At 73.2% G+C, this 57,487-nt stretch carries 53 protein-coding genes (2 of these 53 cut by a window edge); 36 read left to right on the top strand and 17 right to left on the bottom strand.

Features of this window, described 5'->3' with window-relative positions:
* The 6 genes from Pdca_RS14560 to Pdca_RS14535 all read right to left on the bottom strand — a co-directional run.
* Positions 1-217: the beginning of an SDR family NAD(P)-dependent oxidoreductase gene (locus tag Pdca_RS14560; RefSeq protein ID WP_085914358.1), read on the bottom strand. 548 nt of this gene lie to the left of the window's left edge; the window shows 217 of its 765 coding nt (coding positions 1-217); its start codon is at positions 215-217; its stop codon lies beyond the left edge, outside the window.
* 9 nt (positions 218-226) lie between these two features.
* Positions 227-1,024, bottom strand: coding sequence for an MBL fold metallo-hydrolase (locus Pdca_RS14555; RefSeq protein ID WP_085914359.1), 798 nt, complete (start codon positions 1,022-1,024; stop codon positions 227-229).
* Positions 1,021-2,166, bottom strand: a complete 1,146-nt coding sequence (locus Pdca_RS14550) for a Zn-dependent alcohol dehydrogenase (protein ID WP_085914360.1) — start codon at positions 2,164-2,166, stop codon at positions 1,021-1,023. The genes Pdca_RS14555 and Pdca_RS14550 overlap by 4 nt, the downstream gene beginning before the upstream one ends.
* Positions 2,163-3,584: an aldehyde dehydrogenase family protein gene (locus Pdca_RS14545; protein WP_085914361.1), complete on the bottom strand. Its 1,422-nt coding sequence runs from the start codon at positions 3,582-3,584 to the stop codon at positions 2,163-2,165. The genes Pdca_RS14550 and Pdca_RS14545 overlap by 4 nt, the downstream gene beginning before the upstream one ends.
* Entirely contained in the window at positions 3,581-4,429 is an 849-nt protein-coding gene (locus Pdca_RS14540; RefSeq protein WP_085914362.1) for an SRPBCC family protein, read from the bottom strand. The genes Pdca_RS14545 and Pdca_RS14540 overlap by 4 nt, the downstream gene beginning before the upstream one ends.
* A gap of 89 nt (positions 4,430-4,518) precedes the next feature.
* Complete coding sequence (locus Pdca_RS14535; RefSeq protein ID WP_085914363.1) at positions 4,519-6,066, bottom strand: class I adenylate-forming enzyme family protein; 1,548 nt, start codon at positions 6,064-6,066, stop codon at positions 4,519-4,521.
* Between the two features lie 379 nt (positions 6,067-6,445).
* Between Pdca_RS14535 and Pdca_RS14530 the strand changes: the two genes are divergently transcribed.
* Together Pdca_RS14530 and Pdca_RS14525 are read left to right on the top strand one after the other, a co-directional pair.
* Positions 6,446-7,063, top strand: a complete 618-nt coding sequence (locus tag Pdca_RS14530; RefSeq protein ID WP_085914364.1) for a TetR/AcrR family transcriptional regulator — start codon at positions 6,446-6,448, stop codon at positions 7,061-7,063.
* Positions 7,060-7,650 carry a TetR/AcrR family transcriptional regulator gene (locus tag Pdca_RS14525; protein WP_085914365.1) on the top strand — a complete coding sequence of 197 codons (591 nt, stop codon included), beginning with the start codon at positions 7,060-7,062 and terminating at the stop codon, positions 7,648-7,650. The genes Pdca_RS14530 and Pdca_RS14525 overlap by 4 nt, the downstream gene beginning before the upstream one ends.
* A 30-nt stretch (positions 7,651-7,680) precedes the next feature.
* On the opposite strand, the gene Pdca_RS14520 is transcribed toward Pdca_RS14525, so the two are convergent.
* Complete coding sequence (locus Pdca_RS14520) at positions 7,681-8,139, bottom strand: Lrp/AsnC family transcriptional regulator (RefSeq protein WP_085914366.1); 459 nt, start codon at positions 8,137-8,139, stop codon at positions 7,681-7,683.
* 110 nt (positions 8,140-8,249) lie between these two features.
* On the opposite strand from Pdca_RS14520, the gene Pdca_RS14515 reads away from it, so the two are divergent.
* From Pdca_RS14515 to Pdca_RS14475, 9 genes are all read left to right on the top strand, one after another.
* On the top strand, positions 8,250-9,656 hold the full coding sequence (locus tag Pdca_RS14515; RefSeq protein WP_158092230.1) for a pyridoxal phosphate-dependent decarboxylase family protein: 1,407 nt from the start codon (positions 8,250-8,252) through the stop codon (positions 9,654-9,656).
* A gap of 303 nt (positions 9,657-9,959) precedes the next feature.
* Positions 9,960-10,721, top strand: coding sequence for a Crp/Fnr family transcriptional regulator (locus tag Pdca_RS14510; RefSeq protein ID WP_158092231.1), 762 nt, complete (start codon positions 9,960-9,962; stop codon positions 10,719-10,721).
* A gap of 107 nt (positions 10,722-10,828) precedes the next feature.
* Entirely contained in the window at positions 10,829-14,416 is a 3,588-nt protein-coding gene (locus tag Pdca_RS14505; protein WP_085914369.1) for an indolepyruvate ferredoxin oxidoreductase family protein, read from the top strand.
* A 1-nt stretch (position 14,417) separates the two neighbouring features.
* Positions 14,418-15,767, top strand: a complete 1,350-nt coding sequence (locus Pdca_RS14500) for an enoyl-CoA hydratase/isomerase family protein (RefSeq protein ID WP_085914370.1) — start codon at positions 14,418-14,420, stop codon at positions 15,765-15,767.
* Entirely contained in the window at positions 15,767-16,195 is a 429-nt protein-coding gene (locus Pdca_RS14495) for a thioesterase family protein (RefSeq protein WP_085914371.1), read from the top strand. Before Pdca_RS14500 ends, Pdca_RS14495 begins: the two co-directional genes overlap by 1 nt.
* Positions 16,192-17,874, top strand: a complete 1,683-nt coding sequence (locus tag Pdca_RS14490; RefSeq protein WP_085914372.1) for an AMP-binding protein — start codon at positions 16,192-16,194, stop codon at positions 17,872-17,874. The genes Pdca_RS14495 and Pdca_RS14490 overlap by 4 nt, the downstream gene beginning before the upstream one ends.
* The gene (locus Pdca_RS14485) at positions 17,871-19,202 is read left to right on the top strand and encodes an MFS transporter (RefSeq protein WP_085914373.1); all 1,332 of its coding nucleotides are present in this window, start codon (positions 17,871-17,873) and stop codon (positions 19,200-19,202) included. Before Pdca_RS14490 ends, Pdca_RS14485 begins: the two co-directional genes overlap by 4 nt.
* 66 nt (positions 19,203-19,268) lie before the next feature.
* Positions 19,269-19,712, top strand: coding sequence for a nuclear transport factor 2 family protein (locus tag Pdca_RS14480; protein WP_085914374.1), 444 nt, complete (start codon positions 19,269-19,271; stop codon positions 19,710-19,712).
* 46 nt (positions 19,713-19,758) lie between these two features.
* Positions 19,759-20,382: a TetR/AcrR family transcriptional regulator gene (locus tag Pdca_RS14475; RefSeq protein ID WP_232021572.1), complete on the top strand. Its 624-nt coding sequence runs from the start codon at positions 19,759-19,761 to the stop codon at positions 20,380-20,382.
* 433 nt (positions 20,383-20,815) lie between these two features.
* On the opposite strand, the gene Pdca_RS14470 is transcribed toward Pdca_RS14475, so the two are convergent.
* Positions 20,816-21,148 (bottom strand): Dabb family protein, encoded by a 333-nt coding sequence (locus Pdca_RS14470; protein ID WP_085914376.1) that lies wholly within the window; start codon positions 21,146-21,148, stop codon positions 20,816-20,818.
* A gap of 123 nt (positions 21,149-21,271) precedes the next feature.
* Here Pdca_RS14470 and Pdca_RS14465 point away from each other — a divergent pair, with 123 nt between their 5' ends.
* The 7 genes from Pdca_RS14465 to Pdca_RS14435 all read left to right on the top strand — a co-directional run bounded on the left by Pdca_RS14465 (position 21,272) and on the right by Pdca_RS14435 (position 29,015).
* Positions 21,272-22,246, top strand: coding sequence for an LLM class flavin-dependent oxidoreductase (locus Pdca_RS14465; RefSeq protein ID WP_085914377.1), 975 nt, complete (start codon positions 21,272-21,274; stop codon positions 22,244-22,246).
* A gap of 20 nt (positions 22,247-22,266) precedes the next feature.
* Positions 22,267-23,049, top strand: a complete 783-nt coding sequence (locus Pdca_RS14460; protein WP_085914378.1) for an enoyl-CoA hydratase-related protein — start codon at positions 22,267-22,269, stop codon at positions 23,047-23,049.
* A 4-nt stretch (positions 23,050-23,053) separates the two neighbouring features.
* Positions 23,054-24,217, top strand: a complete 1,164-nt coding sequence (locus tag Pdca_RS14455; protein WP_085914379.1) for an acyl-CoA dehydrogenase family protein — start codon at positions 23,054-23,056, stop codon at positions 24,215-24,217.
* Entirely contained in the window at positions 24,210-25,277 is a 1,068-nt protein-coding gene (locus Pdca_RS14450) for an acyl-CoA dehydrogenase family protein (RefSeq protein WP_085914380.1), read from the top strand. Before Pdca_RS14455 ends, Pdca_RS14450 begins: the two co-directional genes overlap by 8 nt.
* Positions 25,274-26,872, top strand: a complete 1,599-nt coding sequence (locus tag Pdca_RS14445; RefSeq protein WP_085914381.1) for an AMP-binding protein — start codon at positions 25,274-25,276, stop codon at positions 26,870-26,872. Before Pdca_RS14450 ends, Pdca_RS14445 begins: the two co-directional genes overlap by 4 nt.
* A complete protein-coding gene (locus tag Pdca_RS14440) occupies positions 26,869-27,735 on the top strand; it encodes an SMP-30/gluconolactonase/LRE family protein (RefSeq protein ID WP_085914427.1) in 867 nt (288 codons plus the stop codon). The genes Pdca_RS14445 and Pdca_RS14440 overlap by 4 nt, the downstream gene beginning before the upstream one ends.
* Positions 27,736-27,803: 68 nt before the next feature.
* Positions 27,804-29,015: a TetR/AcrR family transcriptional regulator gene (locus Pdca_RS14435; RefSeq protein WP_158092232.1), complete on the top strand. Its 1,212-nt coding sequence runs from the start codon at positions 27,804-27,806 to the stop codon at positions 29,013-29,015.
* Positions 29,016-29,138: 123 nt separating this feature from the next.
* On the opposite strand, the gene Pdca_RS14430 is transcribed toward Pdca_RS14435, so the two are convergent.
* Both Pdca_RS14430 and Pdca_RS14425 read right to left on the bottom strand, forming a co-directional pair.
* A complete protein-coding gene (locus tag Pdca_RS14430) occupies positions 29,139-30,185 on the bottom strand; it encodes a BtrH N-terminal domain-containing protein (protein ID WP_085914383.1) in 1,047 nt (348 codons plus the stop codon).
* A 1-nt stretch (position 30,186) separates the two neighbouring features.
* Positions 30,187-30,714, bottom strand: coding sequence for a PadR family transcriptional regulator (locus Pdca_RS14425; RefSeq protein ID WP_085914384.1), 528 nt, complete (start codon positions 30,712-30,714; stop codon positions 30,187-30,189).
* A gap of 334 nt (positions 30,715-31,048) precedes the next feature.
* Between Pdca_RS14425 and Pdca_RS14420 the strand changes: the two genes are divergently transcribed.
* Complete coding sequence (locus tag Pdca_RS14420) at positions 31,049-31,645, top strand: class I SAM-dependent methyltransferase (RefSeq protein ID WP_085914385.1); 597 nt, start codon at positions 31,049-31,051, stop codon at positions 31,643-31,645.
* A 32-nt stretch (positions 31,646-31,677) separates the two neighbouring features.
* On the opposite strand, the gene Pdca_RS14415 is transcribed toward Pdca_RS14420, so the two are convergent.
* On the bottom strand, positions 31,678-31,953 hold the full coding sequence (locus Pdca_RS14415; protein WP_085914386.1) for a hypothetical protein: 276 nt from the start codon (positions 31,951-31,953) through the stop codon (positions 31,678-31,680).
* Between the two features lie 168 nt (positions 31,954-32,121).
* Between Pdca_RS14415 and Pdca_RS14410 the strand changes: the two genes are divergently transcribed.
* From Pdca_RS14410 to Pdca_RS14395, 4 genes are all read left to right on the top strand, one after another.
* Complete coding sequence (locus Pdca_RS14410; protein WP_085914387.1) at positions 32,122-33,075, top strand: hypothetical protein; 954 nt, start codon at positions 32,122-32,124, stop codon at positions 33,073-33,075.
* Between the two features lie 36 nt (positions 33,076-33,111).
* Positions 33,112-33,588: a ribonuclease HI gene (rnhA, locus tag Pdca_RS14405; protein ID WP_085914428.1), complete on the top strand. Its 477-nt coding sequence runs from the start codon at positions 33,112-33,114 to the stop codon at positions 33,586-33,588.
* The gene (locus tag Pdca_RS14400) at positions 33,585-35,714 is read left to right on the top strand and encodes a S9 family peptidase (RefSeq protein ID WP_085914388.1); all 2,130 of its coding nucleotides are present in this window, start codon (positions 33,585-33,587) and stop codon (positions 35,712-35,714) included. Before rnhA ends, Pdca_RS14400 begins: the two co-directional genes overlap by 4 nt.
* A gap of 112 nt (positions 35,715-35,826) precedes the next feature.
* A complete protein-coding gene (locus Pdca_RS14395) occupies positions 35,827-37,707 on the top strand; it encodes a serine/threonine-protein kinase (protein ID WP_125911415.1) in 1,881 nt (626 codons plus the stop codon).
* On the opposite strand, the gene Pdca_RS14390 is transcribed toward Pdca_RS14395, so the two are convergent.
* Positions 37,701-39,623, bottom strand: coding sequence for a protein kinase domain-containing protein (locus Pdca_RS14390; protein ID WP_158092233.1), 1,923 nt, complete (start codon positions 39,621-39,623; stop codon positions 37,701-37,703). The two genes, Pdca_RS14395 and Pdca_RS14390, sit on opposite strands and share 7 nt — an antisense overlap.
* Positions 39,624-39,895: 272 nt before the next feature.
* On the opposite strand from Pdca_RS14390, the gene Pdca_RS36080 reads away from it, so the two are divergent.
* The 9 genes from Pdca_RS36080 to pqqE all read left to right on the top strand — a co-directional run bounded on the left by Pdca_RS36080 (position 39,896) and on the right by pqqE (position 47,371).
* Positions 39,896-40,105, top strand: a complete 210-nt coding sequence (locus tag Pdca_RS36080) for a rubredoxin (RefSeq protein ID WP_174824361.1) — start codon at positions 39,896-39,898, stop codon at positions 40,103-40,105.
* A 20-nt stretch (positions 40,106-40,125) separates the two neighbouring features.
* Positions 40,126-40,887 (top strand): ribonucleotide-diphosphate reductase subunit beta, encoded by a 762-nt coding sequence (locus tag Pdca_RS14380; RefSeq protein WP_085914391.1) that lies wholly within the window; start codon positions 40,126-40,128, stop codon positions 40,885-40,887.
* 1,067 nt (positions 40,888-41,954) lie between these two features.
* Positions 41,955-42,416 (top strand): MSMEG_3727 family PQQ-associated protein, encoded by a 462-nt coding sequence (locus Pdca_RS14375; RefSeq protein WP_085914392.1) that lies wholly within the window; start codon positions 41,955-41,957, stop codon positions 42,414-42,416.
* 16 nt (positions 42,417-42,432) lie between these two features.
* Positions 42,433-44,121 (top strand): PQQ-dependent dehydrogenase, methanol/ethanol family, encoded by a 1,689-nt coding sequence (locus Pdca_RS14370; RefSeq protein ID WP_085914393.1) that lies wholly within the window; start codon positions 42,433-42,435, stop codon positions 44,119-44,121.
* A gap of 45 nt (positions 44,122-44,166) precedes the next feature.
* Positions 44,167-44,259, top strand: coding sequence for a pyrroloquinoline quinone precursor peptide PqqA (pqqA, locus tag Pdca_RS14365; protein WP_085914394.1), 93 nt, complete (start codon positions 44,167-44,169; stop codon positions 44,257-44,259).
* Positions 44,260-44,326: 67 nt separating this feature from the next.
* Positions 44,327-45,244, top strand: a complete 918-nt coding sequence (gene pqqB / locus Pdca_RS14360) for a pyrroloquinoline quinone biosynthesis protein PqqB (protein WP_085914395.1) — start codon at positions 44,327-44,329, stop codon at positions 45,242-45,244.
* Positions 45,245-45,931, top strand: a complete 687-nt coding sequence (gene pqqC, locus Pdca_RS14355) for a pyrroloquinoline-quinone synthase PqqC (RefSeq protein WP_085914396.1) — start codon at positions 45,245-45,247, stop codon at positions 45,929-45,931.
* The gene (gene pqqD / locus Pdca_RS14350) at positions 45,918-46,262 is read left to right on the top strand and encodes a pyrroloquinoline quinone biosynthesis peptide chaperone PqqD (RefSeq protein WP_085914397.1); all 345 of its coding nucleotides are present in this window, start codon (positions 45,918-45,920) and stop codon (positions 46,260-46,262) included. Before pqqC ends, pqqD begins: the two co-directional genes overlap by 14 nt.
* Entirely contained in the window at positions 46,259-47,371 is a 1,113-nt protein-coding gene (gene pqqE, locus Pdca_RS14345; protein WP_085914430.1) for a pyrroloquinoline quinone biosynthesis protein PqqE, read from the top strand. Before pqqD ends, pqqE begins: the two co-directional genes overlap by 4 nt.
* Before the next feature lie 124 nt (positions 47,372-47,495).
* Here pqqE and Pdca_RS14340 read toward each other — a convergent pair whose 3' ends face one another.
* Both Pdca_RS14340 and Pdca_RS14335 read right to left on the bottom strand, forming a co-directional pair.
* On the bottom strand, positions 47,496-48,521 hold the full coding sequence (locus Pdca_RS14340) for a sodium:calcium antiporter (protein ID WP_232021571.1): 1,026 nt from the start codon (positions 48,519-48,521) through the stop codon (positions 47,496-47,498).
* A gap of 251 nt (positions 48,522-48,772) precedes the next feature.
* Entirely contained in the window at positions 48,773-49,399 is a 627-nt protein-coding gene (locus tag Pdca_RS14335; RefSeq protein ID WP_125911414.1) for an SMI1/KNR4 family protein, read from the bottom strand.
* A gap of 114 nt (positions 49,400-49,513) precedes the next feature.
* Between Pdca_RS14335 and Pdca_RS14330 the strand changes: the two genes are divergently transcribed.
* Entirely contained in the window at positions 49,514-49,891 is a 378-nt protein-coding gene (locus Pdca_RS14330) for an FKBP-type peptidyl-prolyl cis-trans isomerase (protein WP_085914400.1), read from the top strand.
* Complete coding sequence (locus Pdca_RS14325) at positions 49,888-50,400, top strand: metallophosphoesterase family protein (RefSeq protein WP_085914401.1); 513 nt, start codon at positions 49,888-49,890, stop codon at positions 50,398-50,400. The genes Pdca_RS14330 and Pdca_RS14325 overlap by 4 nt, the downstream gene beginning before the upstream one ends.
* A gap of 9 nt (positions 50,401-50,409) precedes the next feature.
* Here the strand turns inward: Pdca_RS14325 and Pdca_RS14320 are convergent, their stop codons facing one another.
* Positions 50,410-51,501, bottom strand: a complete 1,092-nt coding sequence (locus Pdca_RS14320; RefSeq protein WP_085914402.1) for a TerC family protein — start codon at positions 51,499-51,501, stop codon at positions 50,410-50,412.
* A 418-nt stretch (positions 51,502-51,919) separates the two neighbouring features.
* Here Pdca_RS14320 and Pdca_RS14315 point away from each other — a divergent pair, with 418 nt between their 5' ends.
* Positions 51,920-55,084: an ATP-binding cassette domain-containing protein gene (locus tag Pdca_RS14315; protein WP_232021570.1), complete on the top strand. Its 3,165-nt coding sequence runs from the start codon at positions 51,920-51,922 to the stop codon at positions 55,082-55,084.
* Entirely contained in the window at positions 55,081-56,055 is a 975-nt protein-coding gene (locus tag Pdca_RS14310; RefSeq protein WP_085914403.1) for an ABC transporter permease, read from the top strand. The genes Pdca_RS14315 and Pdca_RS14310 overlap by 4 nt, the downstream gene beginning before the upstream one ends.
* Positions 56,056-56,089: 34 nt before the next feature.
* On the opposite strand, the gene Pdca_RS14305 is transcribed toward Pdca_RS14310, so the two are convergent.
* A complete protein-coding gene (locus tag Pdca_RS14305; RefSeq protein WP_232021569.1) occupies positions 56,090-57,373 on the bottom strand; it encodes a GAF domain-containing protein in 1,284 nt (427 codons plus the stop codon).
* 62 nt (positions 57,374-57,435) lie between these two features.
* Positions 57,436-57,487, bottom strand: the final stretch of a protein-coding gene (locus Pdca_RS14300) for a glycosyltransferase family 87 protein (protein ID WP_085914404.1). It continues 1,247 nt past the right edge of the window; the window shows 52 of its 1,299 coding nt (coding positions 1,248-1,299); the start codon falls outside the window, past its right edge; its stop codon occupies positions 57,436-57,438.

Raw genomic sequence — 57,487 nt, 5'->3', positions numbered from 1 at the left:
CGACCGCGTCGGCGTCGCGCAGGTCCCCGCCCACGGCGATGGACCGGACGCCGAGCTCGGCGGCCTCGGCCGCGGACTTCTCGGCCCCCTCGGCGGAGGAGTGGTAGTGGAAGGCGACGTTGGCGCCCTCCGCGGCGAACCCGAGGCCGAGGGCGCGACCCAGCCCCTGGCCCGCGCCGCTGATCAGGACGTTCGTCCCGGTGAGCTGAAGATCCATGAGGTGCTCCTAGACGATCTGCTGGAAGGTGCGGTTGCCGAAGGCGGTGACGACCCGGCCGAACCGCAGCCCCGGGAAGTGGGCGCCGACGACGACGTCGGTGGAGTCCGCGACCTCGTCGGCGACGGCGTTGCGGACCGCGCGGGCGGCGACCGGGTCGACGTCGAAGACCGCCTCCCAGTCGCGCTCGTGCAGCTCGACCACCGAGTGCACGACGTCGCCGAGCAGCAACGCGCGCTCGTCGCCGTCGGCCACCACCACGACGGTGGACCCGGGGGTGTGGCCGGGGGTGTGCCGCGTGCTGAGACCGGGGGCGAGCACGGTGTCGGCGCCGAAGGTCTCGAGCCGCTCGGTCAGCGGCGTGAGCTTGCGGACGGCGCCCGGTTCGGCGTCCGGGGAGTCGACGAAGTGTGCCCAGTCCGCCTCGTGGACCCGGTAGGTCGCGTTCGGGAAGACGATCGCGCCCTTGCGCGTGGCCCAGCCCACGTGGTCGAAGTGCAGGTGGGTGAACACGACGTCGGTGACGTCCTCGGGGGCGACGCCGTGGCCGTGCAGCGAGTCGAGGAACCGTCCGCCGGCGTACCGGCCGTTGTCGATGGTGCCGACGCCGGCGTCGACCAGTACCGTCCGGTCGCCGGTGCGGACCAGGAACCCGCCGAGGTCGAGGTGCAGCGTGCCGTGCTCGTCGAGCTGGTCGCCGTGACAGGCCCAGGCGTCCGGGACGCCGGGCCGGGTCAGCACCTCGGCGGCCGGTTCCCGCCCGGTGCCGTCGAGCACCGGGAGGACCTGGATCGTGCCGATCTTCATGCGCCGTCACCGCCCGGGGTGAGCAGGGTGCGGACCCCGCGGCCGGCCTCGAGTTCGGCGAGGGCGTCGCCGACCGACTCGAGCGGGCCGTGACCGGTGACCAGACCGCGCAGGTCGAGCTGCCCGGTGCGGACCCACTCGAAGAACGTGGGCATCTCCGTCGCCGCGTCGACCGAACCGGCGACGCAACCGCGCAGGGTGCGGGCGAAGTGGAACAGCTCCAGCGCGGAGAACGAGACCAGGTCGTCCTTCGCGCCGATCCCGACGACCGTGGCGGTCCCGCCCCGGCGGGTGAGCGACCACATGTCCCGGATCGTGCGCGACGAGCCCACGCAGTCGAAGGCGTGATCGGCGCCGCGGCCCCCGGTCAGCGACCGGACCGCCTTCCTGGTCCCCTCGTCCGCGGGCACGAAGTGGGTCGCCCCGGCGGCGGAGGCGAGCTCGGCCTTGTCCGGGTTGCGGTCCACCGCGATCACCGTCCCGGCGCCGGCGAGCCGCGCGCCCTGCAGCACCGACAGCCCGACCCCGCCGAGCCCGATGACCAGGACCGACGCCCCCTGCTCGACGCGAGCGGTGTGGGTGACCGCGCCGACGCCGGTGGTCACCGCGCACCCGAGGAGCGCGGCGTCGACGGTGTCGATGTCGTCCGGCACCGGTACGACGGCGGCGCGGGGCAGGACGGTCTGCTCGGCGAACGAGCCGACGGTCAGGCCCGGATGGACCGGCAGGTCGTCCTCGGTCAGCGCGTACGGCTCCCCCGCCCGCGACGAGCCGCTCTCGCACAGGTGCGGCTGCCCGTGGGTGCAGGCGAAGCACTCCCGGCAGGGGGTGATCCACAGCAGGATGACCCGCTGCCCCGGCGCCAGGTCGGTCACCGCGGAACCGGTCTCGACCACGGTGCCGCAGGCCTCGTGCCCGAGGACGGCGGGCAACGGCTGGCCGAGCGTGCCGTTGGCCAGGGACAGGTCGGAGTGGCAGACGCCGGTCCGGTCGATGCGGACCCGGACGTCTGTGCTGCCGACCGCCCGGAGCCGGATGGTCTCGACGACCATCGGCGTACCGACCTCGCGCAGCACCGCGGCCCGTGTCCGGTGCGGGAATCCGGCCTCGGACCGGTCCACCGCGGCAGTCCGGGCGCTCATCGCTGCACCGCCTTGGTCTCGCACACGTCGGCGATGCCGTGCTCACCGATCTCCCGCCCGACACCGGACTGCTTGTAGCCGCCGAACGGCGCTGCGGGGTTGAACCCACCGCCGTTGACGTCGACCTGGCCGGTGCGCAGCCGCCCGGCGACGGCGAGTGCGGTGCCGTCGCCGCCCCACACCGCGCCACCGAGGCCGTAGATGCTGTGGTTGGCGATCCGGACGGCGTCGTCGTCGGAGTCGGCGGCGAGGATCGACAGGACCGGGCCGAAGACCTCGTCCTGCGCGAGGCGCGAGTCCGGATCGACCCGGGAGACGACGGTCGGGACGACCCAGTGCCCGCGGTCCGGCAGGTCGACGTCCCCGGTCACCGTGACCGCCCGGTCGCCGCCCGCACCGGGGACGAGGAACGACTCGACCTCCTTGCGCTGCCCGGCGGAGATCAGTGGGCCGAGGCGCCCGCCCGGGGTGTACTTCGCGGCGGCCGCGGCGGCGAGCTCCTCCACCTCGGCGAGCCGCTCCCGGGGTACGACGAGACGCGACAGCGCCGTGCAGGTCTGGCCCCCGTTGAGGAAGCAGTTCGCGACGGTCACCTTCACCGCCGTCGCGAGCTGGTCGTCGGTCGCATCGGCCAGGACGACCGAGGCGGACTTGCCACCGAGCTCCAGGGTGACGCACTTGACGGTCTCCGCGGCGGCCGCGGCGATCGTCCGGCCGACCGGGGTCGATCCGGTGAACGACACCTGGTCGACGCCCGGGTGGCGGGCCAGGAGGTCGCCGACGACCCGGCCACTGCCCGGGACCAGGTTGAACACGCCCGGCGGGAGGCCGGCGTCGTCGAAGGCCCTGGCGAGAGCGAAGGCGGCCAGCGGGGTGAGCCCGGCCGGCTTGAGCACCACGGTCGCACCGGCGGCCAGCGCGGGGACGACCTTCACCACGACCTGGTGCAGGGGCAGGTTCCACGGCGTGATCGCGCCGACGACGCCGACCGGTTCGCGCAGCACGATCGAGTTCCCGAGCTCGCTGCGGAAGGGGAACCTCTCCAGCGCGTCGAGGGTGGCGTCGACGACGGCGATCGGGACGTCGACGTGCAGGGCGCGGGCCGGCTTCGGCGGCGAGCCCTGTTCCCGGTTGATGATCGTCGCGAGCTCGTCGGCCCGGTCGGCGAGGATGTCCCGGGCCCGGCGCAGCACCGCGGCCCGCTCCCCCACCGGCGTCGTGGCCCATCCGTCGAACGCCTCGCGCGCGGCGGCGACCGCCGACCCGACGTCCTCGGCGCCGGCCTGGGTGACCACGCCGGTGATCTGCTCGGTGGCGGGGTTCTCGACCTCGAGATCGGCTCCGCGGCCGGCGGTCCACTGCCCGCCGATGTAGAGGTGGGGCTCGCGCAGGACGTCCTGCTGGGCGATGTCGGTCATCGGCTCTCCTCCGGGAGACGGATGTGGGTGCCGGGCAGGACGAGCTGGAGGACCGGCGCTCCCGCCTGCCCGGCGTGGCGTGGCGGGCCCGGGCGCCGCCGGGCGCGCCCGACGAGCACTCCGAGCACGAGCCCGAGCAGGGCGGTGCCGAGGGGAAGCGCGTGCCGCCGGGCCAGCGACCCGACGACCGCCCCGACGACGCCGCCGCCGGTGGCGAGTAGATCGAGTGGCTCGGCCTCCTGCGGTGCACGCCGCTGCGCCGGTCCGGTCACCGTCGGTGCCGGGACGCCCGGCGCGGCTCCGGCCCGGCCGGCAGTACCGTCACCGGCTCCGGCTCGGCCGTCGGCGGCCGGGTCGGCGGCCGGGTCGACGGCCGGGTCGACGGCGCTGCCACCGGTGGAGCCGCCGGCCATCTCCGCCTCGAGCCGGCGGGCGAACCGGCCGATCAGCTTGCTGCTGACGTCGGAGATCACGCCTCGGCCGAACTGGGCGACCCGCCCGGCGAGATCGAGGTCGGTCACGACGGCGACCTCGGTACCGGAGCCCTGCTCGCGCAGCCGGATGTCGATGGTCGCGGCGGCGTTGCCCTGACCGCCGACGTCGCGCCCCTCGGCCCGGATGACGGCGTGGCGCGCCGCGTCGTCGCGCTCGGTGAACCGGGCGATGCCCTCGTAGCGGGCGGTCACCGGTCCGACCTTCACCGCGACGGCGCCGCGGTAGGCCTCGCCGTCGACGCCCAGCATCGTCGCGCCGGGCAGGCACGGGGCGACCCGTTCGAGATCTGTGATCACCGCCCAGGCCCGGTCCACGGGCTCGGAGACGGTGAACGTGTGCGTCAGGTCCATCCTGCGCGCTCCTTACTAACTAACGCTCTTTAGTCACTGTAGGACATGGTCGGCTCCAGGCCAACCCGGCTCGGGTCACCGCGACGGACTCAGCCGCCGAGCTGCTGCCGGAGCCGGAAACGGAGGATCTTGCCGGAGCCGGTGCGCGGAATGGTCCGGCATTCGACCAGCCGGTCGGGAACCTTGAACGACGAGAGCCGCCCACGTGCCGAGTCCAGGACCGCGGCGTGATCGAGCGGCTCCGGCCCGGCGGGGACCACGAAGGCGACCGGCACCTCGCCGAGCTGTGGATGCGGGACCCCGACGACCGCGACGTCCTGCACACCCACGGCGCCCGCCAGCGCCTCCTCGACCTCGGCCGGATAGATGTTCTCCCCGCCCCGGATGATCAGCTCCTTGGTCCGGCCGCTGATCCGCAGGTAGCCGTGGGTGTCGCGGCGGCCCAGGTCGCCGGTGCGGTACCAGCCGTCGACGAGCACGGCGGCGGTCGCCTCCGGCAGGTCGTGGTAGCCGGGGGTGACGTTCGGTCCCTGCACCCACAGCTCCCCCTCCTCCCCATGGCCGACGTCCGTGCCGGTCCCCGGATCCACGAGCCGCACGGTCAGCCCCGGCAGCGGCAGTCCGCAGGAGCCCATCACCCGGGTCCCCGTCGGCCAGTTCATCGTGACCATGGTCGAGGTCTCGGTGATCCCGTAGCCGTCGAGCAGCGGGACCCCGAACGCGGCCTCGAACCTCTCGGTGACCGAGGCCGCCAGGATCGCGCCGGCGGACACGCAGAGCCGCAGTGCCGGGGCCTCCAATCCGCGGTCGCCGACCCGGTCGAGCAGGTAGTGGAACATCGTCGGGACGCCCGGGAACACGGTCACGTCGCCCTCCGGTCCACCGGACAACCGGGCGGCGACGTCGGACACCGAGAACCGCGGCAGGATCCGCTCGCTCGCACCGACGGCGAACACCCCGAGCACGCACAGCACGAGCGCGTAGGAGTGGAACAGCGGCAGCGCGCTCAGCACCACGTCGTCCGGGCCGAGGCCGGCGATCGGCGCCCAGCAGGCGGCGACCACCCAGAAGCACCCGCGCTGGGTGAGGTACACGCCCTTCGGGCGGCCGGTGGTGCCCGACGTGTAGAGCATCCAGGCGACGTCGTCGAGCCCCAGGCAGTCCCGGGGCGGCTGCGCGGCGTCGGCACCGACGAGATCGGCGTAGCCGAGTTCGCCGGCAGCGGCCGCCCCGCCGACCACGATCACCGCGAGCAGATCCGCCCCGGCCGCCAGCTCGCGCACCACCGGCAGGCGTTCGGGATCGGTGACGACGATCCGCGCGCCGCTGTCGGCCAGAATGTGAGCGACCTCCGCGGGGGCGGCCTGCGGGTTCGCGCAGACGGCGACGGCGCCGGTGCGCGGGATCGCGAGGTACGACTCGGCGACCTCGACCCGGTTGTCGAGGTGGAGCAGGACGCGGTCGCCGGGCTCGATCCCGAGTTCCTGCATGTGACCGGCCAGCCGCGCGGTCGTGCGGGCCAGTGCGCCGTAGGTGATCGTGCGGTCGTCGTCGGCGAAGGCGATCCGTTCGGGCCGGGCCGCCTCGTGGACCGCCATCAGCTCCGCCACGGTGGCGATGTACTCGGTCCTCAGCATCGATGCACTCCTTCCTTCCCGGTCGTGCCCCGGTCAGCGGGCGCGCAGGGGCCGGGCGACGCGCTGCGCCGGAGGGCGCGCGGCCCCGCCGGCACCGAGGCCGGTCCGGGAGCCCGTTCCCGCCCGCAGACACGAGGCCCGTCGAGGTGGCGACAGGCCGCGTCGACTAGCTAACGCTCATAAGTTGACGTTCGACAACGTAGACTCCCGGCCGGGGGTCGGCAATCCCCTGCACCGCAGGCACGGCGTCACGGAGTCGGCCGCCCGTCCCGGCGCATGGGGAGCGCGCGGGCGTCGGGGCCGCGAAACTAGCCGGCGTTAGCATGAGCGGCGAGACCCCGGCCGACCGGCAGCACCCGACAGATCCGAGGTGGTGGACATGGCGCCAGCCGATGTGCGACGCAGCGGGCCACGGACCGATCGGACGGCCGTCACCACCGAATCGGTCCTCGACGCGGCACTGACCCTGTTCGCCGAGCGTGGCTACCACGGCACCGCCGTCAGCCAGGTCGCCGCCGCGCTCGGGGTGCGCACCCCGAGCCTCTACAACCACATGTCGTCCAAACAGGAGCTGCTGGAGACCCTCGTGGGGCGGACCCTCGACGACGTGCACGCCGAGTTCGACGAGGCCGTCGCCGGTCTCGACACCCCCGCCGACCAGCTGCGCGCCGCGGTCCGGGTCTACGCCCGGCGCCACGCCACCCACCGCCGCGAGGCGCTCGTGGTCAACCGGGACACCACGAGCCTGCCGGAACCGGCGCTGAGCCGGATGCGCCAACGGCGCCGCGACCACGAGACCGCGGTCCGCGCCGTCATCTCCCGCGGCATCGAGGACGGTTCGTTCTCGGTCGGCAACGCCGGACTGGCGTCCTTCGCGATCCTGGAGATGAGCGTCAGCATCGCCCGCTGGTTCCGGGAGGACGGGCCCCGGACCGCCGAACAGGTCGCCGACGAGTACGCGGAGTTCGCCCTGCGGGTCGTGAGGTTCCGCCCGTGACGGCCGCGCGGGAGAGCGTGAGCAACGCGGCCGTCGTCGATGCCGCGCTGACCCTGTTCGCCGAGCGCGGCTACCACGGCACCGCGCTGAGCCAGATCGCCGAGGTGCTCGAGGTCCGCACACCGAGCCTCTACAACCACATGCGGTCCAAGCACGAGCTCCTGGAGACGATCGTCGGGGACACCGTCCGCGGCGTGCTCGACGACTTCCGGCGCGCCACCGAAGGACGGGACGATCCACTGGACCGGCTCTACCACGCCGTCCTGGTGTACTCCCGCCGGCACGCGACGCACCGCCGGGAGGCGATCGTGGTCAACCGGGACACCTCGAGCCTGGCCGAGCCCGCGCGCTCGGCCATGCAGGACCTGCGCCGCGAGCACGAGCACGCACTCCGTTCGATCATCGCCGACGGGATGGCGGCCGGGCGGTTCTCGGTCGACTCCCCCGCGCTGGCCTCGTTCGCCATCCGCGAGATGTGCGTCAGCATCGCCCGCTGGTACTCCGACGACGGCCCGATCACACCCGAGCAGGTCGCCCGGGAGTACACCGAGTTCGCCCTGAGCATCGTCGGAGCACGGTCGAGCTGAGCCCGGCCGTCGCGGGGGCGGGTGGCGCGCTCAGCGCAGCGGTGAGTGCCCCGGGGACTGCTTGACCACCTTCATGATGATCTGCGACGTGGTCGTCGCGACGCCGGGCAGCGCGGTCAGGCGTTCCATGTACAGCTGCTCGTAGGCCTCGAACCCGCTGACCGCGACGTCGAGCAGGTAGTCCGGGTTCCCGAACATGCGCCGGCAGCCGACGATCTCGTCCACTTCCCCCACGGCCGCCTCGAAGGCCTGGACGGTGTCGCGTCGCTGATCGGCCATGTCGACGTGGACCAGCAGGCGGAGGCCGCGGCCGAGCGCCGCCTGGTTCACCGCCGCGTGATAACCGGTGACGACTCCGGCGTCCTCCAGGGCCCGGACCCGCCGCAGGCACGGCGACGGGGACAGCCCGACCCGCTGGGCCAGTTCGGCGTTGGAGATCCGGCCGTCCGCGACGAGATGATCGAGGATTGCGTGATCGATCCGATCCATGGCAGATGATGCTATCGGCGCGGGGTGTCGGGGCAGAAGTCGGCACCATCCACCCCGATAACGCACATAACATCGACCCCGCACGACAGCGAGCTGCACGGGGAGTGACGATGAGCCTGATTCTCGACGACGCCGAGCGCCGCCGGGCGAACGATCTGCTCGCCCGGTTCCTGGACGGGTACGAGCGGAACCTGGACGACACGCCGATCGTCCCCGAGATCGACCGGGACACCCTGCAGGAGCTGATGCACGAGGGGTTCCCGGCCACCGGTACCGGCGTGGAGGGCTTCTTCCGCGATCTCGACGAGCGCATCGTCCCCAACTCGACCGCGGTGTCGCACCCGCGGTTCCTCGCCTACGTCCTCGGGCCGCCCACCGGGATCGCCGCCTACGCCGAGGCGGTCGCGGCCACCCTGAACCAGAACTGCAACTTCTGGCAGCTCTCCCCCGCGGCCAGCGTGATCGAGCGAACCGTGATCGGCTGGCTGGCGAGCCGGTTCGGGTTCGACCAGGAGCGCGCGGGCGGGATCCTCACCGGTGGGGGCTCGATCGCCACGCTCAACGCCCTGACCGTCGCGCTGCACGCCCGCCGGCCGGACTTCCGGGCGACGGGCCTGCAGGCCGGCCGCGCGCCCCTGGTGCTCTACACCTCCGCCGAGGCGCACCGGTGCGTCGACAAGGCGGCGGGGATTCTCGGCATCGGGCTGGACCACGTGCGGCACATCCCGACCGACGATCGCCTGCGGATGCGCGTCGATCTGCTGGCCGAGGCTGTACGGGCGGACCGCGCGGCCGGCCTCGAACCGTTCTGCGTCGTCGCCACCGCCGGAACGGTGACCACCGGATCGGTCGACCCGCTCGGTGAGATCGCCGATCTCGCCGAGGCCGAGGACCTGTGGCTGCACGTCGACGGGGCGTACGGCGCGTTGTTCGTCCTCGCCGAGCCGGTCGCGGAGATGTTCCGCGAGATCCGCCGCGCCGACTCCGTCGCCCTGGATCCCCACAAGCTGCTGTTCGCCCCGCTGGAGGCGGGCTGCCTGCTCGTGCGCGACGCCGCGACGCTGCGCGCGGCCTACGCCTACTCCTCGTCGTACCTCACCGTCGCGCAGGACCCACTGATGCACGACTACATGGACCACGGCCCGCAGCTGTCCCGCAGCTTCAAGGCCCTCAAGATCTGGGCGGCGCTGCGGACGTTCGGCACCGACGCGTTCGGATCGGCGCTGACCGGAATGCTGGAGCTCGCCGGGCACCTGGGCAGGCGGGTCACGGCCGAGCCGGGTCTGGAGCTGATGGCGCCGGTGACCCTGACCGCCGTCTGCATCCGCCTGCCGGGACTGTCGGGGCCGGAGCACACGACGCTGCTGGCCCGGCTCGCCGAGGAGGGCACCGCCCTGCTGGGCCCGGCGGTCGTCGGCGGTGCGCACGGGATCCGGGTCTGCATCACCAACCACCGCACGACCCGGGCCGACATCGACGCGATCGTCGACCGCCTCGCCGAGCTGTCGCGTGCCTGAGCGCCTGAGCGCCTGAGGTGTCACAACACGCTCTCACCGGTGCACCCGATCGCCGGCGCGGTCCCGCGGTCTCAGGCCCCCCAGCCGAAGACCGCTCACCAGGTGAGCGAACTCCGACCACACACCCCCCGGAGCCACCCGGCCCCTCGACGCCCGCCCCACCCGGGCGCCGGGGGACCCGTCTGTCGACGGGAACCGCTCACCTCGTGAGCGAACTCCGACCACACACCCTCCCCGCCGCTCCGAGCCCGGCCCGCACCGGTGGCGCGCGAGGGTCGCCGACGACTAATGAGCGCTAGTACGATGACGGCGTCCGTCGACGACGCCGGGGGCCCCATGTCACAGCAGCGTGATCCACACGTCCTCGTCGGAGTGGCGCGGCCGGCGGCGGTGTCGATCACCTCGCCGTTCCTGCTGACCGAGGAGCCCTCGATCGCCCAGCAGATCGCCTCGCTGGGCGAGGCCCGCCGCTTCCGGGCCGGCGAGTTCGTCTACCGGCAGGGCTCCCTGTCCGACTACTTCTACCAGGTGATCGAGGGCCGGCTGCGCATCTACCTGACCCGCGCCGACGGTTCCGAGCGCGTGCTGTCCTACGCCGAACCGGGCGCGGGCATCGGGGAGTCGACGTGCTTCGACGGGCTCCCCCGCTACGCCTCCTGCGTGGCCACCGTCGACAGCCGTCTGGTGGCCGTGAGCCGCCGCGCGGTGCTCGAGGCGGGCCGGCGCGAGCCGGAGATCCTGATGGAGATCACGCGGCGGATCTCGCGGAAGGCGCGGCTCTTCGCGATGCACATCGCCGCCGACGGCCTGCCGGCCCGCGGCCGGGTCGCCCTCATCCTCGATCACCTCGTCGAGGCCTACGGGGTGCGCTGCACCGAGGGAGTCCGACTGCGCACCCGGTACTCGCTCGACGAGCTCGCCCTGATCCTCGGCGTCACCCGGGTGACCCTGAGCCGGGAGCTCGCCCGCCTGATCGGCGAGGGGCTCGTCCTCCGCCGGGGCCGGGAGATCATCGTCCCCGACCTGGCCGCGCTGCGCGCGGTCGCCGGTGGCTACCGCCCCTGACCTCCGTCCGGCCGGAAATCCCGTCGATCGGTATCACGCGTTACCGATCGGATCGCCCGGAGTCGTCAGTCTTCGCTCGTCCGCACCGACGACGACGTGGAGCACTCATGACGACAGTCGATGCCGGCCGCATCGAGACGCCGCTCCAGGCGGGCACCGTCTCGCTGGGCGACCGGTTCCGGCTCGAGAGCGGCAGGACCTTCCTCACCGGAGTCCAGGCGCTCGTCCGCGCACCGCTGGACCAGGCACGCCGGGACCGGCGTGCGGGCCTGCGCACCGGTGGGTTCATCACCGGGTTCCCCGGTTCCCCGCTCGGCGGCTACGACCTCACGCTGCAGCAGAACCGCGAGCTGCTCGACGAGCACCACATCGTCCACCGGATGGGCCAGAACGAGGAACTCGCCGCCGCGGCCCTGATGGGCACCCAGCTGCTGGAGCGCTACCCGCACAGCCGCTACGACGGCGTCACCGGATTCTGGTACGGCAAGGGCCCGGGGCTCGACCGCGCCGGCGACTCGCTGCGGCACGGGAACTTCGCCGGGACCACCCGGCACGGTGCGGTGGTCGTGCTCTCCGGCGAGGACCACGAGGCGAAGAGCTCGTCGCTGCCCTACGAGCAGGAGTACGCCTTCGCCCACGCCGGGATCCCGGTGCTCTACCCCTCCTCGGTCGAGGAGTTCCTGAGCTACTCGGCGCACGCGGTGGGCATGTCCCGCTACTCGGGCTGCTGGGTCGCGATGAAGCTGATCGGTCAGCTCTGCGACGGCGGTCAGACGGTCGATCTCACCCCGGAGGGGCCCGCGATCGTCACCCCCGAGTTCGAGATCGACGGGCGCCCGTTCCGCAAGTGGCAGGACCACGCGTTCTTCCCCGGGTCGGTCGTGGAGACCGAGCGGCACGTGTTCACCGAGCGCCAGCCGGCGGCCACGGCCTACGCGCAGGCCAACGGGCTCGACCGGATCCCGGTGCGCGGCGAGCACGACACCCTCGGGCTGCTGACCGCGGGCAAGAGCTACGCCGACACCCTGCAGGCGTTGCGCGATCTCGGCATCGGCACCGACGACCTGCGGGCGGCGGGTGTCCGGCTGATCAAGATCGGTGCGATCTATCCGCTGGACTCCGCCTTCGTCCGCGAGGCAACCCGGGGTCTCGACGAGGTCGTCGTCGTGGAGGAGAAGCGCCCGATCCTGGAGGACGCGGTCAAGGTCGCCCTCTGCAACACGGCCGCGGCGCCGCGGGTGCACGGCAAGCGCGATCTGGAGGGCCGGGTGCGCTTCGCCGAGTACGGCAGCCTCGACGCCGATGCCGTCGCGGTGGGGCTCGCCCCGCTGCTGCGCCCCCGCCTGCGCGAGCAGATCGTGCTCGACCGGCGCACCGAGGAGCTCACCGCGGTGCGGGAACGCGACTACTCCTCGACCTCGAAGCGCTCGCCGAACTACTGCTCGGGCTGCCCGCACAACGTCTCCACGGTCGTGAGCGAGGGCCAGGTGGCCTGGGGCGCACCGGGCTGCCACATCTTCGCGGCGGTGATGGAACAGCCCGAACGCCGGATCGACGCCACCTTCCCGCTCGGTGGTGAGGGCGTCGGGTGGATCGGGCTCAGCCCGTTCACCGACATGAAGCACGTGATCCAGAACCAGGGCGACGGCAGCCTGTTCCACTCCAGCTACCTGAGCATCCGCTGGTCGATCGCCGCGGGCGTGTCGATGACCTACCGGATCCTCTACAACGGCGCGGTCGCCAACACCGGCGCCCAGGAGCCGATCGGCCGGTCCGAGGTCCCGAAGCTGGCCCACCTGCTCGCCCTGGAAGGCGTCACGAAGATCGGCATCGTGGCCGAGGACCCGGCCGTCTACCGCCGGGCGGACCTGCCCGCCATCGCCTCGGTGCACACCGCCGGGGAGGTCCAGGACGTGCTCGCCGAGCTCGAGCGGACCGACGGCGTCACGATCTTCCTCTACGACGGTGAGTGCGCGAACGAGCGCCGCCGTCGCCGGAAACGGGGCACCGCGCCCAAGGCGACCACCTTCGTGATGATCAACGAGGACGTCTGCGAGAACTGCGGCGACTGCGGCGAGGTCACCAACTGCATGTCGCTGCACAAGAGCGACACCGAGTTCGGGCCGAAGACCACCGTCCACCAGTCGTCCTGCAACCAGGACCACTCGTGTCTCAAAGGCGATTGCCCGTCCTTCCTCACCGTGCACAGCGAGGAGGGCTTCGCGACCCCGGCCTACACCCCCCTCGGGGCCGACGCGGTGCCCGAGCCGGACCGTCCGCCGCTGGACCGGCCCTACCACGTCTTCGTGCCGGGCGTCGGCGGCACCGGCGTGCTCACCCTGAACTCGATGCTGGCCTGGGCCGCGCTCGTGGACGGGGCCGAGGCGGTCAGCTACGACCAGACCGGGGCCGCACAGAAGTGGGGCGCCGTGCTGAGCAGCCTGGTGCTGAGCCCGCGCGGACAGCGGACCGACTCGAACAAGGTCGGCGTCGGCCGGGCGGACCTCTACCTGGCCGTCGACGCGATGGCCGCGGCGGATCCGGTCAACCTGGACCGCTGCTCACCCGAGCACACCGCGGCCCTGGTCAACTCGGGGCTGCTGCCCAGCGGCGAGATGATCCGCAACAGCCGGCTCGACGTGCCGGTCGACCCGATGGTCGACACCATCTCCCGGTTCGCCGCCCGGACCGTCGCCGTGGACGCCCGTGCCGTCGCCGAGACCGTGTTCGGCGACTACATGGCCACGAACATGGTGGCCGTCGGCGCCGCCTACCAGGCGGGGCTGCTCCCGATCTCGTCGGAGGCGATCGAGGAGGCGATCCGGCTCAACGGCACGGCCCGGGAGCAGAACCGGCAGGCGTTCCGCTACGGGCGGCTCGCCGTGGCCGACCCGGCCCGGGTCGCCGCGCTGGTCTCGCCGCCGCCCCGCGACGCCGAGCAGGAACGTGCGCACGCCCGCGACCGGCTGCCCGCCCGCGACCGCGGCGGTTACGACGCGCTCGTCGCCCGGGTCGCGGACCTGGCCGAGGAGGACCGGCGGCTGCTGGCGGTGCGGATCGGCGAGCTGATCGCCTACCAGGACACCGCGTACGCCGGCCGCTACGTCGACGTGGTGTGCGACGTCGCGCGACGCGAACGGGAGCGCACGGGCGGACCCGCCGGCCTGCCGATCACCCGCGAGGTGATCCGCAACCTGCACACGCTCATGGCCTACAAGGACGAGTACGAGGTCGCCCGCCTACACCTGCGGGCGAGCCGGGAGCAGCGGGCGTCGGGCCGCTTCGCCGGACCGGTGCGGATCTCCTACCACCTGCATCCGCCGATGCTGCGCGCGATGGGCATGACGAACAAGATCGCACTGCCGGCCCGGGTGGCCGATCCGGTGTTCGCCGTGCTGAGCCGGCTCAAGCGGGTGCGCGGCACCGCGTGGGACCCGTTCGGCCGCGACCGGGTCCGCGTCGAGGAGCGCAGCCTCGTCGACTGGTACACCGACCTCGTCCGGACGGCGATGGACGCGCTGAAGCTGCAGAACAAGGCCGCCGTCCTGGACATCGCCCGGCTGCCGGAGGGCATCCGCGGCTACGAGGACATCAAGCTGCGCTCGGCCGCCGAGGCCCGCGAGCGTGCGGAGGTCCTGCGCGGCCGGCTGCACAACACCCTGTCCCTTCCCCTGCTGACACAGACGGAGCGCTGACATGGCCGACACCCCAGCCAGCCCGATCCAGCTGACCCGAGACCTCGACAAGGACACCGCCCTGGTCTCCGAGCTGTTCGCCGACCTCGACGGCGAGCTGGCCGGCCTCCCCGCCCGCCCGGAGCGCACCGAGCAGCAGCAGGCGGCCGCGTCGGCGATCCTCGACCGGGGCCGCGCCGCCCGCGAGGACTACCTCGCGGTGCACGTCGCCGCCCTGTACGACACCCTCACCGACGGCCGCACCCGGACACTGCGCGTCGCCGAGCTGGCCTACGCCGCGGCCGATCTCGTCCCCGGCCTGGTGCCCACCCGGGAACGGATCGCCGAGGAGCGGACCCACCCGCAGAAGGACAAGGAGGGCTGGGAGCAGGACCAGGGCATCCTGATCTCCCACGTCCTCGACGACCCGGTCGCCGGGCACCACCTCATGCACGCGATGGCGCAGCCGCTGCCGGAGGCACTCGAGCTGCTCGACGAGCTGCGCCGCACCGACCGCGTGGACCTGGGCACCAGCCTGGTGGAACGCCGCGGCAACGTCGGGCACCTGACGATCCAGCACCACAAGTACCTCAACGCCGAGGACGACGAGTCCACCCGCGCCATGGAGATCGCGACCGACCTGATCCTGCTCGACGACCGGATCGACATCGGCGTGCTCCGCGGAGCCGAGTCCCGGCACCCGAAGTACTTGGGACGGCGGGTATTCGACGCCGGGGTCAACCTCACCCGGCTCTACCACGGCGAGGTCTCGCTGATCGAGTTCTTCATCGAGCGCGAGCTGGGCCTGATCACCAAGTGGTTCCGGGGGCACTCGCTGGGCGACGGCCGGGTGTCGGTCGTCGAGCGCCGGCACGAGAAGCCGTGGATCGCCGCCGTCGACACCTTCGCGATCGGAGGCGGCTGCCAGTTCCTGCTGGTCATGGACCGGGTCGTCGCCCGCTCCGGCGCATATGTGAACCTGCCGGCGCGCCGCGAGGGGTTCCTGCCCGGCTGCGGCAACATGCGCCTGCCGCGCTTCGTCGGCGAGAAGGTCGCCCGCCAGGGGATCTTCTTCAACCGCGACATCTACGTCGACTCCCCCGAGGGCCGCCAGATCGTCGACGACCTGGTGGTCGACGAGGAGGGCATGCAGGCGGCCATCGCGAACGCCGTGGACGCGTTGACGGCCACCGGGCACGTGGGCGTCAACGCCAACCGCACCCAGATCCGGGTCGCCGCCGAACCGCTGGAGACCTTCCGGCACTACATGGCGAACCTGGCCATCGGCCAGGCGCGGTGCATGTACTCGCCCGCCATCATCCGCAACCTGGAGGCGGCGTGGGACCCGAAGCGCCGGGGCGGTGTGAAGTGATGCCGCCGGAGCGCCCCGCGCCCGCCGATCTCCCGCCCGGCTCCGTCGAGCACCGGGTGACGGTGGCGGACTGCGTCGCGCGCGCCGGTCACCACGTCCTCGGGACCCCGTCGGTGGTGCGGCTGCTCGAGGAGGCGGCGTCGGCCGCCGTCGCCCCGCTGCTGGGGCCCGGCCAGGACTCGGTCGGGTCCACCGTGGACATCGTGCACCTGCGCCCGACCGTGCTCGGCCAGCTGGTGACGGCCACGGCCGTCGTCGTGGAGATCGACCGCAGGCGGATCACGACGACCGTCGAGGCGTTCGACGACGTCGAGCGGATCGCGCACGGCCGGCACGACCGCTTCGTCGTCGACGGCGGGTCGTTCGGCACCCGCCTCGGGGAGAAGGCGGCCCGGGCCGGCGCCGAGCCCGGGAGGGTGCCGCGATGACCGGCCCGTCCTACGCGCGCGGATCCACCCGGCGGCCGCTGCTCGACGAGACCATCGGGCAGAACCTGCGCCGCACGGTCGAGCGCTGCGGCGACCGCACCGCGCTGGTGGACGTCGAGCTCGGGACCCGCGCGTCCTACGCCGAGCTGTGGGAGAGCTCCGGCCGCGTCGCGGGCGGGCTGCTGGCCCGCGGAATCGGCCACGGCGACCGGGTCGGGGTGTGGGCGGCGAACCGCCACGAGTGGGTCGTCCTGCAGTACGCGGCGGCGCGCATCGGCGCGGTACTGGTCGCGCTGAACCCGACCTACGAGCGGGCCGAGCTCGGCCAGGCGCTGCGGCACTCGGGCACCCGGCTGCTCTTCCACGCCGCGCGGTACCGCGGGACCGACTGCGCCGAGCTGGTCGCCGACGTCGCGACGACGTGTCCCGAGCTGCAGGGTGCGGTGACCTTCGAGCGGGACTGGGCCGAGTTCGTCGCCGCGGAGCCCACCGGGGTCGCGGCGGCCGAGCAGCGGGTCGATCCCGGCGACCCGGTGGCGATCCAGTTCACCTCCGGCACGACCGGCCGGCCCAAGGGCGCCACCCTGACCCACCACAACCTGCTCAACAACGGCCACCTCGTCGGCGCGCAGGCAGGGTTCACCGAGCAGGACCGGATCTGTGTGCCGGTACCGCTGTTCCACTGTTTCGGGATGGTGCTCGGCACGCTGGGCGCCGGCTCGCACGGTGCGGCGCTGGTGCTGCCCGGGGGCCCCTTCGACGCCCGGCTGACGCTGGCGAGCATCGTCGCCGAGCGGTGCACGGCCGTCTACGGCGTGCCGACCATGTTCCGCGCGCTGCTCGAACACCCGGACCTGGCCGGCTCGGACGTCGGCTCGCTGCGCGGCGGGCTGATCGGGGGCGCACCGTGCCCGCCGGAGCTGCTGGCCTCGATCCGCGACCGGCTGCACGTCCCGCGGCTGTCCACCGTGTGCGGCATGACCGAGACCTCGCCGATCTCCACCCAGACGCTGCCCGACGACCCGCCGGACGTGCGGGACCACACCGTCGGACGGCCGACCCCGCACATCGAGGTCACGATCGTCGACCCCGCCACCGGCCGGGTCGTGCCCGTCGGGACACCCGGCGAGCAGTGCACCCGCGGCTACAGCGTGATGCGCGGCTACTGGGCGGACGACGGGGCGACCGCCGAGGCGATCGATCCCGCGGGCTGGATGCGCACCGGCGACCTGGCCGTCATGGACGAGCGGGGGGTCGTGACCGTGGTGGGACGGATCAAGGACGTCATCATCCGCGGCGGGGAGAACATCCACCCCGGCGAGATCGAGGAGGTCCTGCGCGGCCATCCGCAGGTCAGCGACGCCCAGGTGATCGGCGTCCCGCACGACTACTACGGGGAGCAGGTGATGGCCTGGGTCCGGCCGAATCCCGGCGCCGAACCCGCCGTCCCCGAGCTCGTCGAGTTCTGCACGGGCCGCATCAGCCGGTCCAAGATCCCGGCGCTGTGGCGCCTGACCGACTCCTTCCCCACCACTGCCAGCGGAAAGATCCAGAAGTTCCGGATGCGCCGGATCGCGATCGACGAGCTCGGCTCCCCGGAGCCGCTCGCGACCGTGCCGGCCCACACCGGCCACGGTGACCTCCCCGCGGTGACGATCCCTACGGAGCCCCGACCATGACCACCACCGGCGCGACGCAGCGCAACCCGATGAGCCGTGTCGCCTTCGCGAGCATGACCGGCACCGTGATCGAGTTCTACGACTTCTTCATCTACGGCACCGCCGCGGCGCTGGTGTTCAACAAGGTCTTCTTCCCCGAGCTGGGGGCGGCCGAGGGAACCCTGCTGGCGCTGGCGACCTTCGGCGTCGCGTTCGTCGCACGACCGTTCGGGTCGGTCCTGTTCGGACACTTCGGCGACCGGATCGGCCGGAAACGGACCCTGGTCACCACGTTGCTGCTCATGGGGTTGTCGACCGTCGCGATCGGGCTGCTGCCCTCGACCGGCGCGATCGGCGCCCTCGCACCGATCCTGCTGGTGGTCCTGCGGGTCCTGCAGGGCCTCGCCGTCGGCGGCGAGTGGGCGGGCGCGACGCTGCTCACCGCGGAGAACGCACCCAAGGCCAAGCGCGGGAAGTACGCGCTGTACCCGCAGCTGGGGCCGTCGGTCGCGTTCTCCCTCGCCAGCGCCACCTTCCTGATCACCGCGCTGACCATGTCGGACGAGGCGTTCCTCAGCTGGGGCTGGCGGCTGCCCTTCATCGGCAGCGTCCTGCTGATCGGGGTGGGGCTGTTCGTCCGGCTCCGGATCGAGGAGTCGGACGCGTTCGAGGCGACGAAGGCGTCCGGCTCGGTGGCGAAGCTGCCGGTGCTCGAGGCGGTCACCCGCCAGCCGCGCGAGGTGTTCCTCGGCGCGTTCGTCACGACGACCGTGTTCGCGTTCTTCTACATCGGCGTGACCTACCTGACCACGTACGGGACCGCGGTGCTGGAGCACCCGCGGACGACGGTGCTCGCGCTGGGCATCATCGGCGGCGCCGTCTTCGCCGTCACCACGATCATCGGCGCGGTGGCCTCGGACCGGCGGGGGCGCAAGCGACTCGTGCTCGCCGGCAACCTCGCCTCCGTGGCCGTCGGGCTGATCGCCTTCCCGATCCTCGACATCGGCACGGTCTGGTCGTTCGGGCTCGGGTTGTGCCTGGTGCTCGGGGTGGTCGGCATCGCCTACGGACCCGTCGGCGCGATGCTCCCGGAGCTGTTCCGCGCGCAGTACCGCTACACCGGGGCCGGGTTGGCCTACAACCTCGCCGGGGTGCTGGGCGGCGCGGTGACACCGCTCGTCGCCACCGCGCTCGTCGCGTCCTACGGGAGCACGGCCATCGGCTTCTACCTGGCGTTCCTGGGCCTGGTCAGTGCGCTGTGCACGCTCGGCCTGCCCGACACCCGGAACGTCGAGATGGTCACCGCCACCTCCGGGACCGCCGGCGGTCGTCAGGGCGCGGCCCGGTGACCTCCCGCGTACAGTGGCTATCATCTGGTTATTGACCAACCACTAACCTATCTCTCGAGGTGCCCCATGGCCGGAACTCCCGCTCAGCACGCCGTCTCCGAGCACCTGCGCCTGCTGTCGTCCGGCCGACTGGAGGAGTGGGTCGACCTCTTCTCCACCGACGGAGTCATCGAGTTCCCGTACGCACCGGTCGGCGTCCCGGCCCGGGTCCAGGGCCGGGACGCACTGCTCGACCACATGTCCGGCTTCCCGGAGACCTTCGATGTCGAGTTCGTGGACCTGACGTTCCACGACACGGTCGACCCGCGACGGGCAGTCGCCGAGTTCCGCTCGACCGGGTGGGCGCTGCCGACCGGAAAGCCGTACGAGCAGACCTGCATCTCCGTGGTGTACACCGACGACACCGGCAGGATCACCCGCTACGTCGACTACTGGAACCCGCTGGTCGCCGTCGAGGCCCTCACTCCCGGACCGGGACCCACCGGGACGGCGGTGGACTTCGGGGCGTGACGGGCCGGCCTGCTTGACTGGTTCCATGCCCGCAGCCGGTAGCACCGTGAAGAGGGACGAGCGACGCCGAGGTGTTCTCGAGGCCGCCGTCACCTGCTTCGCCCGCAAGGGCTACTACGGGACGTCGACGCAGGAGATCGCCGAGCGGGCCGGCATCTCACAGCCGTACGTGTACCGCCTGTTCGCCACCAAGCAGGAACTGTTCGCCGGAGCCGTGGACCTCGTCTCGGACACCATGTCGAACGCTCTCACCGGGCACGTCGCCCGGCAGCCCGCCGGGCCACGGTCACCCGCGGAGGCCCTGCGTGTCGCCCGCACGGCATACGGCGCGCTGATCGAGGACCGGGACGTGCTCATGTTCCTGATGCACGCCAACTGTGCCGCCGACGAGCCGCTGGTGGGCGACGCGGTGCGGGCGTGCTACGCACGACAGGTCGAGCTCGTCCGCGAGCTCATCGGTCCGGACGAGACAGCCGTCCGCCAGTGGTTCGGAGCCGGGATGCTCGACAACGTCGTCGTCGCCCTCGACCTCACCGGCATCGACGAGCCGTGGGCCCGCACGCTCAGCGGATCGACTACTTCCGGCTCGCCCGCCGCCCGATCCCTCACCGACCGCGACTCCCGCGGTGGCGACCGGTCCCCGCCCCTCGGGCCGCCCGGTTCGCCGTGACGAGCCCGGCCACCACCGGAGCGCAGAGCACGAAGATCGAGATCGTCGACACCGAGATCATGACGAGACCGCTCGACCACCCCGTGGCGCGAGGCCAGGACCGGACAGCCGAGGCACACGAGGATCAACACATAGCCCATACCCGCCGTCGCGAACATCCACGGGGCCGCCGCCCGCATGCCGACCCGCCATGCCTCGTCCGACGCCACGGCCGCCTCGGCCGAGCCGCCGGGAGTCCTCCGCCTCAGCAGCGTTCCGGCACGTGCACGGTGCCCGCTGTAGTGGGACAGCACGGAGATCACCAGCAGCAGGACGACGTCGATCACATAGGCGGCCGGCACGGCCCCCCTCCCCCGGGACCCCACTCACCCCGAGTGTGGCCGGCCCGAGCCCGACGACGCGAGCGCCCCTCGGCACAGCCCCGTCGAGCCGGTCAGTCGTCGTCCCCGACGACGAACTGAACACTCTGCGCGGACCGGACGTGCTCCCGCGGCACCGCGAGGTGGGCCGGGTGGATCAGGTATCGCCGGAAGTCCTCGGCGTTCGCGAACTCACTGACGACCGCGTAGTCGGCGTTCGTCGCACGCTCACCGAGGTCGACCCCCTGCCGGGTGCGGAACGGAACGTCCATCTGGCTCGGCAAGCGGGCGATCGCGTCCCGGAACGCCTCGACGTCCGCGGGATCGGCCGTCTCCGTGAAGGTGAGCGTGAGGCAGTGCACGAGCATGTCGACCTCCATGTCGAACCGGTGAGCAGTGATGGACATTATCGCCACAACAGCACGCTGAGCAGCAAGCCGACAGGTCAATACTAGTTATTCGTGGTTGACACACTGCGGCCGGCGCCCCTAACTTGCAGCTCCCGACACCTACGACCGGGAGACCCGACAATGAAGCTGGGATGCTCGTTCGCCACGTCGCTGGAGACGCCGGAGCACATCCGCATCGCGGAGGAGCTCGGCTACGAGAGGGCGCTGTGCTACGACTCGCCCGCGCTGTACCCGGACGTCTGGATGATCTTGAACCGGGCGGCGGAACTGACCGACCGGATCGTGCTCGGCCCCGGCGTGCTCGTCCCGAGCCTGCGCCACCCGATGGTCACGGCATCGGCGATCACCACCCTGGTGCACACCGCAGGCCAGGACCGGGTGCTCGTCGGGGTCGGAAGCGGCTTCACCGGTCGCCTGGCCATGGGCAGACCACCGGTTCCGTGGGTGCAGGTGCAGCACTACACCGAGGTCGTCCGGGCGCTGCTGCGCGGGGAGCAGGTCGAGTGGGAGGGCGCGCTCATGCAGCTCATCCAGCCCGACGAGCGGTTCGGCCCGGCCCTGCCGATCACGGTCGGATGGGGCGTCGCCGGTGAGGGCCCGAAGGGCACGCGGGTCGCGCGGGAGCTCGGCGCGGAGCTCTTCCGGATCACCGCCCCCGAACCCGGCTTCGCCGCCCAGATGATGATGGTGATCGGCACCGTCCTCGACGAGGGCGAGGACCCGGGCTCCGAGCGCGTGATCGACGCCGCGGGCCACGGCGCCGGTCTGTTCCTGCACTGGGCCGTCGAGCACGGGGTGATCGACGAGCTGCTCGGCGAGCAGGGACACGTGTGGGCCGCGGCCTACGACCACATCCCCGAGAACGTCCGTCACATCGCGCTGCACGATCGGCACGTGGTCGGCGTCAACGACGTCGACCGCCCCTTCGTGACCGGCGACGTGATGACCGCGGCCGGACTCGCGCTGACCCGTGACCGGTGGCGCGACCGGTTCGCCGAGCTGGAGAAGGCCGGATGCGACTGGGTCCACTTCCAGCCCGCGGGCAGCGACGTCCCCCGTGAGCTCGAGGCGTTCGCCGCCGCCTACCACCGCTGATCGAGGAGAACCCGACCACCGTGACCCCTTCGACCGATCTGCAGCTGCTCGACTGGCAGCTCGACGGCCCGGTCGCGACCGTGTGGCTGAACCGGCCACCGGTCAACGCGACCGACCAGCAGCTCTACCGCGAGATCCACACCTTCTTCCGCGACGTGGAGCACTACCTCCCGCAGGCCCGGGTGGTGGTGCTCGCCGGGCGGGGCAAGCACTTCTGCGCGGGCAACGATCTCGCCGAGTTCCGGACCCTCGACCCGGACAACGCACCGGAGCAGCTCACCCGGGCCCGGGAGGCGTTCTGGGCGATCTACGACTCGCCGTACCCGGTCATCGCCGCGGTGCACGGGGTCGCCGTGGGATCCGGCCTGGCGATCGCCGCCTCGTGCGATCTCGTCGTCGCCGCGGAGGGCGCCCGGTTCGCCACCCCCGAGGTCAACGTCGGGGTGCTGGGCGGAGCGAAACACCTCTCGCGGCTGGTCCCGCAGGGGATGGTGCGGCTGATGCACTACACCGGCGATCTCTACCCCGCCGAACAGCTGCTGCCCTACGGCGGCATCGTCACGATCACCACCGAGGACCGGCTGCTCGACACGGCCCGCGAGCTGGCCCGGTCGATCGCCCGGCACAGCCCGGTCACGCTCCGGCTGGCCAAGCGCAGCCTCAACGGCATCGAGTACCAGGACCTCAAGTCCGGTTACGAGTTCGAGCAGGGCAAGACCCGTGAGCTCTCGGGTTACGCGGACTCCAAGGAGGCCGTCAACGCGTTCCTCGAACGCCGCGATCCGGTCTACACGGGGCGGTGATCCGATGAGTTCCACCGAATCGGAGCTGCCGGAGTCGTTGCCGGACTTCCGGGCGCGCGCCCGGGCCTGGCTCGCGAGCACCCCTCCACCCGAGGTCCCGCCGGATCCCGATACGCGGTTCACCGTGCTGCGGCGCTGGCAACGGACCCTGTTCGAGGCCGGCTGGGCCGGCCTCGCCTGGTCGCGGGAGGCCGGCGGTGGCGGTCTCACCCACGCCCATCACCTGGTGTTCGTCGAGGAGCTCGTGCGAGCGCGGGCACCGCAGCCGATCGGGCTGATCGGCCTCGAGGTGGTCGGACCGTCGATCGACCGCTACGGCACCGACCGGCAGCGGCGCGAGCTGCTCCCCCGCCTGCTCTCCGGCGACGACATCTGGTGCCAGGGCTTCTCCGAGCCCGAGGCCGGGTCGGATCTGGCATCGCTGCGGACCCGCGCGGTCGCCGACGGCGACGACTACCTCGTCAGCGGGCAGAAGATCTGGACCAGCTGGGCTCACCAGGCGCAGTGGTGCGCGTTGCTGGTCCGCACCGACACGGCCGTGCGCAAGCAGGCCGGCATCAGCTACCTGCTCGTCGACATGACCAGCCCCGGGATCACCACCCGTCCGATCCGGCAGATGACCGGCGACCAGGAGTTCTGCGAGGTCTTCCTCGACGAGGTCCGGGTGCCGCGGCAGAACCTGCTCGGAGCGGAGAACGAGGGCTGGGCGATCGCCACGCACACCCTGGGCAGCGAGCGCGGAGCCGCGACGCTGCGACGCCGGGTGGAGCTGGAGGTGGCGCTGGACGACGCCGTCGACGAGCTCGGCGCCCGGGGCTCGCTCGACGGGCGGGCCCGGTCCGCGATCGGCCGGGCGCACATCGCCATGCGGGTTCTCGACGCCCAGACCCGGCAGACCACCGCCAGGCTGCTCGCGAACACCGGGCCGACACCGCTGGACTCGGTCGACAAGCTCGTGCTCAACGACGTGGAGCAGACCGTGTTCGCCGAGATCGCGGGCCTGCTGGGTCCGCTGCGGGCGGTGCCCGGTTCCCGGCCGGCCGGTCTGCGGTCGGAGCGCTGGGCCCACGACCACTTGTACTCGCGAGCCGCCTCCATCTACGGCGGCTCCGCCCAGATCCAGCGCACCATCGTGGCCGAACGACTCCTGGGGCTGCCCCGTGGCTGAGCACGACGACCTCGCATCCACCGTGCACGACTACCTGACCCGCAGCTACGACTGCGACCGGCGTCGCACGCTCCTCGGCGACGGCCCCGGCGGGGACGGAACCGGTTCGGGCTGGGACGCGGGCCTCGCGGCCGAGCTCGCCGAGCTGGGCTGGTACTCGGTGGCCGTCGCCGAATGCCGGGGCGGGATCGGGGCCACACCGGCCGATCTCGGCCCGCTGTTCGAGCAGTACGGGCGGCACCTGGTGATCGGACCACTGCTGGAGAACAGCCTGCTCCCGGCGCTGGTCGAACAGATCGGGCCGGATCCGGCGGGGACACCGCCGGCACTCGTCGATCCCGGCATCACCGACGACCGGGCTGCCGAGATCGGGTCGGTCTCCCGGACCGGGCGGGAGCTCACCGGCACCGTCGCCGCCGCACGCTTCGCCGCACAGGCGAACGTGCTCGTCGTACTCGCGGGCGCGGCGGTGTGCCTGGTCGACCCGGCCGCACCCGGGGTGCGCGTCGAGCCGATCGGCAGTGCCGATCCCGGGACCGCCTTCGCCCGGGTCCGCCTGGACGCGGCGAGCGCCGACCTGGTCGTCACCGACGGAGACCTCGTCGGGAGGATCCGGGCCTGGTCCCGGATCCTGCTCGCCTGCGAGCTCGACGGCCTCGCCAGGGGTGCGCTCGAACGCACGGTGGAACACGTCGGGCGGCGTGAGCAGTTCGGCAGGCCGATCGGCGGGTTCCAGGCCGTCCAGCACCTCGCCGCCGACATGGCGGCCCGCTCGACGGGCCTGCACAACCTCTGCCTGGCCACCCTCGCCGACGCCGACGGCGCGTCCACGGCCCGGCTGGACCTCCTGGCCTCGACGGTGAAGGCGCACGCGGCGCAGGCCGCGGTCGGTGTCTGCGAGGACGCGATCCAGCTGCACGGCGGCATGGGCTTCACCACCGAGACCGACGTGAGCTGGTACTACCGCCGCGCCCTCGCACTGCGCGGCTGGTACGGCGACGAGATCGAGTTGCGACACCGGATCGGTGCCGCACTCCTGGACCCCGAGGGGCGGATGTGACGACGACAGGGCTCGACGACGAGCACAAACGGCCCGACCGGCGGACGGGCCCGACCGGCCACCTGGTCGACGGCTACCTGGCCGCGGCCGCCGCCAGGACCCCGGAGGCGGTCGCGGTCGTCGACCGGGGACGGTCGTGGACCTACGGCGAGCTCGACGGCGCGGTGAACCGGTTCGCCTCGGCACTCCGGAGCCGCGGGATCGCGCCCGGCGACGTGGTCACCTGGATGCTTCCGAACTGGTGCGAGGCGATCGTCGTGCACCTCGCCGCGATCCGGCTCGGCGCGGTCAGCAACCCGGTCATCCCGATCTACCGCCATCGGGAGACGGCCTTCATCCTGCGTCAGGCCGCGTCGAAGGTGCTGGTCGTCCCGCAGCGGTTCCGGAACTTCGACTACCCGGCCATGATCGACGAGATCCGGCCGGAGGCACCTGCGCTCGGGACCGTCGTGGTGGTCGGTGGCGATCCCGGCCGCACCCGGTTCGAGGACCTGCTCGCGGAGGGCGCGGACACGCCGGTCGAGGTCGCGCGCGCGTCGGGTGACGTCGCCCTGCTGCTGTACACCTCCGGGACCACCTCGGCGCCCAAGGGCGCGCTGCACAGCCACGACACGCTCGACCACGAGAACCGCAGCATCATCGACTTCTTCGGGCTCTCCGCGGCCGACGTCGTGTTCATGCCGTCCCCGGTCGGGCACATCATCGGCGTGCTCTACGGGCTGCAGCTGCCGTTCATGCTGGGTGGGCCGGTCGTCCTGCTCGACGTCTGGGAGCCCGGCCGGGCGCTGGAGCTCATCGAGGAGCACCGGTGCACGTTCACCGTGGCGGCCACGCCGTTCCTGCACGGGCTCGTGCACCACCCGTCGCTGCCGGAGCGGGACGTGAGCTCGCTGCGGGTCTTCGCGTGCGGCGGCGCCGACGTGCCCCCGGAGCTGGTCCGGGCCGCGACCACGGCGCTGGGCTGCACGGTCGGCCGCGGGTACGGATCCACCGAGTTCCCCACGGCGACGGCCTGCAACGCCACCGATCCGCTCGCCAGGCGCGCGCTGACCGACGGCAGGCCGATCGGCGCCGCCGAGGTCCGGCTCGCGCCCGACGGCGAGCTCCAGGTACGCGGGCCCGAGCTGTTCCTGGGCTATCTGGACGCCTCGCTCGACGCGGCGGCCTTCACCGGCGACGGCTGGTTGCGCACCGGCGACCTCGCCCGGATCGACGACGACGGCTACGTCGAGATCATCGGCCGGCAGAAGGACATCATCATCCGCGGCGGCGAGAACATCAGCGCCAAGGAGATCGAGGACCACCTGTTCGAGCATCCCGCGGTCGCCGATGCCGCCGTCGTGTCGTCCCCGGATCCGGTGCTCGGTGAGCGGGTCTGCGCGGTCGTCGTGCCCGAGCCGGGCCAGGACGTGACGCTGCCCGGGATCGTCGAGTGGCTGACCGCACGGCGGATGGCCCGCCAGAAGCTGCCCGAACGCCTGCTCCTGCTCGACGAACTGCCCCGCAATCCCAGCGGCAAGATCCAGAAGTTCCACCTGCGCGACCTGGCCCGTGGCCAGGACTCCCCTCGACCCGACACGGGATGGACACGATGAAGCTGCACACCTACACCGGGTTCGCCTCCGGACACCGGTTCCTCGAAGGCCTGCGCTGGCACGACGGCGCATTGTGGGCCAGCGACTTCTTCACCGGCGCGGTGCTGACCTTCTCCCCCGGCGGCGACGCCACGACGGTCGCCGAGGTGCCGGGTGCGCCGTCCGGCCTGGGTTTCCTGGCCGACGGCACCGCACTCGTGGTGTCCCAGGCCGACGCGACGGTGCTGCGGATCGGCCCGGACGGCGCGCTGAGCAGCTACGCCGACTTCAGCGCCGTCGCCGGCGGCCCGGGCAACGACCTGCTCGTCGCCCCGGACGGGCACGCCTACGTCGGCAACTTCGGGTTCGCCGTCGGGACCGAGGACCCGAAGCCGACGGCGCTGGCGCACATCGATCCGCAGGGCACCGTGCACCGGGTCGACGGGGAGGTCATGTTCCCCAACGGGATGGCGCTGACCCCCGACGGGCGGCAGCTGCTGCTGGCGGAGACCTTCCTGCACCGGATCACCGCCTACGACCGCGCATCCGACGGATCCCTGTCGAACCAGCGTGTCTGGGCGCAGCTCCCGGAGACCTTCATGCCCGACGGCATCGCCCTCGACACCGACGGCGGCGTGTGGTTCGGCAACGCGCTCACCATGGGCGACGACGCCGGCTTCTACCGCGTCGTCGCCGGTGGCGAACTCACCGACAAGGTGCCCGTGACCGGGACGCAGGCCGTCGCCTGCGCGTTCGGCGGCGACGACCGATCGACGCTCTACCTGAGCTGCAACACCACGACGCTGGAGGAGTTCGTGCAGGGCCGGTCGGACGGAGCCGTCGCCGTCGCGTCGGTCGGGTACACCGGCGTACCCACCGCCTGAGCTCGGCACCCGGATCCGGCCGTGGTCTCCCTCGCCCTACGATGGCGGCGGCGAGAGGAGACCACGGCATGGACGCAGCGAGTGCGCCGCCGCGGCCCCGGCCCCGCAACCGGCGGGCCGAGATCGCCCGCAATGCCGGTGAGCTGTTCAGCGTGCGGGGCTTCCACGGCGTCCGGATGGATGACATCGCCGAGGCGAGCGGCATCACCGCCCGCGCTCTCTACCGCCACTACGCCAACAAGCAGGCCCTGCTCTCGCACGTCGTGCTCGAGGACCAGCAGCACGTCGTCGACACGATCACGGAGCTGGCCGGGCAGCCCTCCGGGCAGCGGGACCTCGACGCGACACTCATCGCGCTCACCGAGGCCGCGCTGGACAGCCGCCGGCTGTCGCTGCTGTGGCAGCGCGAGGCACGCCATCTCGACGCCGAGGACTTCCAGCTGGTCCGGAGACGGACACAGTGGATCGCGACGCAGCTGGAGGAGCTTCTGCTCACCGGCATGCGGCGCAGCCTCGGCGGTGCGGTCACCGAGATCCGGAGCTGGGTGATCGTCAGCGTGATCTCCGGGGCGGGGTTCTACGACAGCCCGCTGCCCCGCCCGCGCCTGGCCCAGGAGCTCGTCGCGGCGAGCAGGCGGGTGATCGACGCAGCGGCGGCGATCGGCCCGGACGAGCCGGTGCAGGCGGCCGACCGGGCGCCCCTCGCCCGTCGCGAGCAGCTCGTGTCCGCCGCGGCGCAGGAGTTCCGGGCCAAGGGGTTCGCCGGCGTCGGGATCGACGACATCGGCGGCCGGGTCGGCGTCGTCGGCCCGGCCCTCTACCGGTACTTCGACACCAAGGCGGACATCCTGATCGCCGCGGTCAACCGGCTGCACGAGTGGCTGGCCCTGGAGACCGCCCGCGCCCTGCGCACCCCCGGCCCGGACGACGCCGTACTGGGTCTGCTCGTCGAGGGCTACGTCCGGGTGGCGCTCGAGGCGACCGATCTGCTCGCCGTCTGGCGCACCGAGCGGCTCCACCTGCCCGACGCGGCCCGCGAGCGGATCGACCGCATCCAGGCCGACCACCTCGCGGAGTGGCAGCACTGGCTCGGCGTCGCCCGCCCCGATCTCCCCGACGCCGACGCCGCGACGCTGGTCACGACCGCCAGGACGATCATCGACGACTGCGCGCGGATCCCGCACTTCAGGCGGTACCCGGCGGTGGCGGCCGAGCTGTCGGGCGCGGCACTCGCCGCGCTCGGCCTGGGCCCGGCCGCGCCCGCCGGAGCCGAGAGCTGACGGCTGAGCCGAGCCAGTGGCCGAGCCCGGGGGCGCGGCCGAACCGGGAGCTCACGGCTGAGCCGGGAGCTCACGGCCGGGCCGATGGGAGCCCGGCCCGGGCCGCAGGATCCCGGGCGGCCCTCAGACGGAACGGAGCGCGGTCATCGCGGCGGTCTCGATCCGGGCGATCCGGTGCACCAGCTCCGCGGCCTCGGACAGCGGGTCCGCATCCTCGGTGCGGCCGGCGCTCTCGACCAGGCCCGCCACCCGGGTCCACAGCTGCGCCGACTCGTCGAACAGGTCACGGCCCTCGGTCACGAGATCAGTCGCGCGACCGGCACCGCCGGCGGAGGTTCCGTCGTCGAGCATCGGCAGGCACTCGGTCAGGAAGTCCCGGTAGAGGAACCGGAACAGGCCCCCGCCGGTGCCCCCGCGCTCCATCAGCATGGCGATCAGCGGCAGATCGTGTGTCGGATCGTCGACACGGTCGAGCCAGGACACGATCCGCTTCGCCGTGGTCGAGACACCGCGGCACCCGACGTTGGCGATCGGCGGCGACAGGAACTCCTCGGCGCACCCGACGATCGCGGGCCGGATCGCCGCCGCGACGTCGACCGGGGCTCCTGGCGCACCGAGGGTGAAGGACCGGTGCGGCGCCGACATCGGTCCCCGCGCGGCGCGTGCCCGGGCGAGGCTCTCCCGGCTGGTGCTGACCCGGCCACCCTGCTGCTCGGTGTCGAGCAGGTACACGGTGTCCGGGTCGTAGCCGTACAGCGCGACGACGTGACCGGCGAAGTGCACCCGCGAGGTGAAGTAGTCCAGGTCGTGGCTGTCGAGCTGCAACCCGACCGGGGCACCCGCATCGAGCAGGTCCTGCACCTGACTCCAGGCCTTCCGGGCCGATGTCGTCTCCTGGACGCGCAGCTCCAGGCCCAGGCGACCGGCCAGGTTCTGCGTCAGCTCGAACGGTTTCACCCGCCCGCCCAGGAACGGCACCGCCTGCCGCTTGGAATCCCAGTACACGAAGGACAGACCCTCGCCGAGGCCGAACAGCATGGGCTCGGAGAGGCGCACGCCGGCGTGCTCCAGCAGCGCACCGAGCGTGCTCGTCTCGCAATGGACGCCACCGGTGGCGGGCATCCCGTCCAGGACCACCGCCCCGGGCCCTGCGGTAACCGCGGTTGTCATCTCATTCATCGGACACCTGGACCCGCTCGGCGAGCCACGACCTTTCCGCACGTAGTTGGGACAGCGAGTAGGAGAAGAGCTCGAGCGCATGGCGCGGGAGCGGGTGCTGGGCCTCCCGGGTGGAGACCACCGACTCGATGCGCGCGTCGAGCGCCGCGAGGCGACCCCGCAGTGCCTCGTCGACCTCGTCGGGCGGCAGCAGGACCTGGTTCGCCAGGCCCGCCAGGAAGGACCTCGGATCGGTATGGGCGTCCGCGAGGAGTTCCCGGACGCCGTCGGCGGCGGTTCGACGCCCCTCCTCGGTGATCCCGAAGACCCGGCGGGACTTCGCGGACGGACGCGTGCCGGCCTCGACGGCCACGAGATCGCGCTTCTCGAGTTTGGCCAGCAGGTAGTAGATCGACGAGAAGCCGATGTCGGTCCACCGGCGGATCCCGCGCTGCTCGATGACCTGCTCGACGTCGTAGCCGTGGCGTGGCTGTTCGGCCAGCAGACCGAGGACGACGAGCTCTCCGGCGGTGATCTGCACCTATCTATTCTAGCACTAGAATATGCCGCCGCCGCGCCGGCCTACGTGCTGGACGAGCGCCTCGGTACGCGACCCTCGGCCGCCGGTGAGGATGTCGCCGGCGAACGGACGAACGACGCCACAGGCATGACCGACGACCTCGTCGTCAATTCCGATGACGCACGCACCACCCGATCGCCTACGTCCGATACGCCGGATGTGCGCGGTATGTTCTGTCGCGCAGGCGTTTCGCACGATCGAGAGGCGTGCGAGACCGCGGCCGGACGCGCTACCGGTGGGCCGGCGCTCCGGGTAGGTTCGCCTCCCGGTCGCGGCGACATGCGGAGGCTGCATCGTGACCCGATACGAACGGCTCTACCGGTTCGGGATCGTGCCCTGGGAGCGCTCCGGGCGGGCCACGATGACGGCCACCCGAGCCCACCTCGACCGTGAGCTCGCCGAGCGCGGCAGCCGGCCGGGCCGGGCCCTGGATCTCGGGTGCGGCCGCGGCCTGTTCACCCCTGAGCTGGCGAGCCGCGGCTGGGAGGTCGTCGGGATCGACAACGTGCCGAGCGCCGTCGACGCCGCCCGCCGCAGCGCCGTCCCCGGCGTCAGCTACGTCGTCGGGGACGTCACGGACCTGGCCGCCGCCGGGCTGGGCACCTTCGACCTGTTCCTCGACATCGGCTGTTTCCAGTGCCTCGACCGCGACCAGCGGCTCGCCGAGGGCCGCGGGGTGACCGCGCTCGCCGATCCGGGCGCGACCCTGCTGCTGCTCGCGTTCGGGCCGAACCGGTTGCGGTCGGTGATCGGCGGGGTCTCCCGCGCCGAGGTCGAGGAAGCGCTGGACGCGTGGGACCTCGTCCGGGTCGAACCGGCGGAGACAGCGGGACTGGGCTGGCCGATGAACCGCACCTCGCCGTGCTGGTATCGCTTCCGGCTGCGCGCCTGACGGCCGGCGTTCGCGCGGTCGCGGCCGGCAGCTCAGCCCGGCAGCTCCAGCCCGGCCCCCGCGAACAGCTCCCGCCACCGCTGTACCGGCAACCGCTCCCACGGCAGGTCGGCTCCGGCCCATGCCTCGGGTACCGCCCGCGCCAGCAGGCCGGGTGCGATCAACCCGGCGTCGTCCAGCTCGTCGAGCAGCTGCGGCACCCGGTTCCCGCCGACCCGGGCGACCGCGGCGTCCCATTCCGCCGCGGTGAGCGGGCGGTCCCGGTCGAGCAGCGCGTTCACCGTGATCTCGTAGAGGGCCTGGCTCACGCGGGTCAGGATGCACTACCGGTCGACGACCGGCTCCCACCCTCCGGCGATCCGATCGGCCGCTCGGCGTCCGGTGCGGGCAGTCGCCGTAACGGGGCGACCGGCTGCCGGGACTGCTCCGATCGGCCGCTGCGCCGGGCCGCGTTCCCGATCTACGGTCCACCACCGATGAGCGCTCCCCACGCCGACGACCGATCCCCCGCCCCGCCCGACCCCGCACGGAACGGCCACCCCTCCGCGACCGTGCTGGACGGGCCGTCCGTACCGCAGCCCCGCCCGCCGCAGGCGCCCCGCCCCGAGGCCGGCCTCCGGCCCGGGCAGGCCCCGGGCACGGCGGGTCCGGGAACCGCAGGCCCGGCAACAGCAGGTCCGGGCACCGCGGGCCCGGGAACGGTCGAGCTGACCGGTCCGCTGGCCGTGCCGGGTCCGCGTACCCCGCCGATGCCGTGGCCCGCCGTCTCCCCGGCGGCGGGCGCGCCGGGCAGACCGCTCGCCCACGTCCCCTCGGTGTACCCGCCGGCACCGCCGCCGCGTCCGGCGTGGCGCCGTGCCCTCGACACCGTCGACACCGGCCGGGTCGGCGCCGTCGCCGGTTCGATCCGGGAGCGGGTGCCGCACCGGATCGCGGCCGTCGCGGTCGCCGTGGCCCTGGTGCTCGCCGTGGTCGGCGCGCTCACGGCAGGCACCGACGGACCCGACACCGGACCCGGACCCACCGAGTCCGCGCAGGCCCAGGCCGCGCCGGTGGTGCCGGCCGATCTCGTCGCGGACAGCACGCCCGCCGATCCGGCCGGGTTCGGTGATCCGGCGGCGTTCAGCTCGCCGTCGGGCAACATCGCCTGCTCGATGGACACCGGAGAGGCCCGCTGCGACGTCACCAGCCGGGAGTGGGCGGCCGACGACTGCACGACCGACGCCGGGCTCGTCGTCGGCGGGGCCGCCGGATCCCGCGCGAGCTGCGAGCCGGCACCCGCGGCGACCGGCGACGCGGTGCTCGACTACGGCACCCACCTGACCCGCGGCGACCTCACCTGCGTCAGCCGGCGCAGCGGCGTCGAGTGCCGGGACGCCCGCACCGGGCACGGGTTCACGGCCGCCCGCGCGTCGTACCGGCTCTACTGAGGGGACACCGAGGCGATAACGTCGCGGCCCGTGACGGTGGTCGTGGAGATCTTCACCGACGGTGCCTGCGTCCCCAACCCGGGTCCGGGCGGCTGGGGCGCGGTGCTCCGCTACGGCACCCACGAGCGGGACCTCTACGGCGGCGAGCCGGGCACGACCACGAACAACCGGATGGAGCTCACCGCGCCGATCCGGGCGCTGGCCGTGCTGACCCGGCGCAGCGTCGTGCACCTGCACACCGACAGCACCTACGTGCGCAACGGCATCACCCAGTGGCTGCCCCGGTGGAAGACCCGCGGCTGGCGGACCGCCGCCGGTGAACCCGTCAAGAACGACGACCTGTGGCGCGAGCTCGACGCCGCCGTCCGCGGGCACGACGTCACCTGGTTCTGGGTGAAGGGCCACTCGGGCCACCCGGAGAACGAACGCGCCGACCGGCTCGCCGCGCAGGGCTGCGCGGAGGCCGGTGGCCGGCGTGCCCGCGAATCGCACACCCCGGAGAGGACCCCGTGACCGACTCGTTCCCCCGTCTGCACGCCCGCACCAGGCGGTTCTCGCTCGGTGTCCCGCGCGGCTTCACCGTCGCACCGGACGGTTCGCGGGTGGTGTTCCTGCGCAGCCGCTCCGGCACCGATCCGGTGACCTGCCTGTGGTCGATCGACGCCCGGACCGGCGTCGAACGGCTGCTCGTCGATCCGGCCGAGGTCCCGGGCCTGCCCGGCGAGGAGGACCTGCCCGCCGCGGAGCGGGCCCGGCGCGAGCGCGTCCGTGAGCAGGCCGGCGGCGTGGTCGGCTACACCTGCGACGACGCCGTCGAGCGGGCCGTGTTCGCGCTGTCCGGGCGGCCCTTCACGGTCTCACTGACCGGCGAGCCGGACGTCCGGCCGCTCGACGTCGGTGGGATCGAGGCCGTCGTCGACCCGCGGATCGACCCGACCGGGCAGCGGATCGCGTTCGTCGCCGAGCGGGCGCTGCACCTGCACGAGCTCGCCGGCGGGAGCACCACGGCGCTGCTCACCCCGGAGGGCGACGACGTCTCCTACGGGCTCCCGGACTTCGCCGCGGCCGAGGAGATGAGCCGCACCCGCGGCTTCTGGTGGTCCCCCGACGGCGCCGCGCTGCTGGTCGCCCGGGTCGACGAGTCCCCCGTGTCCCGCTGGTACATCGCCGATCCCGCGCATCCCGACCGGGTCCCCGCCGAGGTCCGCTACCCGGCGGCCGGAACCCCGAACGCCGCCGTCGGCCTGGAGATCGTCACCACCGGCGGCGCCCGCACCCCGGTCACCTGGGACACCGCGGGCTACGAGTACCTGGCGACCGCCCGGTGGGACGCGCACGGCCCGCTGCTCTCGGTGCAGCCGCGCGACCAGAGCGAGGTGCTCGTGCTCGCCGTCGATCCGCGGACCGGCGCGACGACCGCGCTGCACTCGCAGACCGACCCGGTGTGGGTGGAGAACGTGCCGGGCGTCCCGGCCCGGACCGCGTCCGGCGCGCTGGTACGGGCGGTGGACGACGGCGGGGCACGCCGACTCGTCGCCGGTGACACCGAGCTGACCGGCCCGGAGCTGCAGGTCCGCGAGGTGCTCGGGATCGACGGCGAGACCGTACTGTTCCGCGCGTCGCCCGAGCCGACCTCGGTGGCGCTGTACTCGGTCGAGCCGGGTGCCGGGCCGGTCGCGCTGTCCCCCACCGCGGGCCTGCACTCCGGGACCGCCGCCGGCGGCACCCTGGTCCGGATCTCCCAGGATCTCGACACCGCGCCGCACGCCGAACTGCTCACCACCGACGGCGCCGTGCACCCGGTGACCGGGCACGCCGTCGATCCCGGCCTCACCCCGGCGGTCGCGCTGCACGCGTTCGGCGAGCGGGAGCTGCGATCCGCGGTGCTGCTGCCCACCGGACACGTGCCCGGGACCCCGCTGCCGGTGCTGCTCGACCCCTACGGCGGGCCGCACGCGCAGCGCGTCCTGCAGTCCCGCAACGCCTACCTGACCAGCCGCTGGTTCGCCGACCATGGGTTCGCGGTGCTGGTCACCGACGGGCGCGGCTCCCCCGGCCGCGGCCCGGAGTTCGAGCGGGCGATCCACGGCGACCTGGCCGGGCCGGTGCTGGACGACCAGGTCGCGGCGCTGCACGCGGCGGCGCAGGAGTACCCGGACCTCGACCTGACCCGGGTCGGGATCCGCGGCTGGTCGTTCGGCGGGTACCTGGCCGCGCTGGCGGTGCTGCGCCGCCCGGACGTCTTCCACGCCGGGATCGCGGGCGCACCGGTGACCGACTGGACGCTCTACGACACCCACTACACCGAGCGCTACCTGGGGCTGCCGGGCGGTGAGCCGTACCGCCGCTCGTCGGTGATCGACGACGCCGCGATCCCGCCGACCGAGCAGGCGCCGCACCGGCCGCTGATGATCGTGCACGGACTGGCCGACGACAACGTCGTCGCGGCGCACACCCTGCGGCTGTCGTCGGCGCTGCTCGCCGCCGGTCGTCCGCACCAGGTGCTGCCGCTGTCCGGGGTCACGCACATGACACCGCAGGAGGTCGTCGCGGAGAACCTGCTGCTGCTCCAGGTGCGGTTCCTGCAGGAGGCGCTCGGCATCGCGGGTCGGTTCCCGCCGCTGAACGTCCGGGGCTGAACGTCCGGGGCAGGACGTCCGGGGCAGGACGTCCGGGGCAGGACGTCCGGGGCCGAACTCGGCGGCCCGATTCGGACCCGGCGTCGTGCGGCGAGGCATTAGTCTCACGAGCGTGACGACTCCTCCGGAACCGGACGATCCGCACACGGTGGGCCGGTACCGGATCACCGGAGTACTCGGCGCCGGTGGCATGGGCCGGGTGCTGCTCGGCGAGGCGCCCGACGGTCGCCGGGCGGCGATCAAGCTGGTGCATCCCGAGCTCGTCGAGAGCGAGGGGTTCCGGGCCCGGTTCCGCCGGGAGGTCGCGCTCGCCGCGCAGGCCCCGCCCGGCTGGACCGCGGCGTTCCTGGACGCCGACCCGGACGCCGCGCAGCCGTGGCTGGCCACCGCCTATCTCGACGCGCCGACCCTGCACGACGAGATCGCCCGCGCCGGCACCCTGTCCGCGGACCGGGCCGCCGATCTCGGCGTGGGGATGGCGTCGGCGCTGGCCGCGCTGCACGCGCGGGGCCTGGTGCACCGGGATCTGAAGCCGTCGAACGTGCTGCTCACCGGCGGCGGCCCGCGGCTGATCGACTTCGGGATCTCGCGGGCGATCGACGGCACCGCGCTGACCGCCACCGGGCAGGTCATCGGCACCCCGGAGTACCTGTCGCCGGAGCAGATCACCGGCACCCCGCGCGCCGGGACGGCCGCGGACCTGTTCGCGCTCGGGTCGCTGCTGGTGTTCGTGACGAGCGGGCGGACGCCGTTCGGCGGCGGGGGCACCGCCGCGGTGCTGTCCCGGGTGGTGCACGGCGAGCCGGACCTCCCGCCCGGCCTCGGCCGGATCGAGCCGGTGGTGCGGATGCTGCTCGACAAGGATCCGGCGGCCCGGCCGACCGCGGAGCGCACGGCCGAGCTGCTGGCCGGCGGCCTGCCCGCCGGACCGCCCGAGGAGGGCCGGACGGTGCTGCTGCACCGCCCACCGGACGGTGCCGTTCCCGCCCCGGGTGGAACCCCCGGCCCCGCCGGTACCGCCCCCGGCCAGAGTGGAACGACCGGCGCTGCCGCCGGCCCAGCCGGAACGCCCGGCACCGCACCCGGCCCAGCCGGAAGGCCCAGCGCCGCACCCGGCTCGGCCGGAACACCCGGCACCGCACCCGGCCCAGCCGGAACACCCGGCGCCGCACCCGGCCCGGGCGGCACGCCCGGTCCCGACCGGGCCGCCTCCGCGGCCGGTGCCGCGCGGACCGGTCCGGACGGCACCCGGGTGGCGGACGGCCCGCCCTGGACCGGTACCCCGTCCCCGTACGGCGACCGCGCACCGGGCCCCATCCAGGGTCCGCTCCCCCCGCCGACCCTGCTCGGCGCACCCCCGGCGACCGCCGAACCGTGGCGCAGGCGCCGGTGGCCGCTGGTGGCGGGCGGGATCGCCGTCGTACTCGCCCTGCTCGTGGTCGCCGTGCCGGTGCTGCTGTGGGGATCCGGGGGCTCCCCGGCGGAAGGGACATCGGCCGGGCCCGGCCCCTCGACGACCGCGCCCCCGCCGCCACCCCCGCCGAGCACCACGGCCCCGGCACCGACCACACCCGCCGGGGACACCGCCGATCTACTCGCCGGTGCGACCGTCGTCGACACCTCGCAGGAGGTCCGCTACGTCGATCCGTCGGGTGCGCTGCGGTTCAGCTCCCCCAGCGGGAACATCGCCTGCGCGCTGGAGCCGTTCGAGGTGCGCTGCGACGTGCTCGAACGGACCTGGGAGGTGCCGCCGGTCCCGGCGTCCTGCCAGCAGGCGTACGGCACCGGGACCCGGCTCGCCGGGGCCGCCGCCGGTGAGCTGACCTGCGTCGGCGACACCATCGCCGATCCGTCGCTGCCGGTGCTGGAGTTCGACCGGGCGTTGCGCAGCGACGAGATCACCTGCGTGAGCCGCATGACCGGGGTGGAGTGCCGCAACACCACCACCGGGCACGGCATCGCCGTGGCCAGGGCGTCGTACCGGGTCTACTGAGCCGTGACGATCCGCAGCGTCCGGCCGGTACTCAGGTAGAGCGCCCGCCCGTCCGGTGCGACGGCGAGATCGGCGGCGGCCCCGGAACCGGGGATCTCGGCGACCGTCTCGAGGGTGCCCGCGTCCACCACCGTGACGGTGCCGGTCGTCGCGTCGAGCGCGAACACCAGGCCCGGCGCCGTGGCCAGCCGCGCCGCGGGCACGTCGGAGCGGGTCGCACGGACCGTGCCGTCCGCCCCGAGCAGCCGCAGCCCGGGCACGCCGTCGGCCGTCCCGGCGACGGCCACCACGACGTCACCGCCGGGCAGCGCCACCAGGTCCGCGACGTCGTCTGGCCCCGGGACGGCGGTCGCCGCGGCCGTCCAGGGCGGGCGCACCGTCTCGATCCGGCTGCCACCCCCGGGGTCCGATCCGGCGACCACGATCCCCCCGCCCACCGAGCCGGCTGCTCCGGCTGCGACCGGGCGGGTGGCCGGCTCGATGCTGCCGAGCGGCCCCAGCGTCACCGGGTCGAGCGCCGTCACGGTGGACGAGCGCGGATCGGTGACGACCACCGCGTCCGGCCCGGCGACGACGTCCGGCGACCACACGATGTCCGCGCCGCCGCCGGTGCCGATCTCGGCGGTCGCGGTGACCGTCAGGTTCGCGGTGTCGACCGAGACGACCCGGGTCGGCGTGCTGCTCAGCACCACGTACAGCCGGCTGCCGGCCGGGCTCACGGCGAGCGCGGCCGGGAAGCCGCCCACGTCGACCCGTCCCAGCACCTCGCCCGCCGGGTCGAGCACGGTCACCGCACGGCCGTCGGGATCGGCGACGTGGATCCGTCCGGCGGCGGCCACCACCCGATCGGCCCGGTGCCCCAGCTCGACCACCGGTCCGGGCGCCGTCGGCGGCGGGACCGGTGCGGTGGCGGCCGGCCCGGCCCCGGGGCCGGGGGCCGAGCCGGGGTCGGCGTCCAGATCGGCGTCGACGACGGTCACCTGGTCCCCCGCCGGGTCCGGATCCGGTCCCGGGCCGGGGGCGTCCGGACGCAGCAGCACGAGGGCCGGCACCACCACCGCCACCGCGGCGAGCACCGCGACCGCGGTCCGCCGCCCGCGCCGCCGGAGCCGGCCGAGCAGCGCCGCGGCCGACGGCCGCTCGGCGGGATCGCGGCGCAGGCAGGCCGCCGCGACCGCACGCAGCGGCTCCGGCGTCGCGCCCAGCTCGGGGCTGCCGTGCAGCAGCCGGTAGAACACCGCCGGGACGGTGTCGCCGGGGTAGGGCGATGCCCCGGTCGCGGCGAACACGAGGACCGCGCCGAACGCGTGCACGTCGGCGGCCGGGCCCGGCTCCCCCGCTTCCCCGGCCGCCTGTTCCGGAGCCATGTACGCGGGTGTGCCGACGGTGCTCCCGGTCCGGGTCAACCGGGTGTCGCCGGGCGTGTGCGCGATGCCGAAGTCGACCACCATCGGCCCGCGCGGGGTGAGCACCACGTTCGCCGGTTTCAGGTCCCGGTGCACCAGCCCGGCCCGGTGCATCGCGGTGAGCGCCCGCAGCAGCCCGGTCGCGAGCCGGGTCAGCTCGCGCCCGCGCAGCGGGCCGCCGTCGCGGACCCGACGCTCCAGGGTCGGCCCGGTCAGCAGCGCGGTGGCCACCCAGGGCGGGTCGCCGTCCGGATCGGCGTCGACGACGGGTGCGGTGTAGCGGGCGGGCATCCTGCGGGCCGCCTCGACCTCCCGCCGGAACCGGCTGCGGAACCCCGCTCCGGTCGCCCGCTCCCGCCGGACGATCTTCACCGCGACCTCGCGCCCCCGGCCGTCGACGGCGGCGTACACCTGCCCGGAGGCCCCGGACCCGAGCAGCCGGCCGAGCCGGTAGGGCCCCATGGTCTCCGGTGCGGATTCGTCCGCACCGGGCCGGACGGGATCGGTCATGGTCACGAGCTTCGCATGCGACCGGACACCGCCGAGGGCGAAACACGTGTTTCCGCTTTCCCTTGCGATCGGAGCACGGGGTGTGGCTCCCTGGGAGAGGCGACGCCCCGTCCGCGCAGGACGGGGGTGTCCGCGTCCGCGACGAGGCGATGAAGCCGTGGGAGTCACATGACGACACTCGAGGATGCCGCCGTGCACCCGCCACCACCCACCATCGGCCGCCGGGCGACATCCCGGCCGCCCGGCGGGATCGCGCATCCGGCGGCCGGGACATGAGTGTCGGTGCGGCGGAGGCCGCGGCGGAGACCCGGTTCTGGGTCTGTGAGCCCTGCGGGTTCGTCTACGACCCGGACGAGGGCGACCCGGACAGCGGCATCCCGCCGGGGACCGCGTTCGAGGACATCCCGGACGACTGGATGTGCCCGATCTGCGGTGCCACCAAGGCGGACTTCCGGCTGCTGGAACCGGGCGAGGACTTCTAGGGGAGCGAGGACGCAGCCTCATGATCACCGGATACCGACACTTCGTGACCCTCGCCGACTCGATCCAGTGGGACGAGACGGCGATCGACTACACCGCCGACCGTGCGGCATGGCCCCGGCTGACCGAGACCGAGCGCACCCGGGTGCTCGGCCTGCTCGCCGGGTTCTGCATCGCCGAGTTCGCGGTCGCCGGCCAGCTCGACGCGTACCGGGCGGCGGCGCTCGACGACTCGATGGAGGCCTGCTTCCGGGCCCAGGCGCGCGACGAGGCACGGCACGCCCGCTTCTTCGACCTGGTCGCCGCCGACGTCGCGGGTGTCCCCGGGGACACCCCGGCCCAGCGGCTGGACGTGCTGCGCGACCGGGCGGCCCCCGAGCTCGTCGACCTGCTCGAGGTGCGCCTGCCGGAGACCGCCCGCCGGCTCGCCGACGACCGCCAGGACCTGACCTCGGCGGTCGGGCTCTATCACATGGTGATCGAGGGTGTGGTCCTGCTGGCCGGGCAGCACGCGATGCTCGCCACCCTGGACGGGCTGTCGGTCGCGCTGCCCGGCATGCACAAGGGCGTGGAGCTCGTGCTGCGCGACGAGCGCTGGCACATCGGGTTCGGCTCGCGCATCGTGCAGAGCGCCGACATCTGCCCCACGGAGGCGGACGCGATGCTCGAGCAGGCCGAGACCGCCGCGAAGGTCTGGGGCGATCTCCTCACCGAGGACGCGATCGAGACCGCGATGCGTCAGCACCGGCGGCGGCTCAAGGCCGCCGGGATCAAGTTCTGGTGATCCCGCGCCGCGCCGTGCGGCACCGCGGTGAGCATCGGTGCCCCGGCCGGGGCCGCGCGCACCGGGCCCACCCGGTCCCGGCACCTCACCCGAAGGTCAGGTGGGCCGGTACCGCGGCGCCGCCGACCGGCCCGGGGCGCTCCGGGCCACCGCGGACCGTGCTGCCGCCGGCGCCGGGCGGGCGGGCCCGCTTCCGAATGGGTCACCCGCTCACGCCCGGTCGAGCACGCCGGACGGCTCCGGGAAACATGTGTTTCATTCCCTCGGTCACATCGACGGAGCACCGGGAATGCCGGACCGCGGCGATCGCGGCAGCGACCACCGGAGCACCCCGTACACCATCCACACCGGACGGAATCGGATCCGGAACGATCACGAACCGGACGAACAGCGCACGTCACAGGCCCGCAACGCCCTCGCCGCGCCGGAGCACGATCCCGGCCGACGCCGCCCCGAGCCGATCCCCCAGGCGCCGTCGGACAATTCCGGGAATCACCCGGAATTGTCGCCCAACAGCAGCAGGGCGAGGCCGCCGAGACCCCCTGAAAATGGGGGCGAAAATCCGAAGATTCTGCGCGCAACGCCCCGGAGAAATGCGCACACCGGCGCCGGGCGAACGTCTCTGGCAGTCACCGAATCCGGGCGGCCGGCCACCGGCGGACGCCCCGGCGGAGACGCCGCCGGAGCCATCGGCGAGGCACCGGAGATCCACTGACACCACCCCTCGCCCGTCCAGCCCGAGTCGTCGCGCGATCTTCGGAATCATCGCGCTGACCTCGACGATCACCGGTAGACTCGACGCAGTGCGAAGGCATCGGGGAGGCGTCGGAGCGCCGGCCCGCGCGCCCGGGCGCCCCGCGCCGCCGAGCCGGCCGGCCCACGCCACAACGGTCCGCTCCGCAATCCAGCGGACCCGGGCGGCCGCCCGGATTGACCATTCGAGGGCGCGTCCGGAGGGCCCGTGATCTTTATTGTGAATGAGCCGGGGTCCGGGGTTGACGACCGCCTCGACGCAGTGTGAAAGTGATCATGGCACCGCCGACAATTTCGCTCGGGAGGATATGTCAATGACGACGACCGAAGATCGATCGGCCGAGCTGGCCGCGGCCGGTCTGGACGGCCAGAACAGGACAGCACTCGGTCGGCTGCTCAACACCGGCAGCATCGGATACGCCGAGGAGGGGACCGACGGCGTGCTGCGCGCGACCATCCGGATCCCGGAGGACGAGCTGCGGTACGAGCCCTCGATCCTCATCTTCCCGCGGGGTGGCGACATCGAGCTCACACTCCTCAACGACGACAAGAACACCCACTGCGCCGTCCTCCCGAGCAACGGGGATCCCAAGTTCCTCTGGCTGGTGAACCACGCCAAGGGGATCGCCCGGCTCAACCTGGACGGACCGGGCACCTACTACTACGGATCCCAGAGCGGCAACGACGAGGGCCGCGGTCTGACCGGTGCACTCGTCATCAGCGGTGAGGTCCCCGACCACGCGAAGCTCGACCGTCCCCCGCAGCCGCGCCCGTAGAACAGGAGCACCAGAGATGACCGACTACGTCGACGCGGGCGAAGCGATCCCGCACTCGCAGCTCAGCGCGGTGAAGGGCATCGCCCCCGCCACCACCAACGTGGACTACGAACGGATCCGGGCCGCCACCTCGGAGCCGCAGAACTGGCTCACCTACTACGGCACCTACGACGGCAAGCGGTACAGCACGCTGGACCAGATCAACAAGGAGACCGTCCGGCGGCTGAGCCCCGCATGGGTGTTCCAGGCCGGTGCGACGGGCATGCAGTCCGGCGCGTCGACCTACTCCTTCGAGGCGTCCCCGCTGGTCGTCGAGGGCGTCATGTACGTGTCCGGCCCGGACGGCAAGGCCTGGGCGATCGACGCGACGACCGGCGAGGAGCTGTGGCGCTACAAGCACGCCTCGCCCTACGACGTGTCGCTGTGCTGCGGCAACGTCAACCGCGGTCTCGCCGTCGGGCACGGCAAGGTCTACATGTACACGCTGAACGCGCACATCATCGCGCTGGACGCGACGACCGGCGAGAAGGTCTGGGACATCACCAACGGTGACGTGCGGGCCGGTGAGAGCGGCTCGGTCGCACCGCTCGTCGTGAAGGACCTGGTGATCGTCGGTAGCGCCGGCGGGGAGTTCGGCGTCCGCGGCCACCTGGACGCCTTCGACGCACACACCGGTGAGCGGCGCTGGCGCTGCTACACGGTCCCCAAGCCCGGCGAGCCCGGCTCCGAGACCTGGCCGGACGACGGCGAGGCCTGGCAGCGCGGCGGCGCGAACTGCTGGGTCACCCCCACCTACGACCCGGAGCTGGAGCTGCTCTACCAGGGCACCGGCAACCCGGCACCGGACTTCGACGGCGCGGTCCGCCCCGGCGACAACCTCTACACCGACAGCGTCGTCGCGGTGGACGTGAACACCGGTGAGATCCGGTGGCACTACCAGTTCACCCCGCACGACCTGTGGGACTACGACTCCACGATGGAGAACCTGCTCTTCGACGCCCCCGACGGGCGCAAGCTGCTCGCGCACGCGGACAAGAACGGGTACTTCTTCGTCCTCGACCGCACGAACGGCGAGCTGGTGCGGGTCTTCCCGTTCGTCGACCGGATCACCTGGGGCGAGATCACCCCGGAAGGCAAGGTGACACCGAAGATCTATCCGGACGAGGAGGGCGTCCCGGTGCACTTCTGGCCGGGACCGGCCGGGGGCAAGGAATGGACGCACATGTCCTACAACCCCCACACCGGGCTGATCTACGTACCGGTGCAGGAGGTCGGGGCGACCGCCACCCGACGGCGGCGTGAGTTCAAGGAGTCGATCCCCTACTGGGGCGCCGGTGTCGCCGTGGACATCGAGGACTTCTACGGCTTCGTCGCCGCCATCGATCCGTTGACCGGCGAGGAGAAGTGGCGCTGGAACAACGAGTACCCGATGTGCGCGTCCACCCTCACCACCGCGGGCGGGCTGGTCTTCCAGGGCACGCCGACCGGCGAGTTCGTCGCGCTGGACGCCGACACCGGCGAGAAGCTGTGGTCGTTCCAGTGCGGTAGCGGGCACCACTCCAGCCCGACGCCGTTCAGCGTGAACGGCCGCCAGTACATCGCCGTACCGACCGGCTGGGGTGGATGGATCGAGGGGTTCCTCCCCGGCCTGCTGGGCGCCGCGGCGGGTGACGCGCTGTTCTGCTTCGCCCTGCCCGAGGACTGACCCGGCCGCACACTTGTCCGCAGACCCGCACGAGAGGAGGTGAACATGGACTCCACCACCGAGTGGGAGGCGCCCGAGTTCGAGGAGATCGGCTGCGCACCCGAGGTCACGATGTACATCGCCCGCACCGAGGCGTGACGGGATGAACGTGGCAGGGGCGCCGGACGTCGTCCGGCGCCCCTGCCACGCCCGGAGGAGGAGAGCGATGCGACTGCGCGTCCTGGGCGCTGCGGCCGGCGGGGGCTTCCCGCAGTGGAACTGTGGCTGCCCCGGCTGCCGGGCGGTCCGCGACGGGTCGAGGCCCGCGACACCACGCACCCAGTCGTCCATCGCGGTCAGCCCGGACGGCGACCGGTGGTGGCTGGTCAACGCCTCACCCGACGTCCGCACCCAGCTGGCCGACGCGCCGGCGCTGCACCCCGTCGGGGATCGCGGCACCCCGCTGCAGGGGGTGCTGCTGACCGACGCCGAGATCGACCACACGCTGGGGCTGGTCCTGCTCCGCGAGGGCGGCGGGGTGCACCTGCACGCCACCGCCGCCACCCACCGCACGCTGCGCGAGGGCACCGGGCTGCTGCCCACCCTCGAACGCTTCTGCCCGGTCAGCTGGACCGAGGTCGTCCCCGGCGCGGACCACGACCTGGGTGGCCTGAGCTATCGCGCGTTCGACGCGCCGACCGCCAAGCACGACCGGTTCGGACCACCGCGCGACGCGGGCGGGACGGCAACCGGAAGCGGCGCGGGCCGCGTCGTCGGGTACCGGTTCACCGACACCGCCACCGGGCGGGTCGCGGTGTACCTGCCCGGCGTGCAGGCCCTCACCCCCGAGGTGCTCGACGAGATCGCCGGTGCCGATCTGCTGCTCGTCGACGGCACCACCTGGCACGACGACGAGCTGGTCCGGCTCGGGCTGGCCGCGAAGACCGCGCACGACATGGGGCACCTGCACGTCGGCGGGCCGGGCGGCAGCCTCGACGTGCTGACCGCACTCGACCTGCCCCGGATCGTCTACGTGCACGTCAACAACACCAACCCGATCCTGCTCGAGGACTCCGACGAGCGCGCCGAGGTCGAGAAGGCCGGCGTCACGGTGGGCCACGACGGGCTGGAACTGGAGGTCTGAGTGACCGCATCCGACACGCTGGTGGACCGCCTGCGCGCGCACGCCCGCAGCTACCACAGCGCGCACCCGTTCCACGTGCGGATGAACGAGGGCACCCTGTCCCCCGGCCAGATCCGCGGCTGGGTCGCGAACCGGTTCGCCTATCAGGAGGCGATCCCGGTCAAGGACGCGGCGATCCTGTCGAACTGCCCGGACGTCGCCGTCCGGCGGCGCTGGATCCGGCGGATCACCGACCACGACGGCACCGAGGCCGACGGCCCCACCTCCGGCGGGATCGAGGCATGGCTGCGGCTCGGCGAGGCGTGCGGACTGTCCCGCGAGGAGATCCTCGACCACCGGCACCTGCAGCCCGGGGTCCGGTTCGCGGTCGACGCCTACGTCGACTTCGCCCGCCGGCGGCCGTGGGTCGAGGCGGTCGCGTCGTCGCTGACCGAGCTGTTCGCGCCGGATCTCATGGCCGAGCGGCTCGCCGCCTTCGAGAAGTACTACACCTGGATCGAGCCGGACGGGCTGGAGTACTTCCGCAACCGGCTCCATCAGGCGCCGCGCGACTCCGAGCACGCCCTGGAGATCGTGGTGGCGCACTGCCGATCCGCTGCCGAGCAGGATGCCGCGGAGGCCGCGCTGTCCTTCAAGTGTGATGTCCTGTGGGCCATCATGGACGGGATCGACCATGCCTACGCGTGACGGGGTCGCCACGGTTCCCGCTCCCCGGCACGGCGAGGGAGGTGCGGCCGAGGTGATCAGCGGGCAGGCACGACCCCGGCTCGGCCGGTTCGTCCGGATGCGACCGGACCGGCCGACCGGCGGCTGGGTGCTGCTCGGCCCGGAGACCGTCGTCGTGCTGAACCGGACCGGTCATGCGGTGCTGCGGCTGTGCGACGGCGAGCGCACGGTCGACCAGATCGTCGCCGCGCTGGTCGAGGGGCACGACGACGCCGACGAGTTCACCGTCGGCGAGCAGGTGCGCGGGTACCTGGACCGGCTCGCCGACCGGAACCTGGTGGCGTGGTCGTGACCGCTGACCGCACGGCGGATGCGGCGCCGCAGGCACCCCGCCCGTTCGGGCTGCTCGCGGAGCTGACCTACCGCTGCCCGCTGGCCTGCGCGTACTGCTCCAACCCGATCGAGCTGGCCCGCTACGACGACGAGCTGAGCACCGCCGACTGGCAGCGGGTGTTCACCGAGGCCGCCGATCTCGGTGTCCTGCAGTGCCACCTCTCCGGTGGCGAGCCGCTGCTGCGCCGCGACCTGCCCGAGCTGGTGCGCACCGCGGCCGGGCTCGGGATGTACACGAACCTGGTGACCAGTGCGATGGGGCTGTCCCGGCGACGCGCCGAGGAGCTGCGCGCCGCCGGGCTCGACCACGTGCAGGTCAGTGTGCAGGCCGACGAGCCGACCACCTCGGACCGGATCGCCGGTATCCCGTCGTTCGAGCGGAAGCTGGAGGCCTGCCGGCTGGTCCGCGAGCTGGGCTGGCCGCTGACCGTCAACGTGGTGCTGCACCGGCAGAACATCGACCGGGTCGCGGCGATCCTCGACCTGGTCGAGGACCTGCAGGCCGACCGGGTGGAGCTGGCCAACACCCAGTACTACGGCTGGGCCTGGAAGAACCGGACGGCGCTGCTGCCCAGCCACGAGCAGCTCGACCGGGCCGAGGAGATCGTCACCGCGGCCCGCGACCGGCTCGCCGGCCGGATGGAGGTCGTGCACGTCCTGCCCGACTACTACAGCCGCTATCCGAAGCCGTGCATGGGCGGCTGGGCGCAGCGCCAGCTCACCGTCGCTCCGGACGGCGACGCGCTGCCCTGCCCGGCGGCGCAGACCCTGCCGCTGCCCCGCGCCTCGGTCCGGGACGCCTCGCTGGCCGAGATCTGGCACTCGGCGCCGCTGTTCACCGCCTACCGCGGCGAGGACTGGATGCAGGACCCGTGCCGGACCTGCGACCGCCGCGAGCTCGACCACGGTGGCTGCCGCTGCCAGGCGTTCCAGCTGACCGGCGATCCGGCCGCCACCGACCCGGTCTGCCACCTGTCCCCCGAGCACCACCTGATCACCGAGGCGGTCGACGAGGCGAACCGGCCGCTCCCGGTGGACCTGGAGCTGGTGCCCCGCCCGCACCGCTGAGCGGGGCCCGGGCCAGGCCACCGACGGCAGGGAGGGCCCGCCCTCCGACGGCGGGGACGAGCCGGCCGCCGTCGGCAGGGACGAGCCGGCCGCCGACGGCGGAGACAGCCCAGTCGTCGTCGGCTCAGTCGTCGTCGGCGGGGACCACGCCGAAGACCACGAAGCTGACGATCCAGTACAGGACGTAGGCGGCCAGCAGCACGACGCCGTGCCAGCGGCGCAGGCGCCCGGTCCACAGCGCGTAGGTCGAGAACCCGATCAGCAGGATCAGCGCCGGTAGGTGCCAGACGAAGACGTCCTCGGTCACCTCGATCTCACCGCCGGCCAGAACGATGATCCCGAGCTTGGCGGTCACCGAGAAGACCACCGAGCCGATCACGTTGCCGATGCCGATCAGCGGCGCACCGCGGCGGGCCGGTTCGACCGTGAGGAAGATGTCCTCCAGGGTCAGCACCAGGGTCGCGATGGTCGCACCGAACACGGTCCCGGCGATCCCGAACTCGTCCAGGATCCCCTCGGTGCCCTCGGTCATCACCCAGGCACCGATGACCAGGCCGGCCAGCGACAGGAAGGCGAGCCCGAGCAGTGCCCAGCCGGGCAGGTGCCGTTTCGAGGTGATCGGGATGTCACCGGTGTGCGAGAGATCGTCGGATGCGGTGCCACCGCGGACGTGCCCGGCCCGTTCCATGACCTCGCTGTCCCGGAACATCGGTACCGCCCGGGTCCGCTCGCGCACCGCGACGTAGGCGACGAACGCGACGAAGAGCGCGATCAGCAGGATCGCGAGACCCGCACCGACCTCACCGACGAACGCCAGCCCGACCAGCACCAGCGGGGACAGCGCGAAGATCACCAGGTAGTCCTTGGGCACGTCGACCCGGCACGGCACCAGCAGCGCGGCCAGTGCGAGCACGACGCCGACCATCGAGACCACGGTCCCGAAGACGACGCCGAGCGCGACCTCCTCCATCCCCTCCAGATTCAGCGCGACGCCGAACACCAGGTCGTCGAACTCGATTCCGGTGAAGATCACCGCGAGCAGGAATACCGAGATCGCGAGCCCGCGCGCGGCCCCGACCAGATAGGTGATCAGCTTCTCCGCGCTGTAGATCAACAGCGCCGCACCGGCGGCGAAAATCAGAATCGACATCATCGGCGATCGGGCCCTTTCACGATGCCGGCATCACCGACCAGCGCGAACGCGCCGACGGTCACGATCGGCTGTCATTACTCACGACATGTTGTCCGGGCAGCACGAATCCGGAGTAGCCCGTCCGGGACCCGCGACGCATAGATGCTCGCAAACATGTGTTGCAGACAACAGTGTTGATTTTCGCCACGCATCGGAGCACCATTGCCCGGTTGCGGCGAAACGTCCCCGACGGCCGATTGCCACTCGGGTCAGCGTAGGGCGCGGACGTCCCAGAACAGGAACGGGTCGCCCGGTCGCGCGGTGGGCGGCGCGGGCAGCGGCGACGCGGCGAGACGCCGCAGATAGTCCGCGACACCGGTGCCGATCCGGCGGCGCTCGTCCTCGTCCGGCCCGGCGACGATCAGCTGGCCGACGGTGCCACCCGGCTCCGGGACCGTGTCGACCGCGATCGAGTTGCCGCCACCGTCGGTCGCGACCGGCCACCAGCCGGCGTCCCAGTAGCGGGCCCGCACCGGATCACCGTCCCGGACGGTGATCGCGTCGTCGAAGTCCGGGTTCGACTCCCCCGGGCCGACGAGCTCCACCCAGTTCCGGTACTCGCGCAGCGCCTGGCCGAGCGGGAGCAGCGCGTACGTGCCGGGGAACAGCGTCGTCGTCACCGGGAGCGGCCCGGCGTCGGGCTGCTGACCGTCGGACAGCTCGTACAGCGCACGCAGGCCGGGCTGGAACGGGCGGCCGAACTCCTGCTCCGCATCGGCCACCGCGGCCGGCTCGGCGGGCGGCGCGGCCATCGCCGAACCGGGATAACCGGCCTGGTCCAGGGTGCTCAGCCAGGCCACCCAGGCGTCGCGAACGTCGCCGTCGGATTCACGCACCCGCGCAGCCTGCCACGCCGTCCCCCGCCGCGGCCCGGCGGTGCGGTTCTGGCAGGGTCGCCCCGGACAGCCGACCGACGTCGGAGACACCCCAGCACTCGCCAGGGAGCAGCCGTGACCGCACCGCAGAAGCCCGCCGTCGAGATCGTCGACGGCCCCCTGCCCACCGACCTGCTCGCCGAGGACATCAGCCTCGGCGAGGGCACCGAGGCGAAGCCCGGTGACGCCGTCGCCGTGCACTACGTCGGAGTCTCGCAGTCCACCGGCCGCGAGTTCGACAACTCCTACGACCGCGGCCAGCCGCTGCGCTTCGGCCTCGGCGCCGGCCAGGTCATCTCCGGCTGGGACACCGGCGTCACCGGGATGAAGGTCGGCGGCCGCCGCCGGCTCGTCATCCCGCCGCACCTCGGCTACGGCGAGCGCGGCGCCGGGGGCGTCATCGCGCCCAACGAGACGCTGGTCTTCGTGGTCGACCTGGTGGGCGTCAACTGAGCTCGCTGCTCCTGATCTCCGACACCCACCTCCCGGCCCGGGCGAAGGACCTGCCCGGGCCGGTGTGGGCGGCGGTGGACGCCGCCGACGTCGTCGTGCACGCCGGTGACTGGTGCGAGGTCGATCTGCTCGACCGGCTCGACGAGCGCGCATCCCGGCTGGTGGCCTGCTGGGGCAACAACGACGGCGCCGAGCTGCGCGCCCGGCTGCCCGAGACCGCACGGGTCACCGTCGGCGGCGTGCGCCTGGCCGTCACCCACGAGACCGGCACCCGGCAGGGCCGGGAACGTCGCGCGCTCGCCGCGCACCCGGGCACCGATCTGCTCGTGTTCGGGCACTCGCACATCCCGTGGGACACCAGCGCGAGCCGGCCGGACGGCACCGAGCTCCGGCTGCTGAACCCGGGCTCGCCGACCGACCGTCGGCGGATGCCCACGCACACCTGGATGACGCTCACCCTCGACGACGGCCGGATCGGCGACGTCGTACTGCACCACCTGCGGAGCTGACGCCGACCGCTACTCGCGTGGCGCGGTGACGCGGTGGTCGGCCTTCTCGTCCTCGGCCACCAGCCGGTCGGCCTCCTCCCGGGTGCGGGCCAGCGGCGGCGCGGTGATCCCGCTGCCCCGCTCGGCCAGCTCCGGGCGCAGCCGGACCGCCACCAGGCTGGTGATCGTGGTGAGCGCCAGCACCCCGATGATGACGCCCAGCGAGACGCCGATCCCGATGTCCGGCACCGGCAGCGGTTCACCGCCGTTCAGGAACGGCAGCTCGTTCTCGTGCAGTGCGTGCAACGCCAGCTTCACGCCGATGAAGGCGAGCAGGACCGCCAACCCGTAGGAGAGGAAGACCAGCTTGTTCAGCAGCCCGCCCAGCAGGAAGTAGAGCTGGCGCAGCCCCATCAGCGCGAACGCGTTCGCGGTGAACACCAGGTAGGCCTCCTGGGTGAGGCCGAAGATCGCCGGGATCGAGTCCAGCGCGAACATGACGTCGGTGACGCCGATCGCGATCATCACGATCAACATCGGCGTCAGCCAGCGCTTGCCGTCGATCCGCACGGTGGTCCGCGCGCCGTGGTAGTCGTCGGTGACCGGGAAGACCCGGCGGACCAGGCGCAGTACCCGGCCCTCCTCCCACTCCTCGTCGTCGCCGCCCGCGGCCTGCCTGACCAGCGAGATCGCCGTGTAGATGAGGAATACGGCGAACAGGTAGAACACCCAGCTGAAACGGTCGATCACCGCGGCGCCCGCGGCGATGAAGATGCTGCGCATGATCAGCGCGATCACGATCCCGACCAGCAGCACCCGGTGCTGGTGGATCACCGGCACCTTGAACGCCGACATGATGATCAGGAAGACGAACAGGTTGTCGACCGAGAGCGAGTACTCGGTGAGGTAGCCGGCGAAGAACTGCCCGGCGTAGTCACCACCGGCCACCAGCCACACACCGATGCCGAAGGCGACGGCCAGCGCGACGTAGAAGACCACCCAGCGGGTCACCTCGCCGAGGGTGACCGCGTGCGGCTTGTGGTCGTTCACGATCAGGTCGAACCCGATCACCAGGACGAACCCGGCGATCGTGACCAGCCAGACCCACAAGGGAACGTTCACGTACTTCCTCCAAGACCAGGGCGTCGTCGAGTGGCCCGAGGTCTCTCCCGCCACGGCGCCACCGGCGTCAGGCGTGGCCGGTGGTGCCGGGGAACGGCCGGGGCACCACCCCGCCGTCACCGTGCTGACGACACCACCGCGAACGGGATACTCCCCTGCGGATCAGGTCGAGTCTCCTCCCCCGTACGTTGCGTGGCGAGACGGGGTGACCGAGGGCACCCGGATATACCTGATAGATATCCCCGTCCGTCCGGTTCGACCGATTCCCTGCGTGACCTCGGGTTCCGATCGCGCCGGTGCCGGCCGCGCCCCTCCCCGCGGTCACATCCGCCGCCCGCACCGCGAGGTGATCATGCGGACACCGCAGGGGGCGCGACGGCGCGCCCGGCGCGATCTGCGTACTTTCGATGAGGTGCACGTGCGCCCCCTGCTCCGCCGGGCCTCCCCCGCCCCGCTGATCGCTCTGCTCGTCGCGGGCCTGCTGGTCTCCGTCGCGCCGGTCGCCGCCGCGGCCACCGGTGACGACGGCGGGGACATCGCCGTCAGCGAGGAGCGGGTGGCCGTGCCCGCGGGTCCCGGCGATCCCGGGACCGTGGAGCTCGACACCTCGCTGTACGTGCCGGCATCGGCGTCCGCGGCGACCCCGGCGCCGGCGCTGCTGGTCGCGCACGGCTTCGGCGGGAGCAAGGACGGCGTCGATCGGGACGCCCGCGAGCTCGCCGCGCGCGGCTACGTCGTCCAGACCTGGACGGCCCGCGGCTTCGGCGCCTCGGGCGGGTTCATCGGGCTGAACGACCCGGACCGCGAGGTCGCCGACGCCTCCCGGCTGATCGACCGGCTGGCCGAGCGCCCCGAGGTGCAGCGCGACGGCGACGGTGACCCGCGGGTCGGCGTCACCGGGGGCTCCTACGGCGGTGGGCTCGCCCTGCTGCTCGCCGGGTACGACGACCGGGTCGACGCGATCGCCCCGGCGATCACCTGGAACGACCTGGGGCAGTCGCTGTTCCCGAACAACGCCGCCCCGGCCGGTGCTCCGCTGCCGGGTACCCCCGCCGTCGCCGCGGACGCGCCGGACGGGGTCTTCAAGAGCGGCTGGGCCGGGGTCTTCTTCGGCTCCGGCGGCCGGGTCCCCGGCGGTGCCGCCGCGCCGGGTGGCGCGAGTGGGAGTGGCGATGACGATGGCAGTGGCAGCAGCGATGGCGGTGGCGGTGTTGCGGGCGGGGCCGGGCCGGACGGCGGCGGCCTCGGTTCCGGGGCATCGAGCACGGACGGCCCGAGCACAGACGGCACGAGCACGGACGGCACAGCCTCCGACGGCGCAGCCTCGGACGGCGCGGCCTCGGACGGCACGGCCGACGGCGCAGCCGGGCCCGAGGACGCCCCCGCCCCGGACGCGAGCGGATCGGCCGCCGGCCTCTCCCCGACCGCCTTCCAGGAGACCGGTGCCTCGGCACCGCTGGTGCAGCCCGGCCCCGGGCCCGGCACCCAGCTGACCTGCGGCCGGTTCGCACCCGAGCTGTGCGCCGCCTACTCCGAGGCGGCCCGGACCGGCCGCGTCTCGCCCGAGCTGGCTGCGCTGATGGACCGGTCCTCGCCCGCGACCGTCACCGACCGGATCACCGCACCGACGCTGCTCGTGCAGGGCGAACAGGACACCCTGTTCGGTCTCGACCAGGCCGACGCCAACGCCCGCGGGATCGCCGCCAACGGCACCCCGGTGTCGGTGCTGTGGTTCGCCGGCGGCCACGACGGCGGCGAGGCCGACTCCGAGGTCCGCAGCCGGATCGGTGACTGGTTCGACCAGCACCTGCGTGGACTGCCCGCCGCCGAGGGCACCGCCGGTGCGCTCGCCGAGGCGCCGTTCGCCTACCAGATCCGCAGCAACGTACGGACCCGCGGCGACACGCCCACCGGCCGCACCGTCCTCGCCGACGCCTATCCCGGCCTGACCGGCGGCGAGACCCCCACCACCGCAGTGCCGCTGTCCGGCGACGAGCAGGTCGTCGTGCACCCGCCCGGCGGCAACCCGGCCACCATCACCTCGCTGCCCGGGCTCGGATCGGCGCTGGGATCGCTCGGCTCGCTGGGCTCGCTGTCCGGGCTCGCCTCGCCGGGGCAGTCCGCCCGGTTCGTCTCCGAGCCGGTCGCCGAGCCGATGCAGCCCTCCGGCTCGGCCCGCGTCACCGTGCAGGTCGCACGGGTTCCCGGCCAGCCGGCGCCGGAGACGGCGGTGCTGTTCGGCTCGGTCACCGCGCTCTCCCCGGACGGCCGCAGCACGCTGCTCGGCAACGCCGTCGCCCCGATCCGGGTCGCCGTGCCCGCCGACGGCAGCCCGGTCGAGACGACCGTGACCCTCCCCGGCGTCGTCGCCCCGGTGACCGCGGGCAGCAGGCTGATGGTGCAGCTCTCGACGACCGACCAGGGATTCGTCTCCGGGACCGACCCGGCTGTCTGGCAGGTGGGGCTCGCCGGCGACCCGGTGCTCTCCGTCCCGCAGGTGCCCGGCCGCACCGAGAGCGCCGGGACCGTCCCGCTCTGGCCGGTGCTCGGCATCGCCGGCGTGCTCGCCGCCGCCTTCGTGCTGTGGCTGCTGACACGGCGCCGGGCCCGGCGCGCCGATCCGGACACCACGGCCCCGGCCGGCCCCGATGCACCGCCGCTGGAGGTCAGCGCGCTGGCCAAGACCTACCGCAACGGGTTCCGGGCGGTCTCCGACGTCTCCTTCACCGTCGAGCGGGGCGCCGTGCTCGGCCTGCTCGGGCCGAACGGCGCCGGGAAGACCACCGTGCTGCGGATGCTGATGGGGCTGATCGCGCCGACGTCCGGGGAGATGCGGGCGTTCGGCAGGCCGATCCGGCCCGGGGCCGCGGTGCTGTCCCGGATCGGGGCCTTCGTGGAGGGCCCCGGCTTCCTCCCGCACCTGTCCGGCGCGGAGAACCTGCGGCTGTACTGGGAGGCCACCGGCCGCCCGATCGAGCAGGCCCGGATGACGGAGACGCTGGAGATCGCCGGCCTCGGCGACTCGGTGCACCGCAGGGTCGGCACCTACTCGCAGGGGATGCGGCAGCGCCTGGCGATCGCGCAGGCCATGCTCGGGCTGCCGGAGCTGCTGATCCTCGACGAACCCACCAACGGGCTCGACCCGCCCCAGATCCACGCGATGCGCGAGTTGCTGCGCCGCTACGCCTCCGGTGGCCGGACGGTGCTGGTCTCCAGCCACCTGCTGGGCGAGGTCGAGCAGACCTGCACCGACGTCGTCGTCATGCACCGCGGCACGGTGGTCGCGTCCGGCACGGTCGCCGAGCTGACCGCGGCCGGCGGCGGCTCGACCTTCACCGTCGAGCCGGTGGAGCTGGCCACCGAGGTGCTGTCCGGGATCGACGGGGTCGACGACGTGGTCCCCGGCGAGCAGCCGGGCGTCGTGCACGCCCACCTCGACGACGTGGGCCGTGCCGAGGTGGTGACGGCCCTGGTTTCCGCCGGGGTCGCGGTGAGCGCGGCCGGGCCGCGCGGACGGCTGGAGGACGCGTTCCTCGATCTGGTGGGGCCCGAGGGCCGCGACGTGAGCGGGGGCATGCAGTGACGACGAACCGGGCAGCAACAGACCAGGCTGCGGCGAACCAAGCTGCGACGAACCGGGCAGCGGCGAACCGGGCAGCGGATGACGAGCGTCAGCTCTCCACCCGGCGCGGACACGTCGGCGACCTGGTCGCCGGTGCGGCCGCCCCGCCCGCCATCCCCGGCCGGACGCTGCCGCTGCGCACCGAGCTGGCCCGCCAGCTCGGGCGGCGGCGCACCCAGGTGGTGTTCGGACTCGTACTGGCGATGCCGCTGATCCTGCTGGGCGCGTTCTCCCTCGGTGACGGCGACGGCCAGGCCTCCGGACCGAACCTGGTCGACCTGGCATCGGGCAGCGCCGCCAACTTCGCGGTGTTCACGCTGTTCGCGTCGGCGAGCTTCCTGCTGGTGGTGCTGGTCGCGCTGTTCTTCGGCGACACCGTCGCCGCCGAGGCCTCCTGGTCGTCGCTGCGCTACCTGCTCGCGGTTCCGGTGCCCCGGGCCCGGTTGCTGCGGCAGAAGGCGATCGTCGCGGGACTGCTGTCGGTGGCGGCGTTGCTGCTGCTCCCGATCGCGTCACTGGTGGTCGGCGCGATCGCCTACGGCACCGGGGACCTGGTGTCCCCGATCGGCGAGTCGCTGCCGTTCTGGACGGCGGCCGGGCGGGTCATGCTCGGCGCGGTGTTCCTGATGATCCAGCTGAGCTGGGTCGCCGGGCTGGCGCTGCTGCTGTCGGTGAGCACCGACGCGCCGCTCGGCGCGGTCGGCGGGGCGGTGATGGCGTCGATCGTGTCGCAGATCATCGACCAGATCGAGGACCTCGGCGTGATCCGGAACTTCCTGCCGACGCACTACGGCGACGCCTGGTCGGCGCTGCTCGCGAGCGACGTCGACTGGGCCGACATGACCTATGGCGCGTTCGCCGCGGTCTGCTACACGACGCTGTTCATGGCCGCCGCGGCCTGGCGCTTCACCCGCAAGGACATCACCAGCTGAGCCGCCGGCCGGTGGGCCGGCGGTGCCGGGCGGGTCAGCCCCGGAACAGGGCGGCGACCCCCGGGGCGGTCGAGTCGCGCACGACCCGGCTGTGCGCCAGGCCGGCCAGGTCCAGCTCGACCCCCGGAGCGATCCGGTACGGGCGGGCGAGCAGGATCCCGCCGAGCCCCCGGCGCAGCCGGGACATCTCGGCCCGGACCGTGACGAGGTGGGCACGGTCCCCGTAGAGCCGCTCGGACAGCGCCGCGGCGTCCAGCCCGGTCCTACCGGCCAGCGCGAGCAGGACCAGCAGCTCCGCGTGTCGGGTCGAGAGCGGATGCACCCAGCGGCCGGTGCCCTCGACGACGGCGCTCGGCGGCCGCCCGTCCAGGTCCAGGCACAACCGCATCCGCGGTGCCCCGCCGGCGGCCACCGGGCGCAGCAGCCAGCCACCGGGCACCGGCTCGGGCAGGCAGGGCCCGAGCCCGTGCACCGCGAGCAGCCGGTCCGCGGCCGGGGCGGCGACCCGTTCCACCGCCGGCAGGCCGGTCACGGCGGCCACCCAGCCGTGGTCGTCGACCACCAGCCCCGGGCCGGACGTTCCGGCCAGCATCGGGGCGCCGATGCTGCGCAGCGCGTCCAGCCGGGCCTCGTGCCGGTGCCAGAGCCCCACCTCGGCGAGCCGGACGGCGGTGTTCACCAGCGCGACCGTCGTCGGGTGGATGGTCTCGGCCGGTCCGGAGATGTCGACGACGCCGAGCAGTTCACCGCTGCGCGGGTCGTGCACCGGAGCGGCGGTGCAGGTCCAGCCGTGGTGGCTGCGCACGAAGTGTTCGGCGGAGAAGATCTGCACCGGGCCGTCCTCGGCGAGCGCGGTGCCGATGGCGTTGGTGCCGACCGAGGTCTCCGACCAGTCCGCGCCCTCGGTGAAACCGAGCGAGTCGGCGCGGCGGCGGACGGCGGTGGAGCCCTCCCGCCAGAGCAGCACCCCGTCGGCGTCGGTGACGACCATGACGTGCCGGGCGTCCTCGGCGACCGAGGTGAGGGCGGAGCGCAGCGCGGGCAGGACCGGGACCAGCGGCGACTCCGTCCGCCGCCGCTCCACGACACCCGCGTCGAGCGGGCCGGGCGGGTCACCCGCGTCGGGGTTCACGCCCTGCGCACGGACCCGGTCCCAGGAGCGGGCAACCAGGCTGCGAGCCAGGCCGGGAGCGGTGTCCCCGGAGAGCACCGCATCGTGCAGGCGGGAGAGCATCCGGGCGTGCCTGCCCAGGTCGGTACCCGGTCGGACCGCGCAGATGCTCGCCTGGTCCCGGGCCTCGCCGCCGGCAGGGTCCACCTCCACCTCCCGGCCCCAGGTTAGGTCCACGGTGTGGCCCGCGCCATAGCCGGCCGGTCAGGTCAGCGCGGGTCGCCGACCCGCAGCCGCTCCGGAGCGGGGGCCTGCGGGCCA

It is taken from the genome of Pseudonocardia autotrophica (genome assembly GCF_003945385.1).
GTDB classification, from domain to species: Bacteria; Actinomycetota; Actinomycetes; order Mycobacteriales; family Pseudonocardiaceae; genus Pseudonocardia; species Pseudonocardia autotrophica.
Note: the sequence above shows the minus strand (reverse complement) of the source record. Positions and strands in the feature narration are given on the sequence as shown.

Bases quoted from the DNA above. Each gene is read 5' to 3' on its own strand.
- Pdca_RS14555 (WP_085914359.1), bottom strand. From the start codon at position 1,024: ATGAAGATCGGCACGATCCAGGTCCTCCCGGTGCTCGACGGCACCGGG.
- Pdca_RS14550 (WP_085914360.1), bottom strand. From the start codon at position 2,166: ATGAGCGCCCGGACTGCCGCGGTGGACCGGTCCGAGGCCGGATTCCCG.
- Pdca_RS14545 (WP_085914361.1), bottom strand. From the start codon at position 3,584: ATGACCGACATCGCCCAGCAGGACGTCCTGCGCGAGCCCCACCTCTAC.
- Pdca_RS14540 (WP_085914362.1), bottom strand. From the start codon at position 4,429: ATGGACCTGACGCACACGTTCACCGTCTCCGAGCCCGTGGACCGGGCC.
- Pdca_RS14535 (WP_085914363.1), bottom strand. From the start codon at position 6,066: ATGCTGAGGACCGAGTACATCGCCACCGTGGCGGAGCTGATGGCGGTC.
- Pdca_RS14530 (WP_085914364.1), top strand. From the start codon at position 6,446: ATGGCGCCAGCCGATGTGCGACGCAGCGGGCCACGGACCGATCGGACG.
- Pdca_RS14520 (WP_085914366.1), bottom strand. From the start codon at position 8,139: ATGGATCGGATCGATCACGCAATCCTCGATCATCTCGTCGCGGACGGC.
- Pdca_RS14515 (WP_158092230.1), top strand. From the start codon at position 8,250: ATGAGCCTGATTCTCGACGACGCCGAGCGCCGCCGGGCGAACGATCTG.
- Pdca_RS14510 (WP_158092231.1), top strand. From the start codon at position 9,960: ATGACGGCGTCCGTCGACGACGCCGGGGGCCCCATGTCACAGCAGCGT.
- Pdca_RS14505 (WP_085914369.1), top strand. From the start codon at position 10,829: ATGACGACAGTCGATGCCGGCCGCATCGAGACGCCGCTCCAGGCGGGC.
- Pdca_RS14500 (WP_085914370.1), top strand. From the start codon at position 14,418: ATGGCCGACACCCCAGCCAGCCCGATCCAGCTGACCCGAGACCTCGAC.
- Pdca_RS14495 (WP_085914371.1), top strand. From the start codon at position 15,767: ATGCCGCCGGAGCGCCCCGCGCCCGCCGATCTCCCGCCCGGCTCCGTC.
- Pdca_RS14490 (WP_085914372.1), top strand. From the start codon at position 16,192: ATGACCGGCCCGTCCTACGCGCGCGGATCCACCCGGCGGCCGCTGCTC.
- Pdca_RS14485 (WP_085914373.1), top strand. From the start codon at position 17,871: ATGACCACCACCGGCGCGACGCAGCGCAACCCGATGAGCCGTGTCGCC.
- Pdca_RS14480 (WP_085914374.1), top strand. From the start codon at position 19,269: ATGGCCGGAACTCCCGCTCAGCACGCCGTCTCCGAGCACCTGCGCCTG.
- Pdca_RS14470 (WP_085914376.1), bottom strand. From the start codon at position 21,148: ATGTCCATCACTGCTCACCGGTTCGACATGGAGGTCGACATGCTCGTG.
- Pdca_RS14465 (WP_085914377.1), top strand. From the start codon at position 21,272: ATGAAGCTGGGATGCTCGTTCGCCACGTCGCTGGAGACGCCGGAGCAC.
- Pdca_RS14455 (WP_085914379.1), top strand. From the start codon at position 23,054: ATGAGTTCCACCGAATCGGAGCTGCCGGAGTCGTTGCCGGACTTCCGG.
- Pdca_RS14440 (WP_085914427.1), top strand. From the start codon at position 26,869: ATGAAGCTGCACACCTACACCGGGTTCGCCTCCGGACACCGGTTCCTC.
- Pdca_RS14435 (WP_158092232.1), top strand. From the start codon at position 27,804: ATGGACGCAGCGAGTGCGCCGCCGCGGCCCCGGCCCCGCAACCGGCGG.
- Pdca_RS14430 (WP_085914383.1), bottom strand. From the start codon at position 30,185: ATGACAACCGCGGTTACCGCAGGGCCCGGGGCGGTGGTCCTGGACGGG.
- Pdca_RS14410 (WP_085914387.1), top strand. From the start codon at position 32,122: ATGAGCGCTCCCCACGCCGACGACCGATCCCCCGCCCCGCCCGACCCC.
- Pdca_RS14390 (WP_158092233.1), bottom strand. From the start codon at position 39,623: ATGACCGATCCCGTCCGGCCCGGTGCGGACGAATCCGCACCGGAGACC.
- Pdca_RS36080 (WP_174824361.1), top strand. From the start codon at position 39,896: ATGAGTGTCGGTGCGGCGGAGGCCGCGGCGGAGACCCGGTTCTGGGTC.
- Pdca_RS14380 (WP_085914391.1), top strand. From the start codon at position 40,126: ATGATCACCGGATACCGACACTTCGTGACCCTCGCCGACTCGATCCAG.
- Pdca_RS14375 (WP_085914392.1), top strand. From the start codon at position 41,955: ATGACGACGACCGAAGATCGATCGGCCGAGCTGGCCGCGGCCGGTCTG.
- Pdca_RS14370 (WP_085914393.1), top strand. From the start codon at position 42,433: ATGACCGACTACGTCGACGCGGGCGAAGCGATCCCGCACTCGCAGCTC.
- pqqA (WP_085914394.1), top strand. From the start codon at position 44,167: ATGGACTCCACCACCGAGTGGGAGGCGCCCGAGTTCGAGGAGATCGGC.
- pqqB (WP_085914395.1), top strand. From the start codon at position 44,327: ATGCGACTGCGCGTCCTGGGCGCTGCGGCCGGCGGGGGCTTCCCGCAG.
- pqqD (WP_085914397.1), top strand. From the start codon at position 45,918: ATGCCTACGCGTGACGGGGTCGCCACGGTTCCCGCTCCCCGGCACGGC.
- Pdca_RS14340 (WP_232021571.1), bottom strand. From the start codon at position 48,521: ATGTCGATTCTGATTTTCGCCGCCGGTGCGGCGCTGTTGATCTACAGC.